Origin of the sequence: Streptosporangium sp. NPDC049078 (assembly GCF_040648855.1) — a bacterium.
Lineage (GTDB): Bacteria > Actinomycetota > Actinomycetes > Streptosporangiales > Streptosporangiaceae > Streptosporangium.
Genome location: NZ_JBEZEL010000009.1, coordinates 56,353 through 99,496, shown reverse-complemented (window position 1 = coordinate 99,496; position 43,144 = coordinate 56,353). Strand labels below are relative to the sequence as shown.

The 43,144-nt window shown below is 70.0% G+C and carries 33 protein-coding genes and 1 tRNA gene; 19 read left to right on the top strand and 15 right to left on the bottom strand.

From position 1 onward, the window contains the following. The 3 genes from AB0B90_RS16750 to AB0B90_RS16740 all read right to left on the bottom strand — a co-directional run. Window positions 1-1,186 (bottom strand): chaplin family protein (locus tag AB0B90_RS16750; protein ID WP_362923237.1); only part of this gene is annotated, 1,186 nt, incomplete at its 3' end. A 245-nt stretch (window positions 1,187-1,431) separates the two neighbouring features. Next, the gene (locus AB0B90_RS16745) at window positions 1,432-1,920 is read right to left on the bottom strand and encodes a hypothetical protein (RefSeq protein ID WP_350941622.1); all 489 of its coding nucleotides are present in this window, start codon (window positions 1,918-1,920) and stop codon (window positions 1,432-1,434) included. 250 nt (window positions 1,921-2,170) lie between these two features. Beyond that, a complete protein-coding gene (locus AB0B90_RS16740) occupies window positions 2,171-3,478 on the bottom strand; it encodes a M20/M25/M40 family metallo-hydrolase (RefSeq protein ID WP_350941623.1) in 1,308 nt (435 codons plus the stop codon). A 168-nt stretch (window positions 3,479-3,646) separates the two neighbouring features. On the opposite strand from AB0B90_RS16740, the gene AB0B90_RS16735 reads away from it, so the two are divergent. Beyond that, window positions 3,647-3,732: transfer RNA gene (locus AB0B90_RS16735), tRNA-Leu, on the top strand. A gap of 616 nt (window positions 3,733-4,348) precedes the next feature. On the opposite strand, the gene AB0B90_RS16730 is transcribed toward AB0B90_RS16735, so the two are convergent. Beyond that, entirely contained in the window at window positions 4,349-4,819 is a 471-nt protein-coding gene (locus tag AB0B90_RS16730; protein WP_362923234.1) for a MarR family transcriptional regulator, read from the bottom strand. Between the two features lie 245 nt (window positions 4,820-5,064). Here AB0B90_RS16730 and AB0B90_RS16725 point away from each other — a divergent pair, with 245 nt between their 5' ends. Further along, window positions 5,065-6,918: a PHB depolymerase family esterase gene (locus AB0B90_RS16725; RefSeq protein WP_362923232.1), complete on the top strand. Its 1,854-nt coding sequence runs from the start codon at window positions 5,065-5,067 to the stop codon at window positions 6,916-6,918. 262 nt (window positions 6,919-7,180) lie between these two features. Here the strand turns inward: AB0B90_RS16725 and AB0B90_RS16720 are convergent, their stop codons facing one another. Further along, on the bottom strand, window positions 7,181-7,495 hold the full coding sequence (locus AB0B90_RS16720; RefSeq protein ID WP_350941653.1) for a hypothetical protein: 315 nt from the start codon (window positions 7,493-7,495) through the stop codon (window positions 7,181-7,183). Between the two features lie 32 nt (window positions 7,496-7,527). On the opposite strand from AB0B90_RS16720, the gene AB0B90_RS16715 reads away from it, so the two are divergent. Further along, window positions 7,528-7,779, top strand: coding sequence for a hypothetical protein (locus AB0B90_RS16715; protein WP_362923229.1), 252 nt, complete (start codon window positions 7,528-7,530; stop codon window positions 7,777-7,779). 140 nt (window positions 7,780-7,919) lie between these two features. Beyond that, window positions 7,920-8,555 (top strand): LysE family translocator, encoded by a 636-nt coding sequence (locus AB0B90_RS16710; RefSeq protein WP_350941655.1) that lies wholly within the window; start codon window positions 7,920-7,922, stop codon window positions 8,553-8,555. Between the two features lie 121 nt (window positions 8,556-8,676). Here AB0B90_RS16710 and AB0B90_RS16705 read toward each other — a convergent pair whose 3' ends face one another. Both AB0B90_RS16705 and AB0B90_RS16700 read right to left on the bottom strand, forming a co-directional pair. After that, the gene (locus AB0B90_RS16705) at window positions 8,677-9,309 is read right to left on the bottom strand and encodes a hypothetical protein (RefSeq protein WP_362923227.1); all 633 of its coding nucleotides are present in this window, start codon (window positions 9,307-9,309) and stop codon (window positions 8,677-8,679) included. Between the two features lie 358 nt (window positions 9,310-9,667). Beyond that, window positions 9,668-10,237, bottom strand: a complete 570-nt coding sequence (locus AB0B90_RS16700; RefSeq protein ID WP_350941658.1) for a dihydrofolate reductase family protein — start codon at window positions 10,235-10,237, stop codon at window positions 9,668-9,670. Between the two features lie 1,215 nt (window positions 10,238-11,452). On the opposite strand from AB0B90_RS16700, the gene AB0B90_RS16695 reads away from it, so the two are divergent. Further along, window positions 11,453-14,305 (top strand): carbohydrate-binding protein, encoded by a 2,853-nt coding sequence (locus AB0B90_RS16695; protein ID WP_362923224.1) that lies wholly within the window; start codon window positions 11,453-11,455, stop codon window positions 14,303-14,305. A 187-nt stretch (window positions 14,306-14,492) separates the two neighbouring features. Here AB0B90_RS16695 and AB0B90_RS16690 read toward each other — a convergent pair whose 3' ends face one another. Beyond that, window positions 14,493-15,485, bottom strand: coding sequence for a glycoside hydrolase family 11 protein (locus AB0B90_RS16690; RefSeq protein WP_350941698.1), 993 nt, complete (start codon window positions 15,483-15,485; stop codon window positions 14,493-14,495). A 670-nt stretch (window positions 15,486-16,155) separates the two neighbouring features. Here AB0B90_RS16690 and AB0B90_RS16685 point away from each other — a divergent pair. Next, complete coding sequence (locus tag AB0B90_RS16685; RefSeq protein WP_362923221.1) at window positions 16,156-17,067, top strand: polysaccharide deacetylase family protein; 912 nt, start codon at window positions 16,156-16,158, stop codon at window positions 17,065-17,067. A gap of 190 nt (window positions 17,068-17,257) precedes the next feature. Next, window positions 17,258-18,445 (top strand): endo-1,4-beta-xylanase, encoded by a 1,188-nt coding sequence (locus tag AB0B90_RS16680; protein WP_350941702.1) that lies wholly within the window; start codon window positions 17,258-17,260, stop codon window positions 18,443-18,445. A gap of 121 nt (window positions 18,446-18,566) precedes the next feature. Here AB0B90_RS16680 and AB0B90_RS16675 read toward each other — a convergent pair whose 3' ends face one another. Both AB0B90_RS16675 and AB0B90_RS16670 read right to left on the bottom strand, forming a co-directional pair. Further along, on the bottom strand, window positions 18,567-20,021 hold the full coding sequence (locus AB0B90_RS16675) for an endo-1,4-beta-xylanase (protein ID WP_350941704.1): 1,455 nt from the start codon (window positions 20,019-20,021) through the stop codon (window positions 18,567-18,569). Window positions 20,022-20,408: 387 nt separating this feature from the next. Next, the gene (locus AB0B90_RS16670; RefSeq protein ID WP_362923218.1) at window positions 20,409-21,269 is read right to left on the bottom strand and encodes a 3-methyladenine DNA glycosylase; all 861 of its coding nucleotides are present in this window, start codon (window positions 21,267-21,269) and stop codon (window positions 20,409-20,411) included. 211 nt (window positions 21,270-21,480) lie between these two features. Here AB0B90_RS16670 and AB0B90_RS16665 point away from each other — a divergent pair, with 211 nt between their 5' ends. The 5 genes from AB0B90_RS16665 to AB0B90_RS16645 are packed head-to-tail and all read left to right on the top strand — an operon-like array spanning window position 21,481 to window position 26,178. Next, window positions 21,481-22,596 carry a hypothetical protein gene (locus AB0B90_RS16665; RefSeq protein ID WP_362923216.1) on the top strand — a complete coding sequence of 372 codons (1,116 nt, stop codon included), beginning with the start codon at window positions 21,481-21,483 and terminating at the stop codon, window positions 22,594-22,596. Window positions 22,597-22,630: 34 nt separating this feature from the next. After that, window positions 22,631-23,185 (top strand): hypothetical protein, encoded by a 555-nt coding sequence (locus AB0B90_RS16660; RefSeq protein WP_362923214.1) that lies wholly within the window; start codon window positions 22,631-22,633, stop codon window positions 23,183-23,185. Continuing rightward, the gene (locus AB0B90_RS16655) at window positions 23,095-23,799 is read left to right on the top strand and encodes a toxic anion resistance protein (protein WP_362923483.1); all 705 of its coding nucleotides are present in this window, start codon (window positions 23,095-23,097) and stop codon (window positions 23,797-23,799) included. Before AB0B90_RS16660 ends, AB0B90_RS16655 begins: the two co-directional genes overlap by 91 nt. Continuing rightward, window positions 23,796-25,562: a VWA domain-containing protein gene (locus tag AB0B90_RS16650; protein WP_362923212.1), complete on the top strand. Its 1,767-nt coding sequence runs from the start codon at window positions 23,796-23,798 to the stop codon at window positions 25,560-25,562. The genes AB0B90_RS16655 and AB0B90_RS16650 overlap by 4 nt, the downstream gene beginning before the upstream one ends. Next, window positions 25,549-26,178 carry a hypothetical protein gene (locus AB0B90_RS16645; protein ID WP_362923210.1) on the top strand — a complete coding sequence of 210 codons (630 nt, stop codon included), beginning with the start codon at window positions 25,549-25,551 and terminating at the stop codon, window positions 26,176-26,178. The genes AB0B90_RS16650 and AB0B90_RS16645 overlap by 14 nt, the downstream gene beginning before the upstream one ends. Before the next feature lie 168 nt (window positions 26,179-26,346). Here AB0B90_RS16645 and AB0B90_RS16640 read toward each other — a convergent pair whose 3' ends face one another. Further along, window positions 26,347-28,662 carry a polysaccharide lyase 8 family protein gene (locus AB0B90_RS16640; protein ID WP_362923208.1) on the bottom strand — a complete coding sequence of 772 codons (2,316 nt, stop codon included), beginning with the start codon at window positions 28,660-28,662 and terminating at the stop codon, window positions 26,347-26,349. Window positions 28,663-28,851: 189 nt separating this feature from the next. Continuing rightward, window positions 28,852-29,067 carry a hypothetical protein gene (locus tag AB0B90_RS16635; RefSeq protein WP_350941718.1) on the bottom strand — a complete coding sequence of 72 codons (216 nt, stop codon included), beginning with the start codon at window positions 29,065-29,067 and terminating at the stop codon, window positions 28,852-28,854. 800 nt (window positions 29,068-29,867) lie between these two features. Between AB0B90_RS16635 and AB0B90_RS16630 the strand changes: the two genes are divergently transcribed. From AB0B90_RS16630 to AB0B90_RS16615, 4 genes are read left to right on the top strand one after another with little or no spacing between them, the layout of a single operon-like run. Then, window positions 29,868-31,025, top strand: a complete 1,158-nt coding sequence (locus AB0B90_RS16630) for a hypothetical protein (protein ID WP_350941719.1) — start codon at window positions 29,868-29,870, stop codon at window positions 31,023-31,025. A gap of 30 nt (window positions 31,026-31,055) precedes the next feature. Further along, window positions 31,056-33,194, top strand: coding sequence for a hypothetical protein (locus AB0B90_RS16625; RefSeq protein WP_350941720.1), 2,139 nt, complete (start codon window positions 31,056-31,058; stop codon window positions 33,192-33,194). Next, entirely contained in the window at window positions 33,191-35,308 is a 2,118-nt protein-coding gene (locus AB0B90_RS16620) for a hypothetical protein (protein ID WP_362923205.1), read from the top strand. Before AB0B90_RS16625 ends, AB0B90_RS16620 begins: the two co-directional genes overlap by 4 nt. Before the next feature lie 46 nt (window positions 35,309-35,354). Next, on the top strand, window positions 35,355-36,356 hold the full coding sequence (locus AB0B90_RS16615; RefSeq protein WP_350941723.1) for a MinD/ParA family protein: 1,002 nt from the start codon (window positions 35,355-35,357) through the stop codon (window positions 36,354-36,356). 571 nt (window positions 36,357-36,927) lie between these two features. Here AB0B90_RS16615 and AB0B90_RS16610 read toward each other — a convergent pair. Together AB0B90_RS16610 and AB0B90_RS16605 are read right to left on the bottom strand one after the other, a co-directional pair. Next, entirely contained in the window at window positions 36,928-38,232 is a 1,305-nt protein-coding gene (locus AB0B90_RS16610; protein ID WP_362923203.1) for a hypothetical protein, read from the bottom strand. 117 nt (window positions 38,233-38,349) lie between these two features. After that, a complete protein-coding gene (locus AB0B90_RS16605) occupies window positions 38,350-38,670 on the bottom strand; it encodes a hypothetical protein (RefSeq protein ID WP_350941725.1) in 321 nt (106 codons plus the stop codon). Between the two features lie 30 nt (window positions 38,671-38,700). Here AB0B90_RS16605 and AB0B90_RS16600 point away from each other — a divergent pair, with 30 nt between their 5' ends. Further along, window positions 38,701-39,483 (top strand): glycoside hydrolase family 16 protein, encoded by a 783-nt coding sequence (locus AB0B90_RS16600; protein WP_350941726.1) that lies wholly within the window; start codon window positions 38,701-38,703, stop codon window positions 39,481-39,483. Between the two features lie 181 nt (window positions 39,484-39,664). Here the strand turns inward: AB0B90_RS16600 and AB0B90_RS16595 are convergent, their stop codons facing one another. Beyond that, window positions 39,665-40,177 carry a GNAT family N-acetyltransferase gene (locus tag AB0B90_RS16595; protein WP_362923201.1) on the bottom strand — a complete coding sequence of 171 codons (513 nt, stop codon included), beginning with the start codon at window positions 40,175-40,177 and terminating at the stop codon, window positions 39,665-39,667. Between the two features lie 290 nt (window positions 40,178-40,467). Between AB0B90_RS16595 and AB0B90_RS16590 the strand changes: the two genes are divergently transcribed. Both AB0B90_RS16590 and AB0B90_RS16585 read left to right on the top strand, forming a co-directional pair. Beyond that, on the top strand, window positions 40,468-41,805 hold the full coding sequence (locus tag AB0B90_RS16590) for an ATP-binding protein (RefSeq protein ID WP_362923199.1): 1,338 nt from the start codon (window positions 40,468-40,470) through the stop codon (window positions 41,803-41,805). 196 nt (window positions 41,806-42,001) lie between these two features. After that, window positions 42,002-42,973 carry a helix-turn-helix domain-containing protein gene (locus tag AB0B90_RS16585; RefSeq protein WP_350941730.1) on the top strand — a complete coding sequence of 324 codons (972 nt, stop codon included), beginning with the start codon at window positions 42,002-42,004 and terminating at the stop codon, window positions 42,971-42,973. The last annotated feature ends 171 nt before the right edge of the window (window positions 42,974-43,144 follow it).

Genomic DNA, 43,144 nt, shown 5'->3' with positions numbered 1-43,144 from the left:
CGCCACCCGCACCGCCACCCCGGCCCGTCCCGGCCGACGCCCCTCCCGGGCAGCCCACCGGGCCGTTGCCGACGCTGTTGCCGCAGACCTCGGCGGGGGCGGTGATGGGCGCGACCACCTGGTTGCCGCTACCGGCGCCGAAGCGCCCGTCGGTGTCGTTCCCCGGCCGGCCGTAGCCCCCGGGACCGCCGGGACGGGGACCGCGCTCCCAGTCGTCGCCGTGGCCGCCCGGACGCGGGCCGTGGTCCCAGCCGCCACCGGGACGCGGCCCCTTCCCGTGGTCACCGTGGCCGGGTCCGCCGTGACCGTCAGGCTTACCCGGCCACCCCGGACCGCCGGGGTGACCCGGACCGCCCGGGTGCCCAGGCCCACCGGGGCGACCGGGACCACCCGGGTGGCCAGGACCGCCAGGGTGCCTCGGGCCACCCGGCCCGTCGGGCGTGCCGCCGCCGACCTCGGCGCCGCCCTCGCAGCCGGAGAAGGCCTCGCCGACGACGGCGACCGAGTTTCCGCAGATGTTGATCGGCGCGGTGATGGGGGCGACGACCTGGTTGCCGCCCAGCACCGAACCCCGGCCGGACGTGCGGTTGCCGCCGGCTCCACCGGCACCGCCCTGGCCGCTCACCGAGGCACCGCCCCGGCAACCGGCGGTCGCCCCGCCGAAGATCGCGAAGGAGTTGCCGCAGGCGGTGATCGGCGCGGTGATCGGCGCGACCACCTGGTTGCCGCCGCCGATGCTGTGGTCGCCGTTCGTACGATTGCCACCGGCCCCGCCGCCGCTCCCGCCCTCGTTCCGCACCGAGGAGCCGCCACGGCAGCCCGCCTCGGAGCGGCCGAAGACCGACACCGCGTTGCCACAGGCGTTGACGGGTGCGGTGATGGGGGCGACGACCTGGTTGCCGCCCAGCACCGAACCCCGGCCGGATGTGGTGTTGCCACCGGCGCCCGCACCGCCGCCGTCGCCCTCGACGGCGGCGCCGCCCTCCGAGGAGGCGGACGACTCCCCGGCCACGGCGGCGGAGTTGCCGCTGATGTCGATCGGCAGGGTGATCGGGAGGTTGACCTGGTTGCCGCCGCCGATCGAATGGTCACCGTCGGTGTCGGCGAAGGCCGTACCGCCGCCCATCGCCATGACGCCCAGTGCGAGCAGTGCCGCGGGGGCCGTACCCGTAACCCACGTACGCATGATTGAAGCTCCTAGCATTTCGGGGGGGACCTGACCCTCGTGAGGGCGTGCGAGGCCATGGGAGGGCCGGAAAGACCCGCACAGCGGAGGCCCCGAGGGCCGTCACGAGGAATGGCAATTGCCTTTTCTTCGGCCTGCTGATCGCTCACCGAACGGAGCGGTTCTCCTGGGGACGGAGGATGAAGGCAGGCTCCGCGACCGGCGGATCACCAGAAAAAAGGGATGGGCCGGTCCGCGAGACGAGATCAGTCAGGAGAGAAAGAAGGGTCGTCCGCCGCTGTGCGGACGACAGGGGGAAGCACGAACGCGGGCGGAACACGCTGCGTCGTCGGCCGCGGGTCGTAGGCGAACCACGCGACATCCCCCGGACCCGGCCCTGGGGTGCCGGATCCACTACCGCTCTGGGGCACGAATCCATTCGCGCCAGAGCCCTGCTCGACGGGGGCGGGCGCCGGGAACTCCGGCTGGGACTGGCTGGTGAGCCCGTCCACACCTCGCCCCGCCATGGCCTCGGCGTTTTCCGTCGCCGAAGGCCCGCCGCCGACCGTGGGGAAGACACCGGCCCCGAGGGCCGGTCCGGAGGCGGCGGTGTGAGCTGTGTGAGAGGTCTGGGAGTGGGCCTCCCCTGCCGTCGCGGTGGTGTCCGCGACCGCGGGAGCGGCACCGAGGAGCCCGAAGACGACCGCGAGCAGCCATGCGACGGCCAGGAGACCGCCGATGGCGAGGGCTCGCATGAAACCCCACCGAGTGCCGGCCGCGAACCGCGCCATCCGGTCAGCCCGGCCGGGGATCGTGTCGTCGACGGGAGGAGTCACGGGCGCGCGTCGAGCAGCGGGCGATGACGCCCTCCACTGCTCGTGCGGCACACGTGCCACGTGACCTCCCCAAACTCCTGGACAGGCCCGCTTGGACGCGGACCATCCCTCAACGGAGAGTTACGGTAGCACCACATCGAGTCAACACAACGGTTTTCCCGGTAAAGGCTCAGCAGCCGTCCAGGAAACGGTCAAGGACCCGGACCCCGAATCGGAGCGAATCCACCGGAACCCTTTCATCGATGCCATGGAACATCCCGGAGAAGTCCAGGTCGGCGGGGAGCCGCAGCGGCGCGAAGCCGAATCCCCGGATGCCCAGCCTGCTGAACGCCTTGAGGTCCGTTCCTCCCGACAGCGTGTAGGGCACGGCCAGCGCGCCCGGGTCCTCGGCGAGGAGCGCGTCGGCCATCGCGCGCACCAGCGGCCCGTCGAAGCCGGTCTCGATGGCGATGTCGTGGTAGACGAACTCCCTGGTCACGTTGGGGCCGAGCAGTTCGTCGAGCGTCTCGAAGAACTCGTCCTCGTATCCCGGCAGGAAGCGGCCGTCCACGTGCGCGGTCGCGGTCTGCGGGATCACGTTGGCCTTGTACCCCGCCTCCAGCATCGTGGGATTGGCGGTGTTGCGCAGCGTGGCGCCGATCATCCGGGCGAGCGGCCCAAGCTTGGCGACGGTCTTCTCCGCGTCGTCCAGGTCGAGTTCCAGCTCCAGGACCCGGGAGGTCTCCTCAAGGAACGTCCGCACCGTCCGCGTCATCCGGACCGGCCACTCGTACCGGCCGATGCGGCCCACCGCCTCGGCCAGCTCGGTGACCGCGTTCTCGGCGTTGAGCATCGAGCCGTGCCCGGCCCTGCCGGTGGCGGTCAGGCGCATCCAGGCGATGCCCTTCTCCGCGGCCTCGATCAGATAGAGCCTGCGCGCCTCGTCGACGGAGACGCTGAACCCGCCCACCTCGCCGATCGCCTCCGAGCACCCGTCGAACAGGCCCTTGTGCTCGTCGGCGAGCCACTGGGCGCCGTAGTTGCCCCCCGCCTCCTCGTCGGCGGTGAAGGCCAGCACCACGTCCCTCGGCGGCCTGCGCCCCTCGGCGAGCCGCTGCCGCACGACGGCGAGGATCATCGCGTCCATGTTCTTCATGTCGACCGCCCCGCGTCCCCAGACGCAGCCGTCGGCGACCTCGCCGCTGAGCGGGTGCTGGGTCCAGTCGTCGGCGTTGAAGGGGACGACGTCCAGGTGGCCGTGGAGCAGCAGGGCGTCCCGGGAGGAGTCCTCCCCGGCGATGCGGGCGACCACGTTCGCCCTGCGGCTGTCCGACTCCAGGATCTTCGGCTCCAGCCCGACCTCGGCCAGCTTCTCGGCCACGTACTCGGCGGCGGCCCGCTCACCGGGCCCCGAGTTGTCGCCCGCGTTGGTCGAGTCGATCCTGATCAGGTCGCGGCACAGCCCGACGACCTCGTCCTCAGCGTTGATCGCCGTCATGGTGGACTCCTTGGGGTTTCGGTACGGCTTCCACCTCCCATCCTGCCGCCGGGCACCCCTTCCCGGCACCCCGCCCGCAGCCGCCCTCTTACCGATATGACGGCGGCTCAAGAGTTTGCTAACCTAAGTCCGCCGACGCGGGATGACGGTCCCACGTGCAGGCACCACGTCCGGGTGGCGGAATAGGCAGACGCGCTAGCTTGAGGTGCTAGTGCCCTTTGCGGGGCATGGGGGTTCAAGTCCCCCCTCGGACACGTTCGATTCGCCCATGAGGTCCTGGTCAGACGTAGAGCTGACCAGGATTCTTCTTTTGCCGGGATGATAGGTCAGCCGAACGCCGAGCCCGGCGTACAGCCGGGCCTTCCTGACCGGCTCAGCCTTTCCCAGAAGAGGTTTCTGCAGGTCGCCATCACCTGGGGCAGGCTGCGGGTGCGGATTGGGCCGACGTTCTCACTCGCGGATGTGGTGCAGGGCCTCCCCCCGGTGTCGGCGGACGTAGGTGCTCAGATGGGCGGGTCCAGATCCCGTGCTTCCCTGAGCGCTGCGACGCGCCGTTCGCACCCCTGGCTCGAGGGATAGCCATTCACGACCATGGACACCGCCGTTCATCATCATTGATGCGATCTCCGAATTGCCCGCATATCCAAAGCATCAAGAACATCTATGCGTCCGATTCGATCATCTCGAACCCTCTCGGGACGAATAAGACCAATGATCAATATCTCAATATGATCATTCTGATCGTTCCGGATCGCCCTGAGCAGGGGGAACAGCGCGATGAACCCTGCGATCGCCGCCCGTATCCCGACCGTTCAAGAAGCAGGCCGCTCGGCCCGCGCCATCCTGCTTGCCTCATCCGAAGGACCGGGGTCAGGGGTGTGTGCCCGGGTGAAGGGCTCGGGCGCACAGCGTGAGCGCTTCCGTGAGTGTCGTGCGGTCCGGGTCGTAGATCTCGGCGAGCATGACGGCTTCGATGCTGTCGAGGGAGCGGTCGCATCGCCGGAGGGTGCTCAAACCTTTCGGGGTAAGGCGGGTGCGCAGAGCGCGGCCGCCACAGGGATGCGGATCGCGGCGGATCAGGCCGCGTTGTTCGAGATCGCGGATGACCAGGTTCATCGCCTGCGGAGTGACGAAGGCGATACGGGCCAGGTCGGCCGAGGACGGGGCGTCGCGCAGGCGCAGCTCGCTGAGCGCCATGTATCCGGTGGTCGTCATGCCGTGCCGGGCGAGCGCTTCATCCAGGCAGGCGCGGATGCGGCGTTCCAGCCGGAGCACCAGGTAGCTCACACAGGGCGGCGGTGCGTCCGGCGCAGCGGCCGCCGGGACACCCGGATCGGTCACCAGAAGACGATATCGCGCCCCGTCAGAACGGGCTCCAATGTAAGTTTCTCACACCGTTATCAAGGATGTTGATAACAAGTTACTTGATAACCAGGGAAAACGGCTCGCTGCCAGGCGAACTGGCGGGCATGCGCACCGAGCGGGCATTGACGGCAAATCGTGGCCCTTCTATTTTCCAGCGACCGACGTCAATACGCGGCGGACCGATCCGCGGCGCGCCGCGGACATGCAGAGGAGGAGCACGAATGAGACGCTTGACCACGGTGCTGGCTAGTGCCTGCGCCGCGGCGCTCTTTGCCGTCATGACCGTGGTACTCGGATCGCCGGCCGTCGCCGCCACCCTGGTGGAGGTGACCAGCTTCGGCAACAACCCGGGCAACATGCGGATGCACGTCTATGTGCCGGACTCGCGCCCGGCCTCGCCTGCGATCGTGGTTGCGATGCATGGCTGCGGCGGGTCCGGTCCCGGCTTCTACCAGGGCAGTGAGTTCGCTTCGCTGGCGAATCAATATGGCTTCATCGTCATCTACCCGACCGCCACCCAGTCGGCAGGGTTCGGCAACTGCTTCGACACCTGGTCAAACGCGGCCAAGCAGCGCGGCGGCGGCAGCGATCCGGTCTCGATCATCTCGATGATCGACTATGTCAAGCAGAATTATCAGGGAGACCCGAACCGGGTCTACGCCACTGGAAGCTCGTCCGGCGGCATGATGACCCAGCACATGCTCGCCGTCCACCCGGACGTGTTCAAGGCAGGGGCCTCCTTCATGGGTGTGCCCTTCAACTGCTTCGCCGGCGCCTCCGACTACCCGCCCGGAAGCAGCAGGTGCACCGGCGGGAGCATGGACCGAACACCCCAGCAGTGGGGCGATGCGGTCCGCCAGGCGTACCCGGGATTCTCCGGCACTCGCCCGCGCATACAACTGTGGCACGGCACCGCCGACACCCTCGTGCCCTACTCGCTGCTGCGCGAGTCGATCGAGCAGTGGACGAACGTATTCGGGCTGAGCCAGACTCCGACCAGCACCGACACCCCGCAGGCGAACTGGAACCGCAGCCGGTACGCCAATCCGTCCGGCACCGTGCAGGTGGAGGCGTACAGCATCCAGGGCGCCGGGCATGCTCTTCCGCAGAGCGGTATGGCCCGCTACGCCATCGAGTTCTTCGGCTTGACCACCAGTCCGACCGACACCACGCCGCCGACCACGCCAGGCACGCCGGTCGCGTCCAACGTGACCGCCACCAGTGCCACGCTGACCTGGACCGCGTCCACCGACCAGGGCGGCTCCGGCTTGGCCGGCTACAACGTCTACCGAGAGCAGGGCACCACCGACCCGCAGCTTGGCCAGTCCACCACCACCTCGATCACCCTGACCGGGCTGAGTGCCAACACCCAATACCAGGTGTACGTACGGGCGCGTGACGGCGCGGGCAACCTGTCGGGCAACTCCGCGCCGGCCACCTTCACCACGGCCGCCACCGGAGGCGACACCACGCCACCGACCGCCCCTGCCGGACTCACCGCCTCGGGCACCACCACAACCGGCACCAGCCTGACCTGGACGGCCTCCACTGACGACACCGGTGTGACCGGCTATGAGATCCTGCGCGCTCCCGGCGCGACGGGCGGCACGTTCGCCCAGGTCGGCACCTCGGCAACGACCTCGTTCACCGACACGGGCCTGTCTGCGGACACCACCTACCGCTACCAGGTCCGGGCGCGCGATGCCGCCGGTAACGTCTCGCCGGTCTCCAACACCGTCCAGATCACCACTCAGGGAGGTACGACCGGCGCCTGCTCGGCCACCCCGACCGTGCAGTCCCAGTGGGGGAACGGGTATGTGATCCAGCCGCTGACCATCACCAACACCAGCACCTCGACGATCACCAGCTGGACCGTCACCTTTACCCTGCCGGCCGGGCACACCCTGACCGGCTCGTGGAACGCCACCGTCACCACCAGCGGCCAGACCGTCACGGTCAGAAGCGTCAGCCACAACGGCACGCTCGCGCCGGGAGCCAGCACCACCAGCTTCGGCTTCCAAGCGAGCAGGCCCAACGGCAACACCGCCCTGCCGTCCGGCTACACCTGCGCCTGACCATCAGCCTCACGCGGTACGGAGACATCGCGAGCAATGATCGAAACCCGTGGATCTGCCGGGGAGGGGGGTACCTTCCCGGATCATCCGATGATGGTTTCGGGATAAGGCCGATGTTGGCGCGTCGGCCGGGAAGGCACACCCGTGCCGCTTACCACAGTGCCCGAGTTTCCCGCTGACGACCTCGACGGTACGGCGGGCGCCGCCTCCCTGCACACCTAGTCCGGACATGAAAGGTCCAGCCACGGAGCGTCGAAGCTACTCAGGAGATGGGCGAACGGTTCGAGTCCCCCTCGGACACGTTCGATTCGCCCATGAGGTCCTGGTCAGACGTAGAGCTGACCAGGATTCTTCTTTTGCCGGGGTGATAGGTCAGCCGAACGCCGAGCCCGGCGTACAGCCGGGCCTTCCTGACCGGCTCAGCCTTTCCCAGAATTCGTACTGCGTCACCCATGGTGTTCATCACCTTCGCGAGGTCGTCTCGGGTGAGCTGCCGCCTGCGGTTCGGTTCACGGCGTAGCTGTGCTTCGGCTCGGATCTTCTTGGCCTGTTCCTCTCGGATCCAGCCGGCGACCACGGCGGGTCCGCACCCGCCTCCAGCGCGGCGCGATGCTGGGCGAGCTTTCGATCGCATTCAGCCAGTTGACGCCGCGCCACGGCGAGACTCTCATGCTCCGACGGCTCGATCCGCTGGGCTTCGACCAGAAGGCCGAGCGTCTCATCGACTCGGTGAGGAGCGAACAACCTCCCCAGCCAGCGATCAAGCTTCGGAACGATCGCGTCCTCTATCTCGCATGCGCCGGCCTTCACCGCGGCCGCCGCCACCCGCCTGCTCGCCACAAACACGCCCGTGCGCGGTGAGGGAAACGGGGCCAGTAAAACGGCCGCGCGAGCGACCGCCGCGGCCGCGCTGCCGGCCCGCCTCGACGCTCGGTAAGAGTCGGTGGTCAGTGAGCTGGACTTCTGTGGGGCGGGCTCTGCAAGGTTATACCGTGGCCGCCGTGACGAATGTGGCGCAGATGGTGGCTTTCGCCGGTGTGATGACGCTCGGGGCGATGTCTCCCGGGCCTGACTTCGCTGTGGTCGTCCGGCGTTCCGCCGTGTCCGGCCGCGCGTACGGCATGGCCGCTGCGGCCGGGGTCTCGGCCGGTGTGTTCGTCTGGGTGCTGGCCACGGCGAGCGGCATCGCGGCTCTGCTGGCGACCTCAGCCGTGGCGTTCACCGTGGTCAAAGTCGTCGGGGCCGGCTACCTGCTGTATCTCGGGGTCAAGGCCTGGCGTGCGGCTTTGCGTAAGGGCGGCGAACTGCGGCTGGATCTACCCGACCCGGGAAAGCGCGGCCCGCTGGCGGCGTTCACCGAAGGGCTGCTGACGAACATGCTCAATCCCAAGGTGGCACTGTTCCTCATCGCGCTGGTGCCCCAGTTCGTCTCCGGCGACGCCGGACTGGGTGACGCGCTGGTGCTGTCGTTGATCGCGGTGGCGGGGACCGGAGTATGGTTCTTCCTGGTGGTCAACATCGTGGGGGCACTGCGCCGACTGTTCGCCAAGCCGGCCGTACGCAAGACCGTGGACGGGCTCACCGGAACCGCGTTGATCGCCCTCGGCATCAAGCTGGCCGTCGCCGGTCGCTCGTAGAAGGGGGGCCGTTAACGAACGTGTCACCAGCCCCGAACGAGCAGAGTTTCCCCTGTCAGACAGCCCCCCGTTGGACGACCTGACCTGGGACGACAGCACTGCTTTGCGGCTGGGCGTGGCTTCAGGAGTTCGAAGCCCTGACCTGGCGATCGGAAGAGCTTTTTGGCCCGCGATAAGTAGCGTTATCACAGGTCAGAACAGGTTTGGCTGCTGCTGACACGTTCGTTAACGGCATCCCAAGTACTGCTCCGACGCCTGCCGGTGGGCTTTCGGCCGCACGCGCGTCAGACGCCGGCGCCCCCTTACCCAGCGCCACCAACGCCAGGACGACACCCGCAAGCAGCGCCGTCACATCCGCGACCAGGCCGAACGCCTCGCACAGGCAGCCGGGAAGCTTGCCCTGGACCTGCACGCCGAAGACCTCGCCCCGCCCACTCAGCAGACCGGCCGGAAGCCTGGGCCCATCGCCGGCTACACCGCCGCCGCCCTGCCCCTGCTCGCCCAGGCCCGCACCGTCCTGGCCGCCGTCGCCGCCGACCGGGCGACCGGCGCCACCTGGGACGAGATCGCTGCCGTTCTGGATGTCAGCCCCGACACCGCCGCCCGCCGCTACCGAGCCTGACCGCACCCCCGTGAACGCAACCGACGACAGCTGCGGCACCTGGACGTTCATCACCCGCCACGCCCGCGTGCTGATCGCGATCGCTCGCGCTCCAGAGGCACGGATCCGCGACATCGCTGTCACGCTGGGCATCACTGGCTATGTACGTGAGTTGCGGAGGCGTTTGTTGCTGGGGCGGGGAAGGCGACTTCGTGTGGTGAGGAGTGATGTCGCCGAGTTTTGACGGCAGTGGGGTTCTTGCGGCGGGAGAGTCGGTGTGCTTCTCCCGTTTGGGGGCCCACGCGCATATCGGCGACCAAGGTCGAGCTGTATACGGCGATTCGCAACGTTTGCCCTGTCCGCTACCGACACCTCGGGGCGATGTCCCCCGTCGATATGTCCGCGCGTTCGGGGGCACGGCCAGCACGGCCAGCACGGCCAGCACGGCCAGCGCGACTCCGGGCCGTCGTTCCGTCGCGAGGGAGCGGCCAACGTGCCCGGATGAATCACGTCAAGCCGTGACTCGCGTGGGCCGGTATCGCAGGGCGACCGCCCCCGACCGGAACTCACGGCGGTCCACGGGCTCGAGCTGGATGCGCTCGCGCAGACCGGCGAGCAACGTCGGCCCGTGTCCGGCGAGGACCGGCTGCACAAGGAACTCGTACTCGTCGATCAGTCCCCGATCCGCCAACGCCTGGGGGAGCGTCACGCCACCCACCCACAGGCCCTCGCCTGACTCCTGCTTGAGCCGCTGAACCGCTTGCCCGAAGTCGCCTCGCACCAGCTCGGCATTCCAATCGACCGCGCTCAGCGTGCTCGACACGACGTACTTCTTCGCCCGGTCGATGGCCTCGGCGAACGGGATCTGCCACTCATCCATCCAGTCAGGCCACGTGCCCGTGGCCGGCTTCCGCCACGCCGACTCCATCATCTCGTAGGTCACCCGGCCGAACAGCAGGGCATCGGCTCGCTCCATCTCAGCGGTCCAGTAACGCATCGACTCCTCGTCCGGGGGGAGCCCCGCCTCGTGATGGCAGCAGCCGTCGAGCGTGACGTTGATCGAGTATCGAAGTGGTCTCATCTCGTTGCTCTCCTTTGATGCGCGCAGCGCGTTTTCACCGGACGTCTACTTAGACGGCTGTCGGCGCCATTTCTCATCGGCGCCCGATCCCGCCTGCTCAACACCGTCGTGATGCGAACCGGACCGCAGACCGAGCGCGCGACCGATCCGGGCGCTCGGGGCGTTCAGGGTCGCAACGAGTCTCGAAGCGCCCTGCGAGACCTACTGCCCCTCCACGACATCCTCGCCAAACAGCCACTCAGATGTCCGCCAAACCGGATCAGGCTTGGTCTCGGCACTCGGGCGGGACCGTCACGGGGGCGGCACGCCAGCCTCCAGGACCGCCGATGCCGGGAGGGCGGCTACTACTCGGCGATCGTCGTCATGACCTGCGGCTTTTTGTGTCGCGCGGGTGGAGTTTCCATTAGCGACACTGGACTTTCGTCCGAGTGCGACAAAAGTTCTACGAGTTCGGCCGTAACATCTGGACAGTCAGTACGTAACATTTTAAGCTCACACCAGAATGAGCCGCGAAGTTGGCGAAAGTTCGGGAGGTGCAGCGATTGAGAACGCAGCACCACACTCTTCGTCCCCTGCGCGGCGAGGGGCGGCGCCGCCCGAGATCAGTGGTCGGCTCGGACCCCGCGCGGTCGCACGGCCGTCGGACCGGAGCCGGAGTGACCGGGAGCCGGTCCCTTCACCCACTCACCCCCCACCCCCCTCGAACAGCCTGGAGGTCGTCATGCTGCTACCGATCTCTCCCACCATGACCCGCTGACGGCCGACGCGGCACCCGAGGGTGCCGTACCGCCGTCACAGGGCGATAGCCCCGGGTCGGCGGGAGCGGACGCCGACCGCTCCTGCCGACCCGGTCCCACCTCCCCGTTTCCTCTCTTATCGACTCTCACCGACCCGGCCCCGTTTTCTTTCCTGCCGCCCCGGTCCCACCTCTCCGTTTTTTCGCGCCGCGGTCACCCGTGACGACCGGCGACGACCACCTTCGTGCGCCCTTTGACGCGCCCACCCGCGCCCACTGAACGACTCGTCTCGCCCTCGCGGCGCTCGAAAGTGACGTGCCTCACATTTCCTGACAGCAGCTTATTGACTGTTTTACCAATAGCAGTCACAGTTTGTCCGAGCGACGTCGCCGAGGGATTCCCCACCTCTCCAACGTCGTCGGCGTGATCGGCGCACGCCCGCATGGACTCGTACCACAGGAAGCGAGCACCGCCGATCATGCTAAGAAAACTCGTCTCTTGCGTCGCCGTACTGGCGACGGCCCTCAGCCTGGCTCCCCCACCGGCGCAGGCCGCACCGAACACCGCACCGAACATCACCAAGAACACCGCGTCGAACGCGGTGGCGCTCGCGGCGCCCGGCTACACCCAGGTGACGCTCGCCAAAGGCGCGGCGGAGACCGGCGAGCCGATGGGCCTCACCGTCCTGCCCAACCGGGGCGTGCTGCACACCTCGCGCGACGGCACGATCCGCTACACCGACGTGCTGGGCAACACCAAGGTGGCGCTCACCATCCCGGTGTACACGCACGACGAGGAGGGCCTGCAGAGCATCAAGGCCGACCCGAACTTCGCGTCGAACCGGTGGGTGTACGTCTACTACGCGCCGCCGCTGTCCACCCCGGCCGGTGACGCGCCGGCCTTCGGGACGGCGGCGCAGTTCGCGCCGTTCAACGGGGTGAACCGGCTCGCCAGGTACACGGTGAACGCCGACCACACCCTCAACGCGGCCTCCGCGGTCACCGTCCTCGACGTCCCCACCAGCAGGGGCATGTGCTGTCACGTCGGCGGCGACATCGACTTCGACGCGGCCGGGAACCTCTACCTGTCCACCGGTGACGACACGAACCCGTTCGACTCCGGCGGTTACACGCCGATCGACGAGCGGACCGACCGCAACCCCGCCTACGACGCGCAGCGCACCTCCGCCAACAGCAACGACCTGCGGGGCAAGGTGCTGCGGATCAAGCCGAGCGCGGCCGGCGGCTACACGATCCCCTCGGGCAACATGTTCGCGCCCGGCACCGCGAACACCCGGCCGGAGATCTACGCGATGGGGTTCCGCAATCCGTTCCGGATGAACGTGGACAAGGCCACCGGCATCGTCTACCTGGGCGACTACGGGCCGGACGCGGGCACCGCGAGCGCCACCCGCGGCCCGGCGGCGTCGGTCTCGTTCGAGCGCATCACCCAGCCCGGCTTCTACGGCTGGCCGTACTGCTCGCAGTTCAACGTGCCGTACATCGACTTCACGTTCCCGTCGGGTCCTTCGGGCTCCGCGTTCAACTGCGCCGGCGGGCCGGTGAACACCTCGCGCAACAACACCGGCATCACCCAGCTCCCGGCCTCGCGCGCGGCCTGGCTGCCGTACGGGGTCGGCCAGGACCGGTCGGAGCTGTGCTGCGGAAGCTGGTCGCCGATGAACGCCCCGGTCTACAACTACGACGCCGGGCTCGCCTCCGACGTGAAGTTCCCGGCGTCGATGAACGGCAAGGTGTTCATCGGCGAGTTCGGCCGGCGGTGGATCAAGACGGTCACCCTCGCCTCCGGCGGCGGGGTGGGCGCGATCGAGCCCTTCCCCGCCTGGACCGGCACCCAGGTGATGGACATGGAGTTCGGGCCGGACGGCGCGCTGTACGTGCTCGACTACGGCACCGGCTGGTTCGGCGGCGACGCGAACTCGGCCGTGTACAGGATCGAGTACAACTCGGGCACCGGACAGGCGCCGATCCCGGTGATCAACGCCACCCCGAAGTCCGGTAACGCGCCGCTCACCGTGCAGTTCAGCTCGGCCGGGACGACGGATCCGGACGGCGACCCGATCACCTACGCGTGGGACTTCACGACGAACGGCAGCACCGACTCGACCGCGGCCAACCCGTCGTTCACCTACACGGCCAACGGCACGTACACCGCGACGTTGACGGTGAGCGACAACACCGGCCGCAGCGCCACGGCGAGCACCGTCATCAGCGTCGGGCAGCCGACGGTCACCCTCAACCTGCCGCTCAACGGGCGGGTGTTCAACTTCGGCGACGCGATCCCGTTCCAGATCAGCGTCACCGATCCGAACTCCCCGACCGTCGACTGCTCCCGAGTGAAGATCAACTACATTCTCGGCCACGACAGTCACGGCCACCAGATGACCAGCGCGACCGGCTGCTCGGGGACCATCCAGACTCCCGTGGACGGTGAGCACGACGCCAACGCGAACATCTTCGGCGTCTTCGACGCGGAGTACACCCCGGCCGGCTCGACCACGGCCGTCCACGCGCCGCAGGCCGTCCTGCAGCCGCGGACCCGCCAGGCCGAGCACTACAGCGCCCAGCAGGGTGTGCAGATCGTGGCCAAGCCGTCGGCGAACGGCGGCAACGCGGTCGGGCACGTCGAGAGCGGGGACTGGATCTCGTTCACGCCGTACAACCTGACCGGGGTCACGTCGTTCACCGCCCGGGTCGCGTCGGCGGGCGCCGGTGGCACGCTCACCCTGCGGGCCGGTTCCGCGACCGGGACGGTGATCGGCACGGCCACGGTCGCGCCGACCGGCGGCTGGGAGAACTGGGTCAACGTCACCGGCACGGTGACGCCGCCCTCGGGGACGACGAACCTGTTCCTGGTCTTCACCGGGGGGACGGGGTCGCTGTTCGACCTCGACTCCTTCACCTTCAACGGTGGCACCACGTCGACGAACCTCGCGCTGAACAAGCCGGCGACGGCCTCCAGCGTGGAGTCGGCCACCTACCCCGCCTCCGCCGCGGTGGACGCGTCGGCGACGACCCGGTGGTCCAGCGCGTTCTCCGACCCGCAGTGGATCCAGGTCGACCTGGGCGCCACGTACACGATCAACAGGGTGCGTCTGGTGTGGGAGGCGGCCTACGGCTCCGCGTACCAGATCCAGACCTCGACGAACGGAACGACCTGGGCCAATGCCCGATCGGTGACCGGCGGCAACGGCGGTGAGGACGACCACACCGGCCTGAGTGCCTCCGCCAGGTACGTGCGGATCCACGGCACCACCCGGGCCACGGTGTACGGGTACTCCCTGTTCACCTTCGAGGTCTACGGAAGCTGATCAACGGGGCGGGGCCGGTCACCCGGCTCCGCCCCGCCGGAGACGAGGGTCCGGACATGGCGGTGGCCCCGCCTCACCCCCCCAGGGGAAACGGGGCCACCGTTTTCCGACCGGACCCGCCTGAGCCGGGTGAGCGCACATCCGGTCGGAAAATCAGGTACGGCGCTACGCGGCCGTCGTCACGAGGTCAGCCCGCGCTGCAGGAGACCGTCGGCCAGGTCGAGTTACCGTTGCGCTGGATCGTCACACCCCAGTTGTTGCCGTTGCCGTTGGGCCTCGCGGTCAGCACCTGGGCGCTGGGGTAGTTGGCGCTGATGTTCCAGGTGGAGAGGATCTTCGCGGGGGACGGGACGTTCATCGTCACGGTCCAGTTGTTCGAACCGCTGACCGAGACGTTGAGGTTGTAGCGGTCACTCCACTGCTCGCCCGCGGAGAGCGACGCGGTGCAGCCACCGTTGCCGCCGCCGTTGTTGCCACCGCCGTTGTCGCCGCCGGAGGAGCCGCCGATCGTGATGTTGGAGTTTCCGCTGCTCTGGTATCCCTCGGTGGCGAGGATCATGTAGTCGTGGCTGCCCAGGTTCATGCCGTTACGGGCCCACGCGTCGAAGTGGTTGCCGGAGGTTATGGTCCCGCCGGTCTTCTTCGACTGCCGGACGCTCCAGTACTGGTTGAACGTCTTGTTGCCCTCGATGGAGGGGGCGTTGTACCGCGTCGTCTGGTAGATGTCGTACGTGCCGCCGTCGCTGGTGACGGTGCCCTTGTACGTGCCGGTGGGCCGGTAGGTGCCCCAGTTGTCGACGATGTAGTACTCCACGAGCGGGTTTCTCGTCCATCCGTAGAGGGTGAGGTAGGCGTTGCCCGACGGGTTGAAGCTGCCCGAGTAGTTCACGGCCCTGCGCGAGCCGGTGCGCCAGCCCTTGCCGGCGACGAAGTTCCCGGTGTTCCTCCACGAGGTGCTGTAGTTTCCGCCGGACCCCAGTTCCATGGAGACCGTGCCCTGGCTGTCGGTCCAGAACGAATAGAAGTAGCCGCCGTTGTCGCCGGTCTGGTTGGTGGTGACGGCCGCGTGGGCCGGGCCGGGCAGTACCGCCACGGCGATGGCCAGGGCCACGGCGCAGGCACGGCCGACGAGCAGCCTGACGCGACCGCGTCCGCGCCTCTTGCGGGGGGCATCGTTCATGTGCGTGCTTCCTCCTCGTGAGGGCTGGGGCAGGCAGCGTGATACGACCCGGCGGAGCTCGCGGTGGCCGAGGGGACGTCCACCACGCGTTGGGGTCGTACAACGCGGCAGGGCTGGCCGGCCGTCGTACGGTCGACGGCCGGAGGACCAGGCCGCGCGGCGAGTGACCCGGATCGGCAGCGTTTCGGGCTGTCGATGGTGAGAGTGTGGGTTCGCCTCCGCCGAACTGTCAATAAGTTTCAGAAACATATCGGAAATCTGATCTTGCTAGAGCTTTGCCGATAGAACGTTTTGCCTGGTAGCAGAGATTGCGTCATCAAGCGAGGCCGGATTGCTCCATGAAAGCTTCTCCCTGATGATCAAATACAAGGCGGCGATTCCGAAACGTTTCGATGCTTCCTTGACAGGTTTCGTAACAATCCACAGAATGACTCACCAAACAGGCCCTGCTCGCCTCACCCGGGGCGAGTGACGACGGAACCGCGGTTCCGTGCGTTCCGTACGTGTTACGCCGCAGCCGTACGGTGTCCGTTCTCACCGATCGATGTTCCAGTGGAGGAACAGAATGATCGAAAACGCGACCATCGGCAGTGGAGGCCGGAGACGCCGCTCGCGCGTCCGGAATTCACTCGTCATGAGTCTCCTCGTGGTTCTCGGAACGGTGTTCGCCGTGACCTCATCACCCGCGGCGCAGGCCGCCGACTGCAGTGCCGGATATGTCGGACTCACCTACGACGACGGTCCCAACCCCGGCAACACCGCCAACCTGCTGAACGCCCTGAAGCAGAACGGCCTGCGGGCCACCATGTTCAACACCGGGCAGAACGCCCAGAACAACCAGGCCCTGGTCCGCGCCCAGCAGGACGCCGGCATGTGGATCGGCAACCACAGCTACACCCACCCCCACCTCGTCAACATGAGCAGCTCCCAGATCCAGTCGGAGCTCCAGCGGACCCAGCAGGCGATCCAGCAGGCCACGGGGACCGCCCCCAAGCTCTTCCGGCCTCCGTACGGGGAGACCAACGCCACCCTGCGATCGGTCGCGCAGCAGCTCGGCCTCACCGAGATCATCTGGGACGTCGACTCCCAGGACTGGAACGGCGCCAGTACGGCCCAGATCGTGCAGGCCGCCGGACGACTGCAGAACGGCCAGATCATCCTGATGCACGACCAGTACGCGACGACGCTCAACGCGATCCCGCAGATCGCCGCGAACCTCAGAAGCCGCAACCTGTGCGCCGGCATGATCTCCCCCTCCACCGGCAGGGCCGTGGCGCCTGACGGCGGCACCACCCCGACCAACCCGCCGACCGGCAGCTGCACGGCCGGCATCACCGCCGGCCAGCAGTGGAGCGACCGGTTCAACCTGTCGGTCAACGTCTCGGGAAGCAACAACTGGATCGTCACCGTGACCCTGCGGAACGCCCAGCGGATCAGCTCCACCTGGAACGGCAGCCCGACCTGGGACGGCAGCGGCAAGGTCATGACGATGCGTCCCAACGGCAGCGGCAACACCTTCGGCTTCACCGTGATGCACGGCGGCGACTGGACCTGGCCGACGGTCTCCTGCCGGGTGGGCTGACCTTCCCCACGACCTCGGCCTCGCCGGTGACCCCGGACGAGGCCGACGGACGACGGGTGCCGGTGAGCTCACGGAGCCGTCATCCGGCCGTGTCGGTCCCCGCACCGCGGATCCGCGGTGCGGGGACCGACGTCATCACTTTTCTTTGTCGTGTCGAAAATTTTTCGGGGGCCGATTCCGAGGGAGTTCGATGAAGCGTTTACTGATTGTCGGTACCACCACGCTCATGCTGGCCGGTGCGCTGAACACCGTCCCCGTGCAGGCGAAGGAGCGGCCCCCCAAGGTCGCCGAGCAGAGCCTGCGCGCACTCGCCGCCCGCCACAACCTCGCCATCGGCACCGCCGTCGACATGGACGTGCTGCGCGACGCGAGCGATCCGCAGTACCGTGCGCTCACCGCCTCGCAGTTCTCCACCGTCACCGCCGAGAACGCGATGAAGTGGGAGTCGCTGGAACCGACCCGGGGCGTGTACAACTGGGGGCCGGCCGACGAGCTGATCGAATTCGCCCGCAAGAACAAGCAGCAGGTCCGCGGGCACGTGCTGGTCTGGCAGAACCAGCTGCCGACCTGGCTCACCAAGGGCGTCGAGGACGGGACGATCAGCAAGACCCAGCTCCGCGACATCCTGCGCGACCACATCACCACCGTCGTCAAGCGCTACAAGGGCAAGATCTGGCAGTGGGACGTCGTCAACGAGGCGGCCAGCGACCCGTGGGACAGCCCGTCGTCGATCCACCTGAAGGGCTTCTGGGCGCAGCACCTCGGCCCCGGCTACATCGCCGACGCCTTCCGCTGGGCCCGCGCGGCCGACCCGGGCGCGCTGCTGTTCTACAACGACTACAACATCGAGGCGTTCGGCGATCGTGGCGCCTCGGACAAGACCTGGTACGTCTACAACATGGTCAGGCAACTGCGCGCGAGCGGCGTCCCCATCGACGGCGTGGGCAGCCAGGGGCATCTCGGCACCCAGTACGGCAACTTCAACGCCTTCCAGGCGCTGGAGGTGCTCGACGCCTTCTCCGACCTCGGGCTCGCCACGGCGTTCACCGAGGTGGACGTGCGCAGCCAGATGACCGACGGCGTGCGTGCGGGCGACTCCAACGAGGTCAACCCCCGCCTCCAGGCGTCGGCGGCCAACTTCAGCGTGCTCCTGCAGGCATGCCTCGCCAACCGGCACTGTCTGGCCTACACCGTCTGGGGATTCACCGACAGGCACTCCTGGGTGCCCGGCTGGTTCTCCGACCCCCCGGAGGGCCTGGCCACCCTGTACGACGAGTCCTACCGGCCCAAGCTCGCCTACAACGTCGTCAAGGCCGACCTGGCGTTCACCGGACCGCCCAACGTCCTGCCGAGGATCCCGCAGAAGCCCCGGCGATGAGCGAAGGCGGGGTGTCCGTGCTCGGACACCCCGCCGTTTCCCGGCCGAGCCTCCCGTGGAGGACTCGGTGACGAGACGAACGGGCCGGGCCGCGAATAGCGCGGCCCGGCCCGAAATCGGATCAGGGGCTGGTGCAGGTGGCCGTGGGGGTGGCCGCGGTGCCGTTGCCGGTGAAGCCGAAGGTGGTCGACTGACCCGCCGCGATGGAACCGTTGTAGGGGGCGTTGCGGACGGTCACGTTGGAACCGGACACGGTGTGCTGGCCGTTCCACAGGCTGCTGATGCTCTGCCCGCCAGGCCAGGCCCACTGCACGGTCCATCCGTTGACCGGCGAGCTACCCGCGCGAACGGTCACCGTCGTCTGGAACCCTCCCGGCCAGCTGTTGGTCGTCTCGACCGTCGCCGTACACGCCCCCGTACCCGGGGTGGGAGTCGGCGTCGGCGTCGGGGTCGGGGTGGGCGTCGGGGTCGGGGTCACGGTGGGAGTGGGCGACGGGGTGGGGTTCGGGGTCGCGGCGTTGAGCGCGTCCAGGACGGCGTTGTAGGCCGGCTTCTTGTTGCCGCCGCTGAACAGCAGCGGGGTGTCGCCCGAGCGCCAGGAGTCCTGGTCGCGGACGCCCCACACGGTGATGCCGTTGCAGCGGGGCACGGCCAGGCAGTCGTTGACCACCGCGGCGTAGGTCTGCGGGGAGGCGCCCTGGATGTCCAGCTCGGTGATCTGCACGTCCACACCCAGCGCCGCGAAGCTCTGGATGGTGGTGCGGTAGTTGCTGTTGTACGGGCTGCCGCTGTTGAAGTGCGACTGCAGGCCGACGCAGTCGATCGGCACGCCGCGCTGCTTGAAGTCGCGGACCATGTTGTAGACGCCCTGGGTCTTGGCCCAGGTCCAGTTGTCGATGTTGTAGTCGTTGTAGCAGAGCTTGGCGGCCGGGTCGGCGGCGCGCGCGGTGCGGAAGGCGACCTCGATCCAGTCGTTGCCGGTGCGCTGCAGGTTGGAGTCGCGTCGTCCGCCGCCGCTGTCGGAGAAGGCCTCGTTCACCACGTCCCAGGCGTAGATCTTGCCCTTGTAGTAGTTCATCACACCGTTGATGTGGTTGATCATCGCCTGGCGCAGCGCGCTGCCGGACATGTTCTCCATCCAGCGCGGCTGCTGGGCGTGCCAGGCCAGCGTGTGCCCGCGCACCCGCTTGCCGTTCTGCACCGCCCAGTTGTAGATGCGGTCGGCGTTGCCGAAGCTGAACTGGTTCTGGTTCGGCTCCGTGGCGTCGATCTTCATCTCGTTCTCGGCCGTGATCATGTCGAACTCACGGTTCGCGATCGTGGTGTACTGCGAATCACCGAGCCTGCCGGCGCTGATCGCGGTGCCGAAGTATCGCCCGCTCTGCTGGGCCGCCGCGCCGAGCGTGGTCGCCGCGGCGCTCGCGGAACCGGCGGAAGTGGCACCGGCCGAACCCGGAACCGTCACCGCCGCGATCGTGCCGAGCACGAGGGTGCCGAGGGCACCGGCGACCAGGGTCCGGCGGAGACCACCGAGGGGGCGCCGGGTTCCGGGTGGGGGGATGGCATTTGTGCCCATGCCTGAGCCTCCATAAATGCATCACGGGAAACACGGGGGACATCCCCGTGAGTTCGACGTCACGCCCGTTGCCGGAAAGGCCGGAAAGGCACACCACAGGGCGTCGCAGGCGACGGCCCTGCTGCGCGCGCCACCGACCTGGCCGTAGGAGGACGCCTTGGGGACTCAGTGTGGAAACCTCACCGAAATACGTCAAGACTGCACAGAAAGTTTCGGATCCTCGCTCGGCGTATACGCCCTGGCCATGCTCACAACCTCTGTCCCTGCCTCCTGAAACCTTGCGGTCCCATCGCAGCGAGGCGAGACACGGTGAATGTAAGTTTCAGTGCGACGCCCTCGCGCTCGAAGATCGCGAGGGCGGGAGATCCTCGTTCCCGCCCCCGCGAATCAGGAAAGGCGGCCGGCGGCGAGCAGCCGTTCGCACGCGTCGAGCAGACGTCTCCGCAGCGGCCTCGCCCGCTCGGCGAATCCCCGCTGCTCGGCGGCGTACTCGGCCCGCCCCTCGGACGTCTCGATCCGGATCGCCCGATGGCCGAGCGCGGTGAGGTCGTACGGGGAGGCGCGCATGTCCAGGGTCCTGATCTCTCTGGCCAGCTCGAAGCAGTCGGCCACGAGTTCCGAGGGGACCAGGGGCGAGAGCTTGTAGGAATGCTTGTAAAGGTCCATGTTGGCGTGCAGACAGCCCGGCTGTTCCAGCTCCGGCTGCCGCTCCCTCGTCGGCCACAGCGCGTTGAGCGGACGCGCCTCGGGGGTGAAGAAGCGGAACGCGTCGAAGTGGCCGCACCGCACACCCCGCTCCTCCACGACCTGTGCGATCTCCTCCCCGCTGAGCCGCAGCGGCCAGGAGTCGTGCCGCACCTCCGTGGCCTTGTAGACCATCGCCCACTCGTGCAGGCCGAAGCAGCCGAAGTATCCCGGCCGTGACGCGGTGGCGGCCAGCAGCCGCATGATCCACTCGACGGATGGGCCACGCCTGCTCATCAGCGTCGCGGTGTCGAGCGTCGCTCCCTCGGGGGTGTCGAGGTAGCCGCGGCCCACATCGCGCGCCCCCTTCAGCAGCACCCCGGCGCCCGGATGCCACCTGCGCAACCGTGCCGGCCGGTGCCCGTAGTAGGTGAACAGGAAGTCCTCGATGGGATGGGCCTCGCCCCGCGCCCGGCGCGCCAGGTGCGGCTCCGCCCACACCTCGATCCGCCGGCGGTGGGCCTCCGCCCGAGCCCGCCACTCCTCCGCTTCCAGAACCTCCACCGCTGAATGGTACGCGCGGGCGGGTGGTGCCCGTCCGTCCCCCCTTCCGGGTGCGGGCGACGGTGAGCGCCCGCAGAACGGCGCATCGGTGAACGGAAGATGAATTGTCAATTCAACTCTGGATACCGCGCTTCGCACTGTCGTCATTAATCACATAATTCGATTACAGCCGCTATTAATGGCGATACGGGGCAAGCCTTCGAGGAATCACATGAAGCGTTGGATCGGTGTCGGGCTGGCGCTGCTCCTCGGTGCCGCCGTGGTGGCGGCGATCGTGGCGGGCAACCGTGGCGGCGGCGCGGAGACGCGGGAGCTCACCCTGGTCCAAGGGGTGATCGGGTCGGAGAAGAAGCCGTTCTTCGACGATCCGGAGGTGCGGGCGGTCTTCGCCGGGCACGGCCTCCGGGTGGAGGTCGACACCGCCGGGTCGCGCCAGATCGCGACCTCGGTGGACCTGGGGAAATACGGCTTCGCGTTCCCGTCCAGCGCTCCGGCGGCCGAGAAGATCAGGCGTGACCGGGGCGTCGCGCGCACGTTCGCGCCGTTCTCCTCCCCCATGGCGGTCGCCACCTTCACCCCGATCGTGGACGTCCTGAGCAAGGCGGGCGTCGTACGGGACTCGGGGCAGGGTTACCAGGTGCTCGATATCCAGAAATATCTGGATATGGTGGCTAAAGGCACTCGCTGGGACAAACTACCGGGCAATACTGCTTATCCGGCACGCAAACGCGTGCTGCTCACCACCACCGACATCCGCACCTCCAACTCCGCGGCGATGTATCTCTCGATCGCCGGTTACGTGGCCAACGGCGACGACGTGGTCACCTCCGAGGAGCAGGGCGCCAGGGTCGCCGGGACCGTCGCCCCCCTCTTCCTCGACCAGGGATACTCCGAGACCAGCACCGAGGCGCCGTTCGAGGACTACCTGTCCCTGGGGATGGGGAAGACGCCCATGGTCGTGATCTACGAGGCGCAGTACGCCTCGCGGCTGTTCGCCGGGGACGGCTCGATCCGTCCTGACATGCGGCTGCTCTACCCTTCGCCCACGGTCCTGAGCAAGCACACCCTCGTGCCGTTGAGCGCGCAGGGCACCGAGGTCGGCAGGCTCCTGCAGGAGGACCCCGAACTCGGACGCCTCGCGGCCCGGTACGGCTTCCGCACCGCCGCCGCCAAGGCGTTCGACGACCTCGTGGCGAAGGTGAACGCGCCGCTGCCTCCCGGCCTGGTCGACGTGGTGGAACCCCCCGACCACGAGCGGCTGGAGGGCATGATCTCCGCGATCGAGACGCGCTACCGGTCCGGAGCGGTCCCCTCGTCCACCCCCTGACCTCACCTTCCCAGCGCTTCGAGGAGAGACCACCGTGAGCGATCTCGTGCTCAGCCCGCCAGAACCCGTGGCCAAGGTGCCCACGGAGAAGGCCGCCACCATGCTGCCGGTCCCGGAGGGGCGGGAGGCGGAACTCGCGGAGAAGGCCCGCGGTTTCGCCGAGGAGCTGAGCGGCCTGGACCCCAGGTCACCGGAGTTCACCCGGAAGGTGCACGACATCACCTCGATGGGCGACTCGGAGATCCGGGCCTCCTCCCAGGTGGCGAACCGCATGCTGAAACGGCCGGTGGCCGCGCTGGCCTCCGTCAAGGGCGAGGGCCGGGACGCGCAGGCGGCGGTGGCGGGGCAGCTGGTCGCGCTGCGCCGGACGATCGTCGACCTCGACCCCAAGCAGACGTCCGCCCCGGCCAGGAAGCTGCTGGGACTGATCCCGTTCGCCGACCGGTACTTCGCGACTACTTCGCGAAGTACCGGTCGGCGCAGAAACACCTCGACGACATCATCCGCGCCCTCACGTCCGGACAGGACGAGCTGCGCAAGGACAACGCGGCCATCGAGGGCGAGAAGACCAACCTGTGGGAGTCGATGAAGCGCCTGCAGGAGTACGCCCTGCTCGCCGCCGCCCTCGACGCCGCGGTGGAAGAGAAGATCATGTATGTCGAGGCGGCCGAGCCGGAGAAGGCCACCGCCCTGCGCTCGGACGCGTTGTTCGGCATCCGGCAGAAGCACCAGGACCTGCTGACGCAGCTCGCGGTGTCCGCCCAGGGGTATCTCGCCCTCGACCTGATCCGCAGGAACAACCTCGAACTGATCAAAGGCGTGGACCGGGCGACCACGACGACGGTCGCGGCGCTGCGCACGGCGGTGACCGTGGCCCAGGCCCTCGCCAACCAGAAACTCGTGCTCGACCAGATCACCGCGCTGAACGCCACCACCTCCGACCTGATCGTGGCGACGAGCGAGATGCTGCGCACCCAGGCGGCCGACATCCAGACCCAGGCGGCGTCGACCACGGTCGACATGGACGCGCTGCGCAGGGCGTTCGACAACGTCTACGCCACCATGGACACGATCGACACGTTCAAGGCCAAGGCCGTGGAGAACATGGCGATCACCGTGGACAGCCTGACCGTCGAACTCGACCACGCGCGCACGTACCTGGAGCGCTCCCGGCGCGGCGACGAGCAGGAGCTTCCGCGATGAAGGGCTCGGCGCCCGGCCCCCGCCCGGCGGGACACGCACCCGGCACCCCACGTACCCCCCACCCGGACGGACCCGCACCCGGCACCCCGCGCGACTCCCGCCCCACCTCGCCGGCGCCGCGCGACTCCCGCCGTGTCATGCGGGCACCCGGCGCGCGGGCGGGTGCCCGCCGGCTCGGGTGGGCGCTCGCCGTGCTCGCCCTGCTGACGGCGTCGGTCGCGTGCGGCGGGGCCGGCACCACAGAAGCCCCCGGCACCGCCACCCGCCACCCGGACGGCCCGGACGTGCTGCGCGTCCTCGCGGGAAGCGAGGTCGGCGACCTGGAACCGCTGCTCAGGCGGGCCGGGGAGGCCGTCGGCGTGCGGGTCGCCCTGTCGTACGCCGGAACGCTCGACGGGGCCGACCAGGTGGCGGGCGGCGGCGCGGACGGGCGGTACGACGCGACCTGGTTCTCCTCCAACCGCTACCTGTCGCTGATCGAAGGGGCGTCCGCGCGGCTCTCGACCCAGACCAAGATCATGGTCTCGCCCGTGCTGCTCGGGCTGAAGGCGTCCAAGGCCCGCGAACTCGGCTGGGACGGCAAGACCGTGACCTGGAACGACATCGCCTCGGCCGCACGCGCGGGGAGGTTCACCTTCGGCATGACCAGCCCCGCGGCGTCCAACTCCGGATTCTCGGCGCTGGTCGGCGTGACGGCGGCGCTCTCCGACGCGGGCGAGGCCCTGGAGGAGGCCCAGATCGACGCGGTGACCCCCAGGCTGAAGGAGTTCTTCTCGGCGCAGACGCTCACCTCCGGCTCCTCCGGCTGGCTCGCGGACGCGTACGCCAGGGAGGGCGGGGTGGACGGGCTGGTGAACTACGAGTCCGTGCTGCTCGGCCTCAACGCCTCGGGAAAACTCGCCGAGCCGCTCACGCTGGTCTACCCGGGCGACGGGGTGGTGACGGCCGACTACCCGCTCACGCTCCTGAGCTCCGCACCCCCGGAGAAGAAGGAGCTGTACGGGAAGCTCGCCGCCTGGCTGCGCACGCCGGAGATCCAGCGGGAGATCATGACCACCACCCACCGCAGGCCCATCGTCCCCGAGGTGAGGCCGGAGGCGCGCTTCGGGACCGCGTCGCCGGTGGAGCTGCCCTTCCCCAACCGGCGCGACGCCGCCGACAGGCTGATCGGCGCCTACCTCAACCAGGTGCGCAGGCCCTCGCGGACCCTGTTCGTGCTGGACACCTCCGGCTCGATGGCGGGAGGGCGGATCGACGCGCTCAAGCAGGCGCTGACCGCGCTGTCGGGCGCCGACACCTCCGCCGGCGGATCGTTCTCGCGCTTCCGCGACCGCGAGACGGTGACGATGATCCCGTTCAACACGGCCCCAGGCAGCCCGCGGACCTTCACGCTGCCCGACCGCGACCCCGAACCGGTGCTCCGGCAGATCCGCTCGTACGGCGAGGGGCTGCGGGCCGAGGGCGGGACCGCGATCTTCGACAGCCTGCGGGCCGCCTACGAGCAGGTCCGGTCGTCGCCGTCGGAGGACTTCACCTCGATCGTGCTGATGACGGACGGCGAGAACACCGACGGCGCCTCCTACGACGACTTCGCCGACTACTACGCCGCACTGCCCGTGAAGTTCCGGACGTTCGTCGTGCTCTTCGGCGACAGCGACGTCGACGAGATGAAACGGATCGCCGAACTCACCGGCGGAGCGACCTTCGACGCCCGGCAGGGGTCGCTGGCCGCGGCCTTCAAGGAGATCCGTGGCTACCAGTAGCCCGCTGAGGCGGATCCTCGCCTACGCCGGGTCGACCAGGAACATCACCGGATGCGTCCTCGCCCTGGTCGGAGTGGTCCTGGTCTTCCTCGGCGTCGCCGGGACGTTCTGGCCCGTCGTGGTCGCCGGGATGTACGGCATCGGAGCGCTGCTGGCCCCGGCCGACCGGGTGAGGCTCACCATCTCGCACGCGGAGGTGGAGTCCCGGCAGTTGGAAACCGACCTCGCCGCCCTGTCGGCCAAGGTCGACGGGAACCGGTTCCCCGACGACGTGGTGAGGCGGGTCGGCGCGCTCGCCGAGGTGCTGCGCGACATCCTCCGGCGGGCGGACACGCTCACCTCCTCGCCCGACCACCTGCACATCGTGTCGCAGACGATCAGGGACTACCTGCCGTCCAGCCTGGAGACGTACGCGAACCTGCCCCGCTCCTACGCGCTCACCCGGCGCGGCGAGCGGGAGCGCAGCGCGCACGAGGAACTGCTCGCCCAGCTCGACCTGCTGGACACCCGGCTGCGCGAGGTGGCCGAGTCGGTCTACCGGGGTGACGAGCAGGCGCTGCGCGACCAGGGCAGGTTCCTGCGGGACCGGTTCGGCGGCTCCGGCCTGGACCTCTGACCCGGCCCCCTGCACCTCCGGCCCGAATCTCCGACCCGGCTACCCTGTACCTCCGGCGGCTCGGGCCTGAGTATCCGACCCGGCCCGCCTGCACCTCCCGCCTGGATCTCCGACCCGGCCACCCGGCACCTCCGGCGGAGGGAGGGGGTTCGTCGGATCCGGCCCCCGTCAACCGAGACGTACGACGACCGTGTTCGAGCCGCCGCCCCGGCCCGCCAGGCGCCCGAAGGTGAGCGTGAGCCGCGCGCCGGTCGTCGCGCCCGCCAGCAGGGGATGCCCGCGCGACACCCCGGTCACCGGCCGGTTCCAGGTCACGGTGAGCTCCTCCAGGTCGCGCCGGGGGTCCGACACGGTCAGCGTCGCCGTACCGTCGCCGGTCTCCCTGACCAGCACCGCGCACGGGGCGGAGACGGCGAGGTCCCCGGCGGCCCCGTCGTTCCAGAAGTTGACGGCGGTGATCCCGAGCGACGGGACCCGGACCCCCTGGCAGCGGGCGCTGTTGGCGAGCACCCGCGCCCAGCCGGGGTCGGCGGCGCGGGCCTGTGTCTCCGCCAGGCTCGCGCCCGGCAGGAGGAGGTAGACGTAACCCGCCGAGACGGGATCGACGCCGTGGTCGAGCCAGAGCGTCACGTAACTCCGGGTCGCCCGCTCCCGGCCGCCGGTGCGCTCCTCGCGCAGTGTGCGCAGGCGGGTGCCGCAGGGCAGCACGTAACCGCCGTGCCCCTCCAGGTGCGCCCACCCCTTCCCGTCGTCCACGACGAGAGGCGCGCCGGTCCTGCGGTTGTCCACGACGGTCTCGACCGGCACGCCGTCGCCGGCGGTGATCGCGGCGCCGAGGCAGACCACCGCGTCGTCGAGGAAGAACCACGACTTGAAGGCCTCCAGGGTGCTCTCGAAGCCGTTCAGGTGCTGGCCGACCGTCGCGTACGCACCGTCGGTGGCGCCGCCCACCCAGCGGCCCGGCGGGCAGGTGTCGCCCCACGCCTCGCCGGCGCCGTCGGCCAGCCGCCGGGTGGAGACGGTCGTGCCCGGCAGGCGGTAGGGGTCGACGGTGGTCCAGAAGGAGTCGGAGTACTGGTCGCCGTGGCCGTCGGCCCACCAGTAGAGCATCCCCGAGCCGGTGTGCCAGCCGCGGAGGTTCTCGCCGTTGCCGTGCTCGTAGTGGCCGATGCGGTGGGAGGCCATGCTGAGGCCCGCGCACCAGCCGGGCCCGCGGTGGACGGCGCGGGCGCTCATCGCGAGCAGCCGGTGTCCGGCGGGTTCCTCGGCCGCGGGAACGGCGTCGTCGTCCAGGATCGCGGCGAGGCGGGCGTGGAAGCCCAGGTCGTCCTCCTCGGCCGCGTCGAGCATGGGCCGGTGGGTGTTCCGCAGCGCCCACCCCTTCACCATGCCCTGCCAGCGGGACCGCTCGGCGGCGGAGGCCGTCTCTCCCAGCAGCAGGATCGCGGAGGCGATCGCCCGCCCCCTGTCGTGGTCGCCGTACGGCCGCCTGCCGACCGCCCGGCCGCTGACCAGGTCCATGCAGGAGCCGTCGTGGACGACCGGCGCGAACGTCCTCTCGACGCTGTCGAAGACGACCTGCCTTTCCCGGTCGACGACCTCCCACGGCGAGCCGCGCAACACCGCGAACAGCGTCGCGAGGCCGGACAGCAACGACGCTCCGTACGTGCCCTGGTAGGGGACGGTCGTGTGCTGGACGAAGGAGCCGTCCCGGTAGAACCCGTCGCCCTCGGAGACGTAGGGGAAGACCGGGGAGAGCGCGGAGACGGCGAGCGCGACCTTCGCCGGGTCGGAGCCGAGGACGGCCCGCAGCAGCGTCACCACGCACAGGTCCACCCGGTTGGCCCCGGTGCTGGTCCCCTCGTAGTCGTCCAGGCGGCACTCGGGGACGAAGTGGTCCACCGCCTCCCGCAGCGCCGCGGCCCGCGGGCCGGTCAGGTGCGGGCCGATCAGCAGGGCCGCGTCGAGGAGGTTCCTGGGGGCACCGATCTGCCAGTGCCACCAGTTGCCGACCTGGTCGGCGCCCGCCGCGTACACCCGCCGCCGGTAGTGGTCGACGCCGGTCGCGACGGCCGCGGCCAGGTTCGCGTCGCCGGTCAGGCCGGTCCCCGGCAGGGCGTACGCGCGGGCCATGGCCCGCAGCCGGGCGGTGGTGGCGCCGAGCGAGGGGAACGGCAGGCCGGGCCAGAGCGACGCGTCGGCCGGTGCCATGGCGTCCCGGTATCCGGCCGCCCTCGTCCCCAGCCTCGCCAGCCGGGTCCGGTACGGCTCGGCCGTCGCGTCGAACCCCGCCCCCGCCGTCACGTCCCGCCAGCGGTGACGCAGCGCGGTGAGGGGATCGGCCGGCGGGTGCGACGCGCTCTTCGGGGACGCGGTCTCCTCGTGCCTCCCGGTGCCGGTGTGCGCGGCGTACGCCGGGATCATCGCCCCGGTCGCGACGACCCCGCCGAGCCGAAGGAAAGATCTCCGGGAATGTCGGTCCACGCCTAGATTGTCGGCCGGAAATCATCCTCGCCGTGGACACCGCGCCACATTGCCGTCGTTTGCCGTGATGTGGGCGACCCGCCGCAGGCGGGCAGGGGTGAGAGAACCACGTCGCAGGCGGGCGAGGGTCGGAGTGATCCCCCGAGCGGTATCCGACTCGGGTGGGGCCACGTCGCGGGCGGGCGGGGGTCAGAGATCCACGTCGCGGGAGGCGACCACGCGGACCCCCTCGGGTTCGTGGCCCACCGGGGTGACCACGACCCGCCTTCCTCCCTCCTCGTATCCGTGCTCGGTCAGCCACATGAGGGTGTACACGTCGAGTTGACTGAAGTGGATCGGGGAGGCGGGCGAGAAGATGTCGTCGCCGGTGTCGCCTTCGACGATCGACAGGGTGTAGGTGGTCATGGCAGCCTCCGGGCCGTGGTCGTCCTCGGGAGGTCCATACCCCGGGGTTGGCCTTGGGAGGTCCATCTCCCGGTCGAGAAGGCCCCGCGCACAACCTCGGACAGCGGCGAACCCTCGCTCGCCCCGGCGCCCCCGGCCGTGCGTACGGCCTCGCGCGCGCCTCGCCCAGCGGGCGTCCGAGGGGTGGGGCACCGCCCTCCGAGCGGTCTCGGAAAAGCAGGGTTCCAATTACCCGAACACCGGCCGGGAACCGAACAGCTAAACAGAGGAAACGTATTCATATCAAGTTGCTATGACGGCTTGCACCAATCCGGAGTGGGAAACGCTTGCGCGATCGCCCGTACGCGACGAGAGCTCCGCCTCCCTGCCGGAAAGCCCACCGGGAGGTGAACGACCGGCCTTCCCCAGGGAAATGGCAGTTCACCAAGAAACGTGAGGGATCATCCGAAACCTCCAGATGTCCCCACATCTCTAGAGAACCAGTGGCACGATCCAACCACAGGAGGGCTGCAGGCGGGGGCACTCGCCGTTTCGGACTGTCCATATATCGAGTTAGGTGTTATTTATAACCCAATAACCATAAGTGTCAATTACTGAGCCCTTTACCTTCCAAATAGATCACGGTCAGTCTAATATTTGGACCTATGTCATGGCGTGCATCAGATTTCCCAGATGGACAGGCTGGGCCCTCTCGCCGTGGCGGCGCTTCCTCTCGGCGCGATTCCGAACACGCATCCGACTGGCATCCCGAACGCCTCCTGTCATTCGATTGGCGGAAGGTTATTCTGTTCACGGCGGTTTTGGCGATCATCGCCTTCGCCGTGATCTGGCTCGTGACCAGATCGACCTCCGGTTCGTCCCTCGCGGCGAACCCCACGCCCGACCCTTCCGACACCGGCTGGGAGAAGGCCGACTCCTCGCCTTCACCGACGCCGGAGTCCTCCGGCTCCACCCCCGAACCGACACCGAAGCCCACGCCCACCAAAAGCGGCAAGGAGAAGTCCCCTCGCCCCGAGGCCACTCCCACCCGGAGGCCACGGACCGAGACCAGGACCACCCCGCCACCCGCCGACCCGCCCGCCGGGTCCAGCTCACCCGAGCTCACCGCCAAGGAGGCGTACGGCATCCACGGCCGTTACCAGCGAGGGTTGTCGGCGGCCCAGGCCAGGAAGGACCAGGCGGCCATGGCGAAGCTGGAGCACGGGCTCGCGCTGGAGATGACACGGGCGAGTTTCAAGACCGCCGAGATGCAGGGGACCTCACTCGCGACGGGGATATGGCCCAACCCCCAGGTGTGGATCCCGCGCCACGTGGAGGGCACCGCCGACTGGTTCGTGGCGGTCTCGCACGAGCCGGGTGTCGCGAGGATCGTCGACGTGATGAGCTCGGCCCCCGGAGGCTGGCGGCTCGTCGCCTCGGCGGCCGACACGCGCGACACCCCGGCGCGGTTCCCCAAGATAGCCACCGACGGCGAGGGGTACGCGACGAGCCTGCCGGAGAACGCCACCGGCCTGAGCGCGACCCCTCGGCAGATCGCCCGCGCGCACCTCGCGAGTCTGGAGAACGCGGAGATCGACTCGCGGTTCGAGGAAGGCCCGTGGACCAGTGAGGCCTCGCTGTTCTGGCATCAGGAGCGGGTCCGGCTGGAGCAGGCCGACTGGAAGCTCACGCTGTCGTACCGGCTTGAGGGACCGGTACGCGCACTCAGGACCAGTGACGGGGGCGCCCTGGTCTGGTATGGAGCCCGATCCACCGAGCTCCGCGAGGCGGTGCGGGAAGGGGCGAAGGTCAAGCTGAAGGGCTCGGCCGCCGTCCGCACCCGCGGCAAGTCCTTCGCACGCTCGGTGAGCGCCACATACGGACGCATGTATGTGACCCATGTCCCCCCCGTCGGCTCGAACGAACCCGCTCGCGTGCTGGGCGAGTGGAGCGATGTCCTGGAGAGCCACGGCGACTGACGTTTTTACCGGAAGAAAAGGAACATTCTAATGACACCCTCACGTAAGCCATCGCGCGCGACGGTGATCACTGCGAGTGTCGCGATCGGTGTCTTCGGCGCCGGCGCCGGGCTGGGAACCGTCATCGCCATCCGCCCCGACCCCGGCGAGGGGCAGGTGATGCGACTCGCCGCGGGAACGTACCTCCTCGACGACCAGGCGGGAGCCTGGTCGGCGGGCGCGGCACCCGGCGGTGACCAACCGCTCCCGCTCTCCGGCGCCGACGCGGGCAGCACGATCGCGAAGGGCGCCAAACGGGCCTCCGCCGCCGGGGATCAGCGGGTCTGCCTGACCACCACCACCGACGGGCGCGCGGTCGGCGGCACCGCGGAAGGCTGTGTCGCCCTTCCCGTCCTGGGCGTGGCCGCCGCCGCGGCCGCCCCCCTCCAGCGGCCGGGAAACCCCAAGAGCACTCCGGCCCCGCCGGCCGCCCCCAAGGCGACCACGTCGACGAAACCCACGACGCCCAAGAAGGCCGATCCGCCCGCCAAGCCCGACCCGGCGCCGGTCCAGCCCGCACCCAACCCCGGGCCGGCGCAACCCCCCGCCCAGCCTCCTCCCGCCCAGGTGAACAACCAGCCCGTCAACCCTCCCGCCCCACCGGCTCCGACCCCGACGAAGAAGATCAGCGGCAACATCTCGGAGAGCCAGAACGAGAGCGGCAGCGTCATCGAGCCGCGGCCCGTGGAGCAGGTCGAGGTCGTCTCGCCGCCCAAGCCGGCTCCCGAGTCCGGCGCGACGAGGTCCTCGGCGCCCACCCTGTCGGCACAGCCCCGGCCCAGCGGAGGGAACGGGCAGCAGCCCCCCGCCGACAACGGAAACAGGCAGCCGCAACCCCGGCCCACCGGCGGAAACGGACAGCAGCCCCCCGCCGACAACGGAAACAGGCAGCCACAGCCCCAGCCCACCGGCAGGAACGGACAGCAGCCCCCCGACGGGAAGTGGCAGCAGTCCCCGGACAGGAACGGGCAGCGTCCCGGCGAGGGGAACCGGCAGCAGCAGCCCCAGCCGACCGGTGGCCTCAAGCCCCCGCAGGCCCAGCCCACCGGAGGAAACGGGCAGCAGCAGCCTCGGCCCATCGGCGACGCCAGGAACCCGCAGCCCGGGGACAACGCGAGGAACCCCCGGCCGACGGGCACCCTGAGGCCGGCGATCCGGTCGGGCACCGGCCGGCCGATCGTGCCCTCGGGTGAGGGTCCCGTGTCCACGGCGTCTCCCGAGACCAGGCCGACCGGTGACGCCGGCACGCCCTCGGTGGCACCGCGCGACGGCGACCGCACTCGCTCCCAGGCGCCCGACCCGTCGCGGAAGCTCCCTTCGGCCGGGCCGTCCCAGCCGCAGCCTTCCCTCGGTCCCGCCGAGAACGCGTCGCAGGGTCCCGACGGGACCGTGCTCATGCCGGCCACCCCGCAGCTTCCCGGCGGTGGCCCGGACGGCGGTGTCTCACTGCCGATCTTCGAGAACCCCGAGCTCATGCGGCGCGCCCACGAGGCCCTCGGGCTGGACAGGGGGATGCGCTACACGGACGAGAACGGCGTGTGGGACCTCAACATCGCCCCGCCGGGCACCCCGCCGTGCCGTGACTACACCGCCGAGGAACTCCGGGCGCTCAGCGCGACCCAGGGGCCGGACCAGGCCCAGGGCGGCCAGGCCACGATCCCCCGCGACTCGTGCCTGTGGCCCGCCTTCATCCGCTGGCTCTACGCGGAGCCCGCACCCGGCCAGATCAGCAACTGGACCAAGTTCACCGGACTGCCCCAGCGCAATCTGGAGCTCGTGGTGACCGATCCTCCTCCCGTCCCGCTTCCCAGCCCGATCCCCAGCGAGAGCACCCTCCCGCAGCCTGACCAGGGACAGACCGACCGGCGACAGGGCGAGCAGCGGCAAGGTGAGCAGCGGCAGGGCGACCGGCGACAGGGCGTCCCCGGCCAGGAGGAGCCCTGGCAGCCTGACACTGGCGGGCTGAACCCCGCCCAGCCGGGTCCCGATGACGCGGTGGCACCCAGAGACACCGGAGGCGACGTCTCCGAACAGTGGCCGGGCGAGAACACCGCTCCCGCCCAGTCCGACCGGGGCCGGCCTCCCCGAGACCAGACCGAGCAGAACCCGTTCGAGTACGAGGGCCGATGAGCACACCTACCGGAACCGGGCGTCCCGCGCCCGGCCCCGGCCAGGGGGCGGCCTGGGTACGTGAGCACGGCGCGCACCTGATGGACTACGCCGCCTCCCATCTCGAACCCGGCCGGGCGCACGCGGCGGTCGTCTCCGCGCTGGCGGCCGGCCGGGCCGAGGCCGCTCCCGAGGGCGTCACGGCCCGGGGGCGGCTGCTGGCCGTACTGCGACGTGACTGCCGCACCTCTGCCGCCTACCGGGAGCGGTACGTGCCGGGTTCGGGGCCCGGCATGCCCGACGCCTCGCTGATCGAGCGGGTGTGGACGATCGTCGACCCCCTGGGCACCGAGGCGCTCAGGTTGACGTACCGTCACGCGCTCAGCATGGAGGACCTCTCCCACGTGCTGGCGATGCCCGTCAGCGAGGTCAGCAGGCTCACCACCCGTACCCAGGATCTGATCGAGACCCTGGTGAGCGGGCTGGACGCGCTCACCCACGGGCGGCGTACCTGCCCGGAGCTCGCCCCGCTGGTGGAGAACGTCTTTCCCGACGTCTTTCCCGACGGCCCGCCCGGCGGACGGACGGCGCACTCCGCCGCGGACCCGGTGGAGGCCCAGGCGAGCCTGCTCTCCCACATGATCAGGTGTTCCGTGTGCACGCGGCCGATCAACATCCGCTACACGGCGCCGCAGATGATCGCCTATCCCCCGGTCGCGCCGCTCTCCGCCGAGGAGCGGCGGCGGCTCGCGGACTCACTGCCTCCCGAGACCGCCCGCGAGGCGGCCTCGAAGGCGGCCCCGCCCACACGACCGGCCCGTGGCGGGTCTCCCGTCCTGTCCGCCCCTCCCGCGGGTGGACACTCCCCGGTCCTTCCCGCGCCCCAGCCCGGGGGCCGGACTCCCGCCCCGCCCGGCAGCCGGCACTCCGCCCCACCCGGACGACGGTCCTCCGCATCGCCCGCCTCCCCGCCCGGACGACGTTCCTCCACGCCGCCCGCCTCCCCGGCCGCGGGCGGCACCACCCCGGCACCTCCCTCGCCCAGGGTCGGCACGCCCCCCTACCCACCGGTGGCGTCGAAACCTCCCACGAAGCCGAAGCCACCCGCCGCGACACCACCCGCCACGACGCCGCCGAGTACGACGTCGGGCGCGGTGTCGCCGGTCACGGCGTCGGGAGAGGGGCCCGCGGCGGGTTCCCGCGCTCCCGCCGCCTCCTCGGGCCTGCCCCCGCTGCCCGCCCTGCCGCCCCGCAGGACCCGGCCGGCCCGCCCGCCGTCCGCGCCTCCCGTACCCGGACACGACACCCCCCTCTACGACGCCCTGCTCACCCAGGCGTGGGCTCGCGAGGTCCTCGCCCAGAGCGAGGAGCTCACCGGCACCATCCCCCGGCAGGAGCCGCCGGCTCCCCAACCGGTCGCCAAGGCCGAACCCGTCGTCATCGCCGGGCAGGCGTCCGTCGAGATGCGCGATACCGGGACACGCGAAACCCGAGCGCGCGACAACAAAACCCGCGAGGCCAGAACCCGCGAGACCGGGACACTCGACGACACCCAGGTTCCCGCGCTGCGCTTCCACACCGAACCCGACGACCGCCCCGACGAGGAGCGGATCGAGATGGGGATCCGCGTACTGGAGGCGCTCAGCTGGGCGGGTGCCCGGATCAGGAACACGACGATCAAGATCGTCATCATCGTCGTGGCGGGCGCGGCGGGCACCCTGACCGGAATGAACTTCCTCGGCCCCGCGATCGGGCCCGAGGAGCCCGCGAGGTCGCTGCAGGCGTCCACCAGCCAGGCCACCCGATCTCCGCCTCCCGCCGCCGACGCGCCGGCGCGGCAGGACGGGCTCGCCTCCCGCCTGCGGGTCCCGCCCGTGGTGACGCTGGACGAGTTCGGCCTGGGAAGCATGGTCATCACCTCCTCCGGAGAGCCGTTGAAATGGCGGATCTCGGCTCCCGGCCTGGCCGTGAGCCCTTCCGGCGGCACGCTGCGGGAGGGGGTCACCCAGGTGATCAACCTGCGTGCGCACCGGGTCCGCAACTGGTGTGGCGCCCCCGCGTCGGCCACCGCTCCGGTGACCGTGCACGCCCTCGACGACTCGATCAGTACGACGGTGCGCTGGCGGACCTGCTGACCGACCCCATCCCCCCACGATCACTTTTCAAGAAAGGACCAGGGAAATGACGGACACATCTCCACATATCCATGCATCACCCCCCAATCCGCCGCTCCCGCCCGACCAGTTCCACGAAACGGTCCCGCTCACCGCGGAGCACCTGCTCACCAACCGCCGCCCGGAACCCGCCGGGGGGTGGCGCCGCCTCGTCTGGCAGCTCTCCGGCAAGCGCATCATCCCCGCGGAGTCGGCGGCGGAGGTGGAACGGCGCACGCTGATCGCGCATGCCCAGACCCCCGTCGCGAGCGGGCACCACCGGATCGCGGTCATGAGCCTCAAGGGCGGGGTCGGCAAGACCACGACGACCGTCGCCCTCGGCAACACGCTGGCCTCGCTGCGCGGTGACCGGGTGATCGCGATCGACGCCAACCCCGACCGCGGGACCCTCGGTCTCAAGGTCAAGTCCGAGACGGCCGCGACCATCCGCACGATGCTGGCCGAGGCCCCGCACATCCTGCGCTACGCCGACGCGCGCGCCTTCACCTCCCAGTCACCCGCCCGGCTCGAGGTCCTCGCCTCCGACACCGACCCGGCGGTGAGCGAGGCGTTCAACGCCGAGGACTACCGCACGGTCGCCGGGCTCATCGAGCGCTACTACTCCATCTGCATCACCGACTGCGGGACCGGCCTGCTGCACGGGGCGATGGGCGCGACGCTGGAACTGGCCGACCAGATCGTGCTGGTCAGCCTGGTCGCGGTGGACGGGGCGAGTTCGGCCGCCGCGACGCTGGACTGGCTGACCGCCCACGGCCACGCCGATCTCGTCAGGAACGCCATCGTCGTGCTGAACGCCGTGGAGCCCAAGTCCGACGTGGACCTGGACCTGCTGGAGCGCCACTTCTCCTCGCGCTGCCGCTCGGTGATCCGCATCCCCTACGACCCGCACCTCAAGGAGGGCGCGGAGGTCGACCTGGTCCGCCTCCGACCCACGACCCGGGGCGCGTACCTCCGCCTGGCCGCCGCGGCCGGGCAGAGCTTCGGGCAGCGCCCCGACCGGAGCCACTAGTGCGACCGGTCGCCGACGATCCCACGCTGGACTGGGATCTGGGCCCGCCGCCAAGCGCCCGGCGGCGGATGCTCATCGTGGTCGTCTCGATCGTGGGGACGATCCTGCTGGCGGCCGGCGCATGGCAGCTCCTCCGACCCGACTCCGCCACCCCCGTGAACGCCTCCGCGCCGAAGGCCCTCGGGGATACCGTTCTCCTCGCCCCACCCTCCGCCTACGAGGGTGCGGCCGGTTACCCCGTCGGGTTCCCCCGCACCGAGCTGGGCGCGGCCTCCGCCGCCGCCGCGGCGTTGGAGGCGGCGTGGACCCTGGACGTCGAACAGGCCGAGCAGGCCGCGGTGCTCTACGCGCGGCCCGAGGAGCACGACGCGGCGCGGGCCGGTGCCCGCGAGGCCGTCGCGGGCTGGAGGGAGATCCTCGGCCTGCCCAAGGACGGGGCACTCCCCGAGGGCGCCGCCATGAGGACACGGACGATCGGCGTCCAGTGGAAACCCCGCGCCCAGGATCAGGTGCAGGTCTCGGTCCTGGTCCAGGTGACCGCGACCAAGGGCGTCGGCGACACCGATCCGACCTATTCGAGCCCATACGCCATGAGCCTGCTCATGGTCTGGCAGCCCGGCATGCGCGGTGCGAACCAGGGGGACTGGGTCAACGTCCCCGACCCCCTCGCCACCTCCGTGCCGCCGGTCGCCCTCCCGGGCACCCCGGAATTCACCGCCGCGGGCTGGAAACCCATCTCCGGCCCAGAGCCCACCCCATAGATCGAGGAAGAGCGATCAATGCCCCCACGCAGCTCATCCCGGCGTGTCACCTTACTCTCCGGCCTTCTGCTGGCCGCGGTATCCGCGACGACGAGCGCGGTCATCGCCCAGCCGTGGGCCGCCATGGCCGATCCCGGCCTGAGCTCCGGCTCACCGTCGCAGGAGTTCGCCGGTTCTCCCCCCGCACGCCAGGAACCCCCCTCCGAGGTCGAGGACTCCTCCCAGCAGGACAGGACTCCCCCGTCGGACGACTCTCGTTCGGCCCCCTCGGACGACTCCCGTTCGACATCCGACAGGAACCCGCCCTCGGGCAGCGACTCCCGTTCCAGGGACGAGAGCCCGCCCGCCGGGACGCGGACGCGTCGCGCCCCCTCGGAGGAGACCTCGTCCCCCGAGACGTTCACCGAGACCGACAGCCCTCCTCCCACGTCCCGTAACCGTTCCGGCGAGAGGAACACCGCACCGCGCGTGGAGGAGGACGCTCCCGTCGAGCGGCGTTCCACGTCCCCCGACGGGACGACGACGCGGGAGGCCACCCGGTCCAGGAACGCGGCGCCGACGAGCTCGCCGTCCAGCAGGTCGCGTCCCGCCGAGGACCCGCCCGTGAGCACCAGGTCCACCGAGAGCTCGCCGAAGAGGTCCGAGCCGACGACCAAGCCGACGACCAGGAGGAACACCGAGCCCACCGACGCCCCCGTGAGGGCCAGGAAGGTCCCCTCGGCGCCGCCCGAGAACACCAGGCCCACCAACGACCCGTCCCCCGAGGCCAAGAAGCCCACCTCGGCGCCGCCGAAGCCGACCGCCACCCCGGCACCGTCGGCGACCTCCACGGCGACCTCCGCCCCCGCCACCCCGGCGCCGTCGCCCAGCACCACCTCCTCACCCACGTCGACCGGGACACCGCCGCCGGCGACGACACCGTCCCCCTCCGGTACGACCACCCAGCCCGCGCCGTCCCCCACACCCACCGCGACGTCAACGGCGAAACCCACCGCGACGGCGACGGCGACCAAAACCGCGCCGAGCGGCACCCCCGCCCCCAAGCCCACTCGGAAGCCCACCACCTCGCCCAAGGAGACTCCGAAGCCCTCGGCGAGCCCGACCCAGCCCGTCACCCCGGCTCCCACCGCCACCTCGTCGCGCCCCGGCCCGCCGCGCTGGGCGACCCACGCGCCCCGGCCCGTGCCCGCGCGGACCGACGCCCGCGACCCCTCCCTCCTGCTCGAGCCGGTTCAGAGCACCCGATCCCCGATGGCGGCCCCGTCCCCGGCGCCCTCGATCCGTACCGTCCTGCCTCTGCCCCCGCTCAAGCGCTCCACCTCCGACTTCTGTAAGCCGGAGGACCTCGCCTCGTGCTGGAGCCTCGCGCCCTGGCGTGGCCGTACCGCGGCGTCCCCCGGCGTCCGGCTGATCGCGAACCACGAGCCGGCGGGTGCGCCGCGCTGGGTGTTCGCGCCGCCCGCCTCACCCACCCAGCCGTCGGGCCCGGCCGTGTGGGCGATCCCCAGCCCGAGCCCGACGAGCACCGGCTGCTGGAGCTTCAGTCCCTCCACACTCTGCGCAAGATCCTGGGAGGAGTAATCATGATCACCAGATCCCACGTGCGGGTGGCCGTACTCAGCATGGTGGCCGCGCTGACGGTGAGCACCCTCAGCGCGGCCCAGGGAGAGGTGGTCTCCGCGGCCCCCTGCGCCCCCGCCGCCACCGGCGAGGCCAGCGCCGCGCAAGCCCTCAACTGGGGCGCACCGTCCTGGTGCGCGGAGTTCGACGACTACCTCGACGAGTCCGACTGGGTGTTCTACGACTCGGCCGGGCACGCCGGAAACGGCCGCCGATCCCCCCAGCAGCTCTACCTCGGAAACGGGGCGCTCTACCTGTACGGCCGCGAGGACGGGACCACCGCCGGCCTGGCCGCCCGTCACGCCCAGGCGTACGGGCGCTGGGAGACCCGTGTCCGCCTGTACCCGGGAGCCGGGTCGTACCACCCCGTCGCCCTGCTGTGGCCGAAGGACGGCGGCGGCAACGTGCGGAGTTCCACCGGTGAGGAGATCGACTTCCTGGAGGTCATCAACGATCCCGAGCGGCAGCGGCCGAACTTCTTCCTGCACACCCCTCAGGGGCAGGAGCAGGCCCACGCCAACATCGACATGACCGCCTGGCACACCTACGCCGTGGAGGTCACCCCCAGCAGCGTCGTCGGCTACATCGACGGGCAGGAGTGGTTCCGCTCCGGCAACGCCACCCGTAGTTCGATGTCGGTCTGCCTGCAGCTGGACTGGTTCCCCGGCCAGGGCAGCTCCGGTGAGGCGTGGATGGAAGTGGACTGGCTCCGCATCTACCCGGCCTCGGCGGGAACCGCGGGCTGACCCCGCTCCGCACGACAGGAGGGTGCGGGACCCGTCACGGGTCCCGCACCCTTCTCGCGTCCGCGGCCTTCTCACTCATCCGGGCCGCTCCTCCGGGCCGCTCATCCGGCACGGCCCTCTCGGCGCGGGACGCTCGGTGAGCGTCGAACCTCTTCGAGGTGGTGGCCCCTCCACCCGCCGTTCAGCCCGTGACCACGGAGAGCCTCGACTCCAGGACCTGGCCGGGCCAGTCGCCGACCTTGAAGCTCTCCGTCCTGGTGAAGCCCTGGCTCTCGTAGTACGCCACCAGCCGGCCGTCGTCACCGGCGTAGCAGTCGACCCGCACCAGCGCGATCCCCAGCCCCGCGGCCTCCGCGCGGGCGCGCTCCAGCAGGGCGGCCCCGACTCCCCGGCCGTGGAACCTCGGGTCGACGACCAGCCCCTGGATGTAGAGCTCCGGCTCGGGAGCGGGGGCGACGTAGGCCATGGCGGGCCCCACGACCAGGCAGCCCGCGGGCCGGCCGTCGAGCTCGGCGACGCGCATCCCGCCGGATGTCGCCCACGAGGTGATCCGCTCGACACGGGCCGCGTCGGCGGAGAACGGCTCGCTGCCCCACTGGCCGGTGCGGCCCAGGGAGGTCAACCACGCCACCGCGCCGTCGAACATCGCCAGAACGGCCGGTACGTCGCCAAGGTGACCGTCACGGATAACCATCGGCGGATCTTAACAGGACACACACCCACACACGATGACATGCCAGCCGAATCCCTACATCTGGCGCCTTACCCCGCATCCGGCACCGCCTGTCCGACGCTCCTCCCGGTCGCGCCGCAGGTGGGAACCGTTACCCTTTCCCGCCGAACAACAACGAGAGCTTGGTCGCGCTTTACTAGCTGATTAACGTTAATCACCTATAAATGCCTTAAAAGGCTGACATTAAATAGGAGGAGCCACTTTTTCGGGGGGTAGCCATAATTCGACGTCCGCGGTCAATCCGAGGGCAGGTGACCCTTATAGCGATCATCGCGTTCGCCCTGGTGCTGGGCATGGGCATGTTCGCCACCTGGCAGGTCGTGAGGGCCAAACTCTCGGCGGACCTCTCCGACCTGGCGGCCGGCGCGGCCGCCAACGCGGCCCTGGCCGTCGAGAAAGGCCCCGCGGACAGCGTCATCTTCCCGCTCAACCGCGTCAACCGCATCCAGGTCGTCGCGAACGACGGCCGGGTGGTCGCCGCCAGCCCTGCCATGAAGGGACAACCGCCTCTGACCCGGACGCGCCCGCCGCCCGGCGAGACACGAGTGGACGAGACGGTGTGCGCGGCCCTGCCACCGACGGGAGAACGGGCGTGTTACGGCGTCGTGGGACTGCGGGTCGAACGTTCCGCCTACGGCGACGTGATGGTCTACGCGATGACACCGGAACCCCCGTTGCTCCGCTCCAGCTTCCTGGTGGTCACGCTGGCGCTCTTCTCCTCGGGACTTCTCACACTGCTCGGCTGGGGCGCCTGGCAGCTCGCCGGCCGTACGCTCGCCCCGGTGGAACGGATCCGCGCCGAGATGACCGAGATCACCGCCTCCGACCTCAGCCGCCGGATGCCCGTCCCCACCTCGGGAAACGAGATGGCGCAGCTCACACGGACCATCAACGCGACCCTCGAAAGACTGGAGCGGGCCGTGGAGAACCAGCGCCGCTTCGCCTCCGACGCCTCCCACGAGCTGCGCACCCCCCTGACCGGGCTGCGTACCAAGCTCGAACTGGCGATCTCCGACCCCGAGGCGGAGGACCCGCTCACCACGATGCGCTCGGTGCTGGCCGACGCGGACCGCCTCCAGGCCGTCATCGAGGACCTGCTGCTGCTCGCCTGCCTGGACTCCGGCGTACGAGGCGCACCGGAGGTGATCGACCTCGCCGACCTGGTCACCTCGGAGGTGGAGCGCCGGCCGATCCGGCACGAGGTACTGCTGAAGCTCAAACCCGGCGTCACGGTGCGAGGCAGCAGGGTCCAGCTGGGACGGCTGCTCACCAACCTGCTGGCCAACGCCGACCGGCACGCGGCGAAGGAGGTGCAGGTCCGGGTCGGGAGCCGGTCGGGCGAGGCCGTGGTGGAGGTCATCGACGACGGGCTCGGCATCCCCGAGAAAGAGCGGGAGCGGGTCTTCCAGCGGTTCACCCGCCTGGACTCGGCGCGTAGCCGCGACGCCGGAGGAACCGGCCTGGGCCTGCCGATCGCCAGGGACATCGCCGTGGCACACCGCGGCAGGCTCTACGCCGCCGACACCGCCACCGGCCGCGGCGCCCGCCTCGTCCTCCGCCTGCCGCTGTCGACCGCGGCCGACTCCTGAGCCCACCTCGCGGCGGGGACGGGGCTTCACCTAACACCCCGCGGCGGAAACGGCGTCCCTCGATGAAGGGAACGGGCTTGGCAGGCGGTGCCACCCTCGGCGAAGGAAACGGGCTTCGCGAAAGGCGGCCTTGGGGAGGGAGAGCGGCGGCCCTCTGCGGGGATGGCCCGTACCTCACCCATGCAAGAATCGGGTCATGCACAGGATCGTCATGCTCGCCATGGACGGTGTGATCCCCTTCGAGCTGGGCATCCCGCCGCGAATCTTCGGCATCGCCAGGGGCGCGGACGGCGAACCGCTCTACGAGGTGCTCACCTGCACCGTCGACGGCACCCCCGTACGCGCCGACGCCGACTTCGCGATCGCGGTGGACCACGGAGCCGAAGTCCTGGCGGACGCGGACACCGTGGTGATCCCGGCCACCCGCGCCCTCGGAGCGATCTCCGCCGAGGGACGGCTCCCCGCCCCCGTGGCCGACGCGATCGCGCGCATCCGGCCGGGCACCCGCCTGGTCTCGATCTGCACCGCCGCCTACGTGCTCGCGGCGGCCGGACTGCTCGACGGCCGCCCCGCGACCACCCACTGGAGCCACACCGACCACTTCCAGAAGCTGTTTCCCAAGGTCAAGGTCAACCCGGATGTGCTGTTCGTGGACGACGGGGACGTGCTCACCTCGGCAGGGGTCGCCGCGGGGATCGACCTCTGCCTGCACATCGTCCGGCGCGACCACGGCACCGAGGTGGCGAACCGCGTGGCCAGGCGGTGCGTCGTCCCGCCGTGGCGCGACGGCGGTCAGGCGCAGTTCATCGAGCGCCCGATTCCCGCCCCGACCGCGGCGACGACCGCCCCGACCAGGGCCTGGGCGCTGGAGCGGCTGCACGAGCCGCTCTCCCTCGGCGAACTGGCCGCCCACGCCCGGATGAGCCGCCGTACCTTCACCCGGCGCTTCCGCGACGAGATGGGGCTCAGCCCCGGGCAGTGGCTCATCCTGCAGCGGGTCGAACTGGCCCGGCGGCTCCTGGAGACCAGCGACCTGCCGGTGGACGGCGTCGCACTGCGATCGGGGTTCGGCACCGCCGCCTCGCTCCGCCAGCACCTGCAGGCGGCCATCGGCGTCTCGCCGATGGCCTACCGCCGCACCTTCCGGCCGGTGAACGTGAACGCCTGACCCCGCAGGGACCCCCGGGAGCGCTCAGCGACCGGACGGGGAACCACCGTCGGGGCCCGGACAGCGGGAAACCACCGTCGGGGCCCGACCGGACGGGAAGCCATCGTCGAGGCCCGGACGGCGGAAAAGCATCGAGAGGATCACCGTCCTGCCGACGAGAAGCCGAAGGAG

Coding starts and splice junctions, on each gene's coding strand:
- AB0B90_RS16675 (WP_350941704.1), bottom strand. CDS start 20,021: ATGGGCACAAATGCCATCCCCCCACCCGGAACCCGGCGCCCCCTCGGT.
- AB0B90_RS16665 (WP_362923216.1), top strand. CDS start 21,481: ATGAAGCGTTGGATCGGTGTCGGGCTGGCGCTGCTCCTCGGTGCCGCC.
- AB0B90_RS16585 (WP_350941730.1), top strand. CDS start 42,002: ATGCACAGGATCGTCATGCTCGCCATGGACGGTGTGATCCCCTTCGAG.
- AB0B90_RS16635 (WP_350941718.1), bottom strand. CDS start 29,067: ATGACCACCTACACCCTGTCGATCGTCGAAGGCGACACCGGCGACGAC.
- AB0B90_RS16705 (WP_362923227.1), bottom strand. CDS start 9,309: ATGCCCAGCGTGACAGCGATGTCGCGGATCCGTGCCTCTGGAGCGCGA.
- AB0B90_RS16600 (WP_350941726.1), top strand. CDS start 38,701: ATGATCACCAGATCCCACGTGCGGGTGGCCGTACTCAGCATGGTGGCC.
- AB0B90_RS16715 (WP_362923229.1), top strand. CDS start 7,528: ATGCTGGGCGAGCTTTCGATCGCATTCAGCCAGTTGACGCCGCGCCAC.
- AB0B90_RS16700 (WP_350941658.1), bottom strand. CDS start 10,237: ATGAGACCACTTCGATACTCGATCAACGTCACGCTCGACGGCTGCTGC.
- AB0B90_RS16620 (WP_362923205.1), top strand. CDS start 33,191: ATGAGCACACCTACCGGAACCGGGCGTCCCGCGCCCGGCCCCGGCCAG.
- AB0B90_RS16625 (WP_350941720.1), top strand. CDS start 31,056: ATGACACCCTCACGTAAGCCATCGCGCGCGACGGTGATCACTGCGAGT.
- AB0B90_RS16615 (WP_350941723.1), top strand. CDS start 35,355: ATGACGGACACATCTCCACATATCCATGCATCACCCCCCAATCCGCCG.
- AB0B90_RS16690 (WP_350941698.1), bottom strand. CDS start 15,485: ATGAACGATGCCCCCCGCAAGAGGCGCGGACGCGGTCGCGTCAGGCTG.
- AB0B90_RS16695 (WP_362923224.1), top strand. CDS start 11,453: ATGCTAAGAAAACTCGTCTCTTGCGTCGCCGTACTGGCGACGGCCCTC.
- AB0B90_RS16595 (WP_362923201.1), bottom strand. CDS start 40,177: ATGGTTATCCGTGACGGTCACCTTGGCGACGTACCGGCCGTTCTGGCG.
- AB0B90_RS16650 (WP_362923212.1), top strand. CDS start 23,796: ATGAAGGGCTCGGCGCCCGGCCCCCGCCCGGCGGGACACGCACCCGGC.
- AB0B90_RS16725 (WP_362923232.1), top strand. CDS start 5,065: ATGAGACGCTTGACCACGGTGCTGGCTAGTGCCTGCGCCGCGGCGCTC.
- AB0B90_RS16680 (WP_350941702.1), top strand. CDS start 17,258: ATGAAGCGTTTACTGATTGTCGGTACCACCACGCTCATGCTGGCCGGT.
- AB0B90_RS16740 (WP_350941623.1), bottom strand. CDS start 3,478: ATGACGGCGATCAACGCTGAGGACGAGGTCGTCGGGCTGTGCCGCGAC.
- AB0B90_RS16745 (WP_350941622.1), bottom strand. CDS start 1,920: ATGCGAGCCCTCGCCATCGGCGGTCTCCTGGCCGTCGCATGGCTGCTC.